The sequence below is a fragment of the Microbulbifer maximicatervae (SeqCode) genome, from assembly GCF_052467225.1.
In genome coordinates, this window is the sequence record NZ_CP174303.1 from 250,687 (window position 1) to 308,357 (window position 57,671).

At 50.5% G+C, this 57,671-nt stretch carries 47 protein-coding genes (2 of these 47 only partly in view); 11 read left to right on the forward strand and 36 right to left on the reverse strand.

From position 1 onward, the window contains the following. The 4 genes from ACJJIZ_RS01025 to ACJJIZ_RS01040 form a co-directional block, all read left to right on the forward strand. Positions 1–262, forward strand: partial view of a DUF6931 family protein gene (locus ACJJIZ_RS01025; protein ID WP_413664125.1) — the end only. It extends 317 nt beyond the left edge of the window; only the last 262 of its 579 coding nucleotides appear in the window; the start codon falls outside the window, past its left edge; it ends in the stop codon at positions 260–262. Between the two features lie 3 nt (positions 263–265). After that, on the forward strand, positions 266–559 hold the full coding sequence (locus ACJJIZ_RS01030) for a PAAR domain-containing contractile injection system baseplate protein (protein WP_413664124.1): 294 nt from the start codon (positions 266–268) through the stop codon (positions 557–559). A gap of 605 nt (positions 560–1,164) precedes the next feature. Then, a complete protein-coding gene (locus ACJJIZ_RS01035; RefSeq protein WP_444914951.1) occupies positions 1,165–1,644 on the forward strand; it encodes a DUF6795 domain-containing protein in 480 nt (159 codons plus the stop codon). Between the two features lie 26 nt (positions 1,645–1,670). Then, positions 1,671–2,825, forward strand: a complete 1,155-nt coding sequence (locus tag ACJJIZ_RS01040; protein ID WP_444914952.1) for a lipase family protein — start codon at positions 1,671–1,673, stop codon at positions 2,823–2,825. Between the two features lie 98 nt (positions 2,826–2,923). On the opposite strand, the gene tssH is transcribed toward ACJJIZ_RS01040, so the two are convergent. The 18 genes from tssH to ACJJIZ_RS01130 form a co-directional block, all read right to left on the reverse strand. Continuing rightward, complete coding sequence (tssH, locus tag ACJJIZ_RS01045; protein WP_444914953.1) at positions 2,924–5,593, reverse strand: type VI secretion system ATPase TssH; 2,670 nt, start codon at positions 5,591–5,593, stop codon at positions 2,924–2,926. A 41-nt stretch (positions 5,594–5,634) separates the two neighbouring features. Beyond that, complete coding sequence (gene tssG, locus ACJJIZ_RS01050; RefSeq protein WP_444906603.1) at positions 5,635–6,765, reverse strand: type VI secretion system baseplate subunit TssG; 1,131 nt, start codon at positions 6,763–6,765, stop codon at positions 5,635–5,637. Then, on the reverse strand, positions 6,729–8,558 hold the full coding sequence (tssF, locus tag ACJJIZ_RS01055) for a type VI secretion system baseplate subunit TssF (protein ID WP_444906604.1): 1,830 nt from the start codon (positions 8,556–8,558) through the stop codon (positions 6,729–6,731). Before tssF ends, tssG begins: the two co-directional genes overlap by 37 nt. Then, complete coding sequence (tssE, locus tag ACJJIZ_RS01060) at positions 8,558–9,031, reverse strand: type VI secretion system baseplate subunit TssE (protein WP_444895421.1); 474 nt, start codon at positions 9,029–9,031, stop codon at positions 8,558–8,560. Before tssE ends, tssF begins: the two co-directional genes overlap by 1 nt. A 5-nt stretch (positions 9,032–9,036) precedes the next feature. Further along, positions 9,037–10,551, reverse strand: coding sequence for a type VI secretion system contractile sheath large subunit (tssC, locus tag ACJJIZ_RS01065; RefSeq protein WP_444914954.1), 1,515 nt, complete (start codon positions 10,549–10,551; stop codon positions 9,037–9,039). 107 nt (positions 10,552–10,658) lie between these two features. After that, on the reverse strand, positions 10,659–12,146 hold the full coding sequence (gene tssC, locus ACJJIZ_RS01070) for a type VI secretion system contractile sheath large subunit (RefSeq protein WP_444914955.1): 1,488 nt from the start codon (positions 12,144–12,146) through the stop codon (positions 10,659–10,661). After that, entirely contained in the window at positions 12,143–12,664 is a 522-nt protein-coding gene (tssB, locus tag ACJJIZ_RS01075; protein ID WP_413664115.1) for a type VI secretion system contractile sheath small subunit, read from the reverse strand. The genes tssC (ACJJIZ_RS01070) and tssB overlap by 4 nt, the downstream gene beginning before the upstream one ends. 44 nt (positions 12,665–12,708) lie before the next feature. Continuing rightward, on the reverse strand, positions 12,709–14,013 hold the full coding sequence (gene tssA, locus ACJJIZ_RS01080) for a type VI secretion system protein TssA (protein WP_413664114.1): 1,305 nt from the start codon (positions 14,011–14,013) through the stop codon (positions 12,709–12,711). Between the two features lie 178 nt (positions 14,014–14,191). Further along, entirely contained in the window at positions 14,192–14,962 is a 771-nt protein-coding gene (locus tag ACJJIZ_RS01085; protein ID WP_444914956.1) for a hypothetical protein, read from the reverse strand. Between the two features lie 151 nt (positions 14,963–15,113). Continuing rightward, complete coding sequence (locus tag ACJJIZ_RS01090; protein ID WP_444906609.1) at positions 15,114–15,821, reverse strand: SapC family protein; 708 nt, start codon at positions 15,819–15,821, stop codon at positions 15,114–15,116. A gap of 33 nt (positions 15,822–15,854) precedes the next feature. Then, positions 15,855–16,532 carry a type VI secretion system-associated protein TagF gene (tagF, locus tag ACJJIZ_RS01095; RefSeq protein WP_444914957.1) on the reverse strand — a complete coding sequence of 226 codons (678 nt, stop codon included), beginning with the start codon at positions 16,530–16,532 and terminating at the stop codon, positions 15,855–15,857. 14 nt (positions 16,533–16,546) lie between these two features. Then, on the reverse strand, positions 16,547–20,089 hold the full coding sequence (gene tssM, locus ACJJIZ_RS01100; protein ID WP_444914958.1) for a type VI secretion system membrane subunit TssM: 3,543 nt from the start codon (positions 20,087–20,089) through the stop codon (positions 16,547–16,549). Positions 20,090–20,146: 57 nt separating this feature from the next. Beyond that, positions 20,147–21,010, reverse strand: coding sequence for a type IVB secretion system protein IcmH/DotU (gene icmH / locus ACJJIZ_RS01105; protein ID WP_413664109.1), 864 nt, complete (start codon positions 21,008–21,010; stop codon positions 20,147–20,149). A 1-nt stretch (position 21,011) separates the two neighbouring features. Beyond that, on the reverse strand, positions 21,012–22,349 hold the full coding sequence (gene tssK / locus ACJJIZ_RS01110) for a type VI secretion system baseplate subunit TssK (protein WP_444906611.1): 1,338 nt from the start codon (positions 22,347–22,349) through the stop codon (positions 21,012–21,014). Between the two features lie 72 nt (positions 22,350–22,421). Continuing rightward, the gene (gene tssJ / locus ACJJIZ_RS01115; protein ID WP_413664107.1) at positions 22,422–23,081 is read right to left on the reverse strand and encodes a type VI secretion system lipoprotein TssJ; all 660 of its coding nucleotides are present in this window, start codon (positions 23,079–23,081) and stop codon (positions 22,422–22,424) included. After that, on the reverse strand, positions 23,059–24,900 hold the full coding sequence (tagH, locus tag ACJJIZ_RS01120) for a type VI secretion system-associated FHA domain protein TagH (protein ID WP_444914959.1): 1,842 nt from the start codon (positions 24,898–24,900) through the stop codon (positions 23,059–23,061). The genes tssJ and tagH overlap by 23 nt, the downstream gene beginning before the upstream one ends. An 86-nt stretch (positions 24,901–24,986) precedes the next feature. Next, complete coding sequence (locus ACJJIZ_RS01125) at positions 24,987–26,483, reverse strand: type VI secretion system contractile sheath domain-containing protein (protein ID WP_444914960.1); 1,497 nt, start codon at positions 26,481–26,483, stop codon at positions 24,987–24,989. Between the two features lie 80 nt (positions 26,484–26,563). After that, the gene (locus tag ACJJIZ_RS01130) at positions 26,564–27,283 is read right to left on the reverse strand and encodes a transposase (protein WP_413664104.1); all 720 of its coding nucleotides are present in this window, start codon (positions 27,281–27,283) and stop codon (positions 26,564–26,566) included. A 190-nt stretch (positions 27,284–27,473) separates the two neighbouring features. On the opposite strand from ACJJIZ_RS01130, the gene ACJJIZ_RS01135 reads away from it, so the two are divergent. From ACJJIZ_RS01135 to ACJJIZ_RS01145, 3 genes are all read left to right on the forward strand, one after another. Beyond that, positions 27,474–28,337 (forward strand): Stp1/IreP family PP2C-type Ser/Thr phosphatase, encoded by an 864-nt coding sequence (locus ACJJIZ_RS01135; RefSeq protein ID WP_413664103.1) that lies wholly within the window; start codon positions 27,474–27,476, stop codon positions 28,335–28,337. A 23-nt stretch (positions 28,338–28,360) separates the two neighbouring features. After that, positions 28,361–31,444, forward strand: a complete 3,084-nt coding sequence (locus ACJJIZ_RS01140) for a DUF6531 domain-containing protein (RefSeq protein WP_444914961.1) — start codon at positions 28,361–28,363, stop codon at positions 31,442–31,444. A gap of 93 nt (positions 31,445–31,537) precedes the next feature. Continuing rightward, positions 31,538–32,560, forward strand: coding sequence for a succinylglutamate desuccinylase/aspartoacylase family protein (locus tag ACJJIZ_RS01145; protein ID WP_444916174.1), 1,023 nt, complete (start codon positions 31,538–31,540; stop codon positions 32,558–32,560). Positions 32,561–32,567: 7 nt separating this feature from the next. Here the strand turns inward: ACJJIZ_RS01145 and ACJJIZ_RS01150 are convergent, their stop codons facing one another. The 13 genes from ACJJIZ_RS01150 to ACJJIZ_RS01210 all read right to left on the reverse strand — a co-directional run bounded on the left by ACJJIZ_RS01150 (position 32,568) and on the right by ACJJIZ_RS01210 (position 47,999). Continuing rightward, positions 32,568–33,788 (reverse strand): lytic murein transglycosylase, encoded by a 1,221-nt coding sequence (locus tag ACJJIZ_RS01150; RefSeq protein ID WP_444914962.1) that lies wholly within the window; start codon positions 33,786–33,788, stop codon positions 32,568–32,570. A gap of 177 nt (positions 33,789–33,965) precedes the next feature. After that, a complete protein-coding gene (trhA, locus tag ACJJIZ_RS01155) occupies positions 33,966–34,619 on the reverse strand; it encodes a PAQR family membrane homeostasis protein TrhA (RefSeq protein WP_282930278.1) in 654 nt (217 codons plus the stop codon). 141 nt (positions 34,620–34,760) lie between these two features. Beyond that, positions 34,761–36,083, reverse strand: a complete 1,323-nt coding sequence (locus tag ACJJIZ_RS01160) for an adenylosuccinate synthase (RefSeq protein WP_282930279.1) — start codon at positions 36,081–36,083, stop codon at positions 34,761–34,763. A gap of 112 nt (positions 36,084–36,195) precedes the next feature. Beyond that, on the reverse strand, positions 36,196–37,389 hold the full coding sequence (locus ACJJIZ_RS01165; protein ID WP_413664099.1) for an ATP phosphoribosyltransferase regulatory subunit: 1,194 nt from the start codon (positions 37,387–37,389) through the stop codon (positions 36,196–36,198). A 199-nt stretch (positions 37,390–37,588) separates the two neighbouring features. Then, positions 37,589–38,461 carry a protease modulator HflC gene (gene hflC, locus ACJJIZ_RS01170; RefSeq protein WP_413664098.1) on the reverse strand — a complete coding sequence of 291 codons (873 nt, stop codon included), beginning with the start codon at positions 38,459–38,461 and terminating at the stop codon, positions 37,589–37,591. An 11-nt stretch (positions 38,462–38,472) separates the two neighbouring features. Next, positions 38,473–39,627 carry an FtsH protease activity modulator HflK gene (hflK, locus tag ACJJIZ_RS01175; protein ID WP_282930282.1) on the reverse strand — a complete coding sequence of 385 codons (1,155 nt, stop codon included), beginning with the start codon at positions 39,625–39,627 and terminating at the stop codon, positions 38,473–38,475. A 186-nt stretch (positions 39,628–39,813) separates the two neighbouring features. Next, a complete protein-coding gene (gene hflX, locus ACJJIZ_RS01180) occupies positions 39,814–41,124 on the reverse strand; it encodes a ribosome rescue GTPase HflX (RefSeq protein WP_444914963.1) in 1,311 nt (436 codons plus the stop codon). Positions 41,125–41,255: 131 nt separating this feature from the next. Further along, positions 41,256–41,540, reverse strand: coding sequence for an RNA chaperone Hfq (hfq, locus tag ACJJIZ_RS01185; RefSeq protein WP_020413623.1), 285 nt, complete (start codon positions 41,538–41,540; stop codon positions 41,256–41,258). 191 nt (positions 41,541–41,731) lie between these two features. Further along, on the reverse strand, positions 41,732–42,655 hold the full coding sequence (gene miaA, locus ACJJIZ_RS01190) for a tRNA (adenosine(37)-N6)-dimethylallyltransferase MiaA (protein ID WP_413665829.1): 924 nt from the start codon (positions 42,653–42,655) through the stop codon (positions 41,732–41,734). 70 nt (positions 42,656–42,725) lie between these two features. After that, positions 42,726–44,612 (reverse strand): DNA mismatch repair endonuclease MutL, encoded by a 1,887-nt coding sequence (gene mutL, locus ACJJIZ_RS01195; protein ID WP_444914964.1) that lies wholly within the window; start codon positions 44,610–44,612, stop codon positions 42,726–42,728. A gap of 45 nt (positions 44,613–44,657) precedes the next feature. Beyond that, positions 44,658–45,968, reverse strand: coding sequence for an N-acetylmuramoyl-L-alanine amidase (locus ACJJIZ_RS01200; RefSeq protein ID WP_413664095.1), 1,311 nt, complete (start codon positions 45,966–45,968; stop codon positions 44,658–44,660). Positions 45,969–46,023: 55 nt separating this feature from the next. Beyond that, on the reverse strand, positions 46,024–46,518 hold the full coding sequence (gene tsaE, locus ACJJIZ_RS01205; RefSeq protein ID WP_444911950.1) for a tRNA (adenosine(37)-N6)-threonylcarbamoyltransferase complex ATPase subunit type 1 TsaE: 495 nt from the start codon (positions 46,516–46,518) through the stop codon (positions 46,024–46,026). Further along, complete coding sequence (locus ACJJIZ_RS01210; protein WP_444914965.1) at positions 46,518–47,999, reverse strand: NAD(P)H-hydrate dehydratase; 1,482 nt, start codon at positions 47,997–47,999, stop codon at positions 46,518–46,520. Before ACJJIZ_RS01210 ends, tsaE begins: the two co-directional genes overlap by 1 nt. 134 nt (positions 48,000–48,133) lie before the next feature. On the opposite strand from ACJJIZ_RS01210, the gene queG reads away from it, so the two are divergent. After that, entirely contained in the window at positions 48,134–49,243 is a 1,110-nt protein-coding gene (gene queG / locus ACJJIZ_RS01215; protein ID WP_413664092.1) for a tRNA epoxyqueuosine(34) reductase QueG, read from the forward strand. A 13-nt stretch (positions 49,244–49,256) separates the two neighbouring features. Here queG and orn read toward each other — a convergent pair whose 3' ends face one another. After that, complete coding sequence (gene orn / locus ACJJIZ_RS01220; RefSeq protein WP_444914966.1) at positions 49,257–49,796, reverse strand: oligoribonuclease; 540 nt, start codon at positions 49,794–49,796, stop codon at positions 49,257–49,259. Positions 49,797–49,882: 86 nt separating this feature from the next. Between orn and rsgA the strand changes: the two genes are divergently transcribed. Genes rsgA through asd form a run of 3 tightly spaced genes read left to right on the forward strand, consistent with a single transcriptional unit; the run spans position 49,883 to position 52,603 of the window. Next, on the forward strand, positions 49,883–50,923 hold the full coding sequence (gene rsgA, locus ACJJIZ_RS01225) for a small ribosomal subunit biogenesis GTPase RsgA (RefSeq protein ID WP_444914967.1): 1,041 nt from the start codon (positions 49,883–49,885) through the stop codon (positions 50,921–50,923). Next, complete coding sequence (locus tag ACJJIZ_RS01230) at positions 50,920–51,714, forward strand: sulfurtransferase (protein ID WP_444914968.1); 795 nt, start codon at positions 50,920–50,922, stop codon at positions 51,712–51,714. The genes rsgA and ACJJIZ_RS01230 overlap by 4 nt, the downstream gene beginning before the upstream one ends. Before the next feature lie 25 nt (positions 51,715–51,739). Then, complete coding sequence (gene asd, locus ACJJIZ_RS01235; protein ID WP_444911946.1) at positions 51,740–52,603, forward strand: archaetidylserine decarboxylase; 864 nt, start codon at positions 51,740–51,742, stop codon at positions 52,601–52,603. 53 nt (positions 52,604–52,656) lie between these two features. Here asd and ACJJIZ_RS01240 read toward each other — a convergent pair whose 3' ends face one another. From ACJJIZ_RS01240 to gltB, 4 genes are all read right to left on the reverse strand, one after another. Further along, positions 52,657–54,009, reverse strand: coding sequence for a cyclic di-GMP phosphodiesterase (locus ACJJIZ_RS01240; RefSeq protein ID WP_444914969.1), 1,353 nt, complete (start codon positions 54,007–54,009; stop codon positions 52,657–52,659). Between the two features lie 170 nt (positions 54,010–54,179). Beyond that, positions 54,180–55,259: a uroporphyrinogen decarboxylase gene (gene hemE / locus ACJJIZ_RS01245; RefSeq protein ID WP_108731435.1), complete on the reverse strand. Its 1,080-nt coding sequence runs from the start codon at positions 55,257–55,259 to the stop codon at positions 54,180–54,182. Between the two features lie 160 nt (positions 55,260–55,419). Further along, positions 55,420–56,838 carry a glutamate synthase small subunit GltD family protein gene (locus tag ACJJIZ_RS01250; protein WP_282930294.1) on the reverse strand — a complete coding sequence of 473 codons (1,419 nt, stop codon included), beginning with the start codon at positions 56,836–56,838 and terminating at the stop codon, positions 55,420–55,422. 20 nt (positions 56,839–56,858) lie between these two features. Further along, positions 56,859–57,671 carry the end of a glutamate synthase large subunit gene (gene gltB, locus ACJJIZ_RS01255; protein ID WP_444914970.1) on the reverse strand. Its footprint extends 3,636 nt past the window's final position, so the window shows 813 of its 4,449 coding nt (coding positions 3,637–4,449); the start codon falls outside the window, past its right edge — the gene reads right to left on this strand; the stop codon is at positions 56,859–56,861.

Sequence of the window (57,671 nt, forward strand, 5' to 3'; positions counted from 1 at the left end):
CAAACTATTCGGCGATAAAACAAAACATAAAACTCCAGCGAGCTGGGCGGCTACTGCAGCGAGTTGGTGTCATGGCAGCTTAGCAGCCGAAGGTGAGCCGGTAGTAGAGCCGCCAGAACACCTTTATGCTCATGCAGTCGCAGGCAGTGTTACCCTTGCTGCCGTGCTATCTGACCCAGTCGATCCAAACAAAAGGTTCATGCGCTATATGGAGCAAGGTCTCGATCTAGCACGAGGCGGAAACGGTAGGGTTGAGGGATAAACTATGGGTAAGCCAGCTTCCCGTATTGGTGATATGCACGTATGCCCAATGGTCACCGGCACAGTACCTCATGTGGGTGGCCCAGTAGTAAGCCCAGGAGCACCCACCGTTATCATCGGTGGGATGCCCTCAGCAACCGTTGGTAGCACTTGTACCTGTGTTGGACCGCCCGATACGGTCGCCATGGGAAGTACAACGGTAATGCTGCAAAAGAAACCTGCAGCAAGAATGGGAGACACCACAGGGCATGGTGGAAAAATAGTTATTGGTTGCCCTACAGTATTGATAGGTGGATAAAATAGGTCCATCCCGCGTACTAACTAAGTACGGTGTGTCGGCATAGATAAAATTGGAAACTGGTGTTGTCCAATTAAGATCATCCCATATCTATGCTTAAGAGTACTCACACAAGTCCACTCTTATCGAGTGGGCATCTCTCTGCCACACCATATCTGCTGAATAAAGATAACGGCTTAAAATATAGGCCCTAGTACACAAGACAATATTTCTGTGTACTAAAAGTGACGCCCTCTTTTATTAGGATATTTAGCCGACCGCAATGGTAAAGCTAGCTATCTAGCACAATTATTTTAAATCCAAAAATCGTTACTCGTACATTAACGCATGTCTTGCATAGGCTTAGGAAAACCTACCTAAGAACCGGAAATATTAAACAACTTTATTCAGCTAAAAATAGCACAGAATTACCAATCAAATATAAACAATATGTTTATATAACCTACGGATCACTAATTAAAATATTTCACACAATAAATTTTCATTAACAATATATTTTCGATGACTCTTTATTAAAGAACTTAGCCTAGGACCGAAATATAAGTAAAGATTACAACCAACCAGAAAATAATCACTTTAGCCAAAATGGCCAGAGGGTTTTTACCATGCAAAAGAAACATAAATTTAAATTATTTTTAATATCTTTTTTATTAATTGCCATATCACCTGGAGGGACTAACGCTATGGCTTCATTCAACCCCTTTAAAGCTTGTACATTTTCAGAAATGAAAATCAAGTTAACACTAAATGGCGAGCCTGTATCAGGGGCTAAGATCACACGCTCAATACAATGGCAAAAGGAATGGATCGATACATTTACATCTGATGAAGACGGAATCGCAGTCCTCCCAGCTAAATTTTCAAACTCTTTAACACAGGTATTACCAGTTGAGTTTGTAGTCTCCCAGGCCATCGATGTTAGTTACGAAAATAAAAACTATGAAGTTTGGGTTTACGCTAAAAGAAGCCCGGGTGAGAACTCCGAAATGGGAAAGCCGCTTAACCTCACATGTGAGCTAACAGATGAAACCAGGTTAGAAGAAATATTCGATTCAGCCTTATTAACATCATGCCAATTTAATTAACACTAAAATAAAAGGAAAGATCAATTATGCTAAGTCCTAAATACACCGCTAAACTTGCTGCGGACACTTACTTAGTAAAAGAAAGTAGGACAAGGAAAATATTTTATGAAATGTATAAAGATGACTTTGATATTGACGAAAAAATCACAGACAAAGTAGATGCGGAAGCCGGTGCTCTTATTTTCCTAAAAAGTACAGACACAAGAGGAATAGCAACTTTAGGGAAAGGGCAACACAAAGGTAGCGCTTTTTTTAGTATTTTGGGAACTGATAGCCTATATGATGTGTTAACAGACCTAAATGCTGGAGTTAAGCGATTTCATACTGGCGGAGCAGTACATCAAGGTTTTTATTATACTTTTGAGTCTCTACTACCTCAACTTGAACAGTTTGCGCAAAACCTACCCAATGATGTTCATACTATTCACTGCCTTGGCCACAGCCTTGGTGGGGCGTTAGCCACGCTTGCTGCTGATTGGCTTTCCTCAAACACAGGAAAATCTATAAAACTATATACGTTTGGCAGCCCAAGAGTTGGGCTTGATCACTTCGCTAACAGCTGTAAACGTAAACTTAAATCTGAAAATATTTATCGCGTATATCATCGTGCAGATCCTGTTCCTATGGTACCTACGTGGCCATTTATTCATGTCCCGAATGGTGGAACTGGAGACTTTGAGCTACCTACACCGAGTCTTAACCCAAAAATAAGCCATAGCAGTCAAACCTATGTTAAATCTGTATCCCCTAATGGAACCAGCTTAGATTGGGATACCGTTAAATTACAAAAACCTAAAGGAAATTTAGAAAAGAGCGTCGAGGCATGGTTAAGATCTGACGGTGTACTTTCCCTTACCATGAATACAGCATGGATCGCTGGAGAGGCACTGCTCTGGGTGCTTAAGAAAATCACTCACCTTGCAGGAATTTCTTTGGTGGTTGCCGGTGGCACGACTTTTACACTTCTCGACAGACTTGCGATATTCCTGCACAAAGCGTATCAGATTAGTAAAGATATCTCTTTTTGGATTTTGCGACTTATCCGTAGGCTGGCACAACTGATCGGATTGGCTATTGTCGAAGGTACGGATATCACGGTTTCCTTTATTCGCATGGTATTTCTACGTATGCACCGCGCTGTTTCTGACTTAGTAATGAGGGCAGGAAGACCAAACCAGTAATTATTTCTTAAAACCAGTTGTATCTATATGGTTATTAGTGGTACCAAGCCCAGCAATGATTTTTTATTAATATCACTGCCGGGCTTATATACAATTCTTTATTCTACAGTGTAACTAAAGTCCCCTTCTTCCGTTGCGGATACTTTAATTGCTTTAACTTCTTCACCGCGCGCCATTTTATCCAAACATTCACTAGCCAATTCCGGCAATAATGTTTTGTTCAGAATAACTTCAATATTACGAGCACCTGTATCAGCTTCGTGACAACGAGCAACGATGTTAATCAAAACATCCTCGTCATAGCTAAAGGAAGCTCCGTAATGCTCGTGAACGCGCTTTTCAATCTTACGCATATTGATTCTGCAAATCTCTACCAGATTCTCATCATCGAGAGGGTAATAAGCAATCACATTTGCTCGACCGAGGAAAGCAGGCTTGAATTTTTGTAGCAGATGTGGGCGGATATTATCCATCAATACGTCTGGCTCAGGCTTTTCTTCTACCTGACTGAAGATAGCTCTAATTGCATCCTCCCCTGCATTGGAGGTCATAATTATTACGGTGTTCTTGAAGTCGATATCCCTTCCTTCACCGTCTTTAATGGTCCCCTTGTCAAACAGGTTATAGAAAACATCTTGTACACCTGGGTGAGCTTTTTCCATCTCATCCAATAAGATTACCGAATAAGGCTTACGGCGTGCAGCTTCGGTAAGAACACCGCCCTCTCCGTAGCCTACATAGCCGGGAGGAGAGCCCAACAGCATAGATACTTTATGCTCTTCCTTGAATTCAGCCATATTGATGGTCGTGATATTTTGCTCACCACCAAACAGCTCATCAGCCAAGGCAAGGGCAGTCTCTGTTTTACCTACACCGCTAGTACCACAGAACATAAACACACCCACCGGTTTACGCGGGTCTGTCAAGCCTGCTCGAGAAGTGCGAATTGCCTGAGCTACAGCCTCGATAGCATGGGGCTGACCAATAACACGTTTATTCAGGCGCTCTGACAAAGTTTTCACAGCAATAATTTCATCGCTAACCATCTTGCCGACAGGAATTCCAGTCCAGTTGGCAACTACTGCGGCAATAGCCTGTTCATCAACAGCTGGCTGCATTAACGGGGTATCCCCCTGGATAACCTCCAAGTCCGCAGTTAATGTTTTGAGCTGTTGCTGATAGTCGGCTAATAAGGCCTCGTCGGGTGTATCTTCACCTTCACCACCTTGGGCCTTCATAAACTCTACATCGATCTGATCGCGGAGTTGTTGAATCTGTCCGATTAGTTCATTTTCTTTAAGTAATTGCTGTTCGAGCACTTCCAAACGCTTTTCTTCGGAAGCTTTAAACTCTTTTAGCTCTGCCAGTTGCTCCTCATGCTCACCCATTGCTGCGTTTTCACGCTCAAGTTTAGCCAGGGTAGTATTAGTGCGATCAATATTGATACGAGCATCTTCAATCGCCCCAGGAGTAGCAGACTGGCTAAGAGCGACGCGCGCGCAGGCCGTATCCAGTAAGCTAACAGACTTATCTGGCAATTGGCGCCCGGGAATATAACGATGAGATAACTTGACCGAAGCTATGATAGCTTCATCCAGAATGCGTACTTTATGGTGCTCCTCCAGCGAGGTTGCGATACCACGCATCATATCAATCGCGTTGCTCTCATCAGGCTCTTCCACTTTTACTACCTGGAATCTACGGGTCAAAGCAGGATCGCGTTCAAAATACTTCTTATATTCCGCCCAGGTTGTGGCAGCTAAAGTACGCAATTCACCACGAGCCAGTGCAGGTTTCAGGAGATTAGCCGCATCCCCCTGCCCCTCTTTACCGCCCGCGCCAATCATGGTGTGCGCTTCATCAATAAATAGAATAATTGGCGTTGCAGATGCTCGCACTTCTGAAATTACAGACTTCAAGCGGTTTTCAAACTCACCTTTTACACTGGCGCCAGCCTGAAGAAGTCCCAAGTCAAGCGTGCGTACGGCTACACCGCGCAATGGCTCAGGTACATCACCACTAGCTATTCGAAGAGCAAAGCCTTCAACGACGGCAGTTTTACCAACACCTGCTTCACCAGTCAGGATCGGATTATTTTGACGCCGGCGAGTTAAGATATCGATACATTGGCGTATTTCCTCATCACGACCAAGTACAGGGTCAATCTCTCCCTTCTTCGCTCTTTCAGTTAGGTTGATTGTATATTTGTCCAAAGCTGGAGCTTTAGAAGCAGCTGCAGCAACTGCAGCTGCGCCATCATCCATATCCGCCGTAGCGCTAATATGGCTAGACTCTCCACTTTGTCCAAACATTGCACGAGCGGTTTCGCGAATCGATTCTGGAGCTATCTCTTTCAGTTCTGGGCAGGATTCTAAAATCTGGCGACGAGAAGTTTCTTCCAGTAAAAGCGCAGCCAAAAAGTGTCCGGAACTGATTGCTTTATGTCCATAATCAATAGAAGCCAGCATCCAAGCATTCTTCGCTGCTTCTACGATAGTTGGGGACAGGGCTGGTGGACGGCTGCTGCCGGCCCGAAATCCAGCAATCGCTGTAGCCAGCTGCTTGGCAAAATTTGCTGGATTACAGTCGTGTTTTTCCAACAGATGGTAAAGGTCAGTATCAGACTGATCCAAAAGTTTCAGTAACCAATGCTCTAATTCAACATTGTACTGGTTCTGTGACAGACAAAGCCCAGCAGCGCCCTCTAGTGAGTCACGCATATGCGGAGTCATGGTATCAACCAATCGCTTCAAATCGATATTGATCACGTTGAATATCCTTTCCTAAATAATAATGTTGTTAATTTTACTTATGCAGCAGGTAAAGCTTCATCAGGTGAAATATTGTCTGCACTTAAGGTTATTTGTACTAACCTTTCACCATCTTGTTCACTAGCCATGTGAGTATTCCATCCCAGTAAAGGTTCATTCTCAGCTTTTCTATTTAGCTGGATAGGTGCCACCTGGCTGGTTGAAAGTGTCACCGACAACTCAAAATCCAATTCGATACCAGCACTAAAGCGAATAAACTCCTTAAGCGATTCCAACTTTTTCGTACCCGGAGCAATAGTCATAAATTGCTCATAAGGCATTGACTCAATAATTACCTGAAATTTATTCTGGGCTTGGAAGCAGTGCGTACCCAGAATGGTATTTACTCCCAAGCAATTATTAATACCCTTCGGCACCTGAGCACTGGGCAGTCGGCACAAGATATCATCCGGTAACTCATCCCACTGTCCCTGGAATTGTTCAATACTTACCGTTAAATCAAAATAATGCTTGATCATGCTGGATAAAGCGGTAGCGGAACAACGTCCACTGGAAAGGTGTCCTCCCATTCCAACTAGTGCTTCATCCGGTATCGGCATTCGATAGCGCATTTCATTTGTACCAAGCCCTGCAAGGGACGCAAGAGCCTGGGTAAACTTGTCTGGCTCTCGAGAATTCTGCAGGCGTTGCCGCTCATAATTCACAGGCAACTGGTATTTATGCCAAGCTTGATAAAAAAGGGAAATACTTCGGTGATTAAACATATCCAGAAAATCACGCAGCGCCGTATTGTTCTCCCTAAGCTCCCTCTGCACTAACTCTGTCAGGTAATAGGGCATCACCCCCTGACTACCGATTAACCCTGTAAAACCCACCTCCATATGCCACTGATGAGTCTCATTTTCATCGGGCTCTTCATGTTCAACGCTTTTCTTCTCTAGACGTAAAACATCCGAGCTGACAAAAGACAACCCAGATTGAGCACTAAACCGAATCAGCTCTTTAGTCGGAGGGGCAGCGCTAGCTATAGGTTCTTTACTGAAACCTGTACCTGCCAGATGTACTGCACGCTCTACCAGCCTTACCGCTTGAAAAAAATCAAAGTTATAAGGCTCTCGGCGTAAACGCTCAATTACAGTAAAGCTTTTTCGCCGGCGCGAGGTGGCCATCGCTTCAACTCCCCATCTCGACCACTCATAGTGGCAATCAGTTTTGTAAATGAATTAATTGAACAGTATAAGCCCAGGAAACGCTCTATGATGCTAGCAAATAACAATGGACTTGTTCCTGTTAACATCATGGAATCAAGTTCAATCTCAACTTCTGTGCCGCGACATAAAACTACACTTTGATCAATCTGAATCGGAGCAGTAACCGGTTTAGTATTAAGCTTTAACAATGACTCGATTAAATTACGCGTACTAGCAGAGTCACGGAAGTCATAAAGCCTAAAAATTTCTTTTAACGCATTACATCCCTCTGCACCTGATAGAGAAAGATGATTTAAGTTAAGGTGAGAAATTAACCTCCAATACCCTCGCTCTCGTCGAGGCGGTCGTATAGTTGCCGTTGGGGAAACCACACAACTAATTCGGCTAACTGGCAAATCACCGTCAACAACCTCTAAATAAGGCTGGGCGCTACCACTAGGTAATTTTTTGGCTAGATTTCGATTACAGCAGGTTAACTTAATATCTAATGTCTGATCACTAATTCTATGCGGATTAAAGTCCAGATCGACTAAGCTTATATCAATCTCAGATGCTTGTTCATTCCGATGCTCTCCTTCGATCACATCTCTGCGACGACTAAACCAAAATGCAGATTGATCAGCATGATGTTGACTGTGTCGAATTCCATAGAAAGGCCGGTAACTGGTTGTCTCTCCATCACCATTAGTTGCCGCAACTTCATCCACTGAGTATATTTCTAAGCCATCACTCCTGCGGGCATCAGGGACCACATGGTAACTATACTGCGAGTGATTAAGTGGAATAGGATCTGCACTTTGTTTAAATAAATTAACAACCGGAGCACAGCCCAAAGCAAACATGCTTGGAGAAATCTGTTTTTCCAACTCCTCATGAGTTTCGGATAAATAAAAATACAGATTTAACGTGTCGTCAAAGCTCTCGTTTAACGCCTCACCAATGTTCAACATATCCAAGAAAAGGAACTTTTCTGGAAAAGCAAAATATTCAGTTAGGAGTCGATATCCTACGAATGCGGTATCAGGATATGGCAATAAACCCTCATCTGGACTTAGCCCCACTTGACATATTTCATCCGGAGAGAGAAAAGTTGGCTTTGGATCACTCTCCCCATTGGCAACAACCAACCTTACACACTTACTTAGTAGCAAGTCATATAAACTATAGATATGAGATGGTTGGCCACGAAGGAAAAAGCGGAGACTCTCAGGGTTTAGCTCAGAAAATTTTATGCTTGGGCTAAAAGTTTTAAGGGATAATTTTAAAACTGCATTAGCGCCCTGAATGTCATTACAGCCCGGAGCGATAAATGGCCTTGGCATCAGGGTGGCACTCACCGCCTGAAATGGGCAAATTTCTGCTGGATAACAAGTTGTAAAGCGGCAGGTTTGCCCTTGAAAGCTGTCACTTTCGAGTAACGTCTTCGTTTCTACCCGGGTTATCGCATCCAAATCCTTTTCCGGTTCAAACTGAACAATGGCACAAGAAGGAATTGGACGAAGATAATGAGGATACAGAGTTTCCAGCATTGCATCCGTTAACTCCGGAAAATCATCACTCAGCTTTTGCTGCACCCGAGCATTCATGTAAGCGAAGCCGGACAACAGTCGCCCTACTAAAGGATCATCAACTGTGTCTGCATCCAGCTGAAGTCGGGATGCGGCAGCTGGGTGCATCTTTGCAAATTCAGCAGAAGTTTGCTGAATGAATGCGAGCTCTCGCTCGTAGAGATCTATTAATTTTTCACTCATCACATAATCTCAGAGACATCCACCAGCTGGGTAACTGGGTTGAGTGCCGAATCAAATACAATAACTTCCGACGCTGGATTTACATGTAATACAGCTTCAACACGAAAGCGTATACTAGGATCTTCGACATCCACTTTGTCTTGGGTGGTTACTTTTACCGAACGTATTCTGGGCTCAAAATTTAAAATTGTTTTTTCAATATCTCGACAAAACTGTTTTCGGCTAGCGGCAGAGGAAAGATTGACTGTTGATAGGTCTGGTAACCCGTAGTTAATATTTGACTGCTCTAAACTTTCATGAGTTGAAGGTGCGGAAATACATTTAAATCTTGTATTGAACAAGTATTCCAAATCACGACGCACCCCTTCACGCAACTGCCTCAACACTTGATGGGATTGATGTACATCCAATTTACTAGATGATTGTAATAATCGATCCAATACCGGGGCCAATAATCGCTTCTCTCTAACCATATTAATTAGGTAGCTCCGACGCCGATTGTTGCCAATGCGGTTGTAAGTTTTAGCTCGGATACAAGATGGTCAACGGTGTAATGACTCTTGAGATGAATCACACTTTGATAGCTACCCGCCTTGCCTGGTTCATCCGTTACTTGCACCCGAGACTCCCGTAGAGGGTATCGAGCCTGCATTTCCCAGGAAAGGTCATCCCTTCCCGTTGTGTATTCATCCAACCAATGCTGCAACTGCCGTTCGCAATCTGCAGCATTCATATAGGCACCCACCTTATCCCTTATCATTACCTTGATATAATGAGCAAATCGGGATGCGCAAAGTATTTGTTGTAACATAGAGCTAATACGCGCATTAGCCGTGGCTGCTTTAGATGTGTATTGCTTCGGCCTTTGAAGTGATGGAACACTATTAAAGGCGCTGTAAGGAGTATCGTAACAATGACTCAAGCATACATACCCTAAGTCACTTAAATCCCGCTCAGCAAAATCAGTTACCAAAATTGAAGTGGCCATTCGGATCATGCCAGGAGTACTATCTGGCCTATAAGGCACCATTGGAAGCTGGGTTACCAGCCCTCCGCCCAGATGGTCACGTGCAACCCCTCTAATATGTGAAAACCAGCCAACTTCACTAAACTCTCTTAACAGTACGGCACCCAATGCAAAGCAGGCATTCCCCCATAAATAATTCTGGTTATGGGATGCCCGTACCTGCTCCTGAAACCTCAAACCACGATAGGATGAAAATTCCTGATTATAAGGTTCTCTCATCAAAACTTGAGGAAGTGTCAAAGCGATAAATCGGCTGTCTTCCAGATCCCGAAGGCCATTCCACCGAATGTATTCTTTTTGACGGAACACTTCTGAAAAATTGATAGGCTTTGCTAGATCCGAAAAGTTGTCTACACCAAAAAGTTGCGGTGCTGATGCACAAACAAACGGGGCAAAGGCTGCGGCTGCAGTATGCGCGATGCCCTGCAAAGTAAATACATCATCATAAGGGTGGTCAAGCAGCGGCCGATGGGATACATAGTAATCTCCAAGTAACAAACCAAATGGCTCGCCGCCTGGAGTACCAAACTCTTCATTATATATAAGATGAAACAGCCCAGATTGGTCAAAATCCGGGGCCCGCTCTATATCCTTCGCGAGGTCTTTCCAGCTGGCATCCAAGAGTTTGATTTTAATATTTTCAGCGTGGGGTGTATCAAACACCAATAAGGATATCCCCCGCCAGCTCGCTTCAAGTCTCTGAAACTTCTGGTGATGAATTATACAATTCAGCTGGTCACAGATTAGTTCGTCCAACTCGGCGATAATTCGACTCAGATAATGGCGAACGGAATAATTATCCCTATTTGTACAGGGGGATAATTCTGTGAGCCAATATTCAAATGCAAAAAGATCATCCGGTTCCTGCAGAAATTTATGTAGCTCTCTCTGCTGCCCTCTCGCCAATTTCTCCGGTAGAACATCTGATTGATCTTCCGATATTTGGTCATGTGCTGCACGGGGCACCGGTATACTCCAACAAGAATTATTATTTGAATAAATAATGGTAAAACGCAGGCCTTGAACAAGGCCATGTGAAGAGAGAACCCGCCCCTAGAGGCGGGCCCGGAGCCTTATCCCGCAGATGGGATATTTGCCACCATACGCAAGGACGTCGTCAATTCTTCCATCTGTAACCAGGGTCTCAGATAGGCAATCGCACTGTAACATCCAGGCTGACCCGGAATCTCTTTTACTTCTACTCGCGCCTCAGAAAGCGGGTACTTCGCTTTCATTTCAGGGCTCGCGTCGGGGTTGGAGTTAGTGTACTGGGAGATCCACTTGTTCAACCAGCGCTCACAATCACCAGCTTCCATAAAGGAACCCACTTTATCGCGAGCCATTACCTTGAGGTAATGTGCAATACGAGAGGTCGCCATCAAATAAGGCAAGCGAGCAGATATGGCTGCGTTAGCAGTGGCGTCAGGGTCATCGTATGCCTTTGCCTTTTGCGCACTTTGAGCACCAAAGAATACAGAGTAATCCGTATTCTTGTAGTGACATAGAGGCAAGAAGCCTTGAGCGCTTAACTCAGCTTCACGGCGATCGGTAATACCAATCTCTGTGGGGCATTTCTGATCGAGATCTCCATCGTCACTCTTGAACACGTGAGATGGCAACCCTTCTACTTTACCACCACCCTCAGCACCGCGAATTGCAGTACACCAGGAGTTCTCAGCGAATGCTTTTGTCATGGTGGTACCCATAACATAAGAAGCATTCATCCAGCAGTATTGATCGTGCTCTGCTGGACGGGAAACGCCGTCTTCATCCACTTCAAACTCTTCAAAGTCAAAAGCTTCAATTGGCTTGGTGTTAGCACCATAAGGGGTACGGGCCAGGGTACGCGGCATTACCAAGGTAACAAAACGGGAGTCGTCACTATCACGGAAACTGCGCCACTTGATGTACTCGGCGGATTCAAAAATACCACCCAGATCTCTCGGCTTGGAAAGCTCCGTGTAGTCATCAAAACCGAACATGCCAGCACCGGCTGCTGCAACAAACGGACAGAAGCCAGCTGCAGCAACATTAGACATCTTGCTCAGCAGTTCGATATCCTCAGGGTGACTGGTGAACTCGAAATCCCCAATCATTACGCCGTATGGCTCACCACCCGCAGTACCAAACTCTTCTTCATAGATCTTTTTGAAGGTCTGGCTCTGGTCGAACTCAACTGCCTTATCCAGGTCGCGGAAGAGCTCGCGCTTGCTCAGATTGAGCATGCGGATTTTCATGGTAGCGCCAGTTTCCGAGTTCATAACCAGGTGATTCAGACCGCGCCAGGATCCTTCCAGCTTCTGAAATTTCTCGTCATGCAAAATCGCAGACAGCTGCTGGGACATGGCCTTATCAATCGCGCTAACAGCTTTCTTGATGGTCTGGGTCAGGTTACGATCCCAGGTGACCGTTCCTTTCATTACTTGCTCTGTCAAATTCGCAAGCAAGTCTTGTGCTTCTTGAGGCTCAGTTTGTTTAGTTGCCGCAATCGCCTGGTCTAGGAGACTCGCCGATTGCTCTTCGGCTTCACTACCTGCAACATTTTCTACTTCAGTGCTCATTCTGAGTCCTCTCCTTTATCCTCATTCAAGCCCAACTGGTCAGAGATAGCGCTGACGTTTTCTGTGCTCTTGAGAATATCCTCAAGTACTTTTTCAAGCTCCTCAGAGCGATCAGCTTTACTCAGCAGATCACGCAGCTTGCTACGGGCTTCAAGCAATTGCTTTAGTGGCTCAACCTGCTCAACAATCTGCTCCGGCGAGAAGGCGTCCATGTTGTTGAAGTCGAGATCAACAGCCATCTTGCTACCGTCACCAGTCAGGGTGTTTTCCACCTGCAAGTTCAACTTTGGGTTTACTTTACCCATTACGTCGTTGAAGTTATCGCGGTCAATTTGGATAAACTTACGATCTTTCAGTGCCTTGCGATTCTCGGCATTATCACCAGAGTAATCACCCATAACACCCGCCACAAAAGGAAGCTCCTTTTTGACTTCGGCTCCGTTAGTTTCAACATCGTAAGTGATATGTACACGCGGCTTACGCACGCGCTTAAGTTTGTTGTGGATGCTTTCAGACATCTAAGGTCTCCTTTCCGACTTTAGGGACTGCTGTTCTCAGTTAATTACCAACCAGTGCTGGCTTCTTCTTGCGGTTGCTCACCCCAACCTTCATCAGAGACTGGCGCGGATACACTTTCAGTAGGTGTATCTGCGGCAACCGCAGGAGCTGATGACGTGCCACTTGTAGTCACTGGTGGGGTTATATATTTTTGTGTATCCGTGCCATCGAGACGAACTCCCGTCAACTGGGAGTAAAGCGCCTTCGACTGATCATCAGGTAGCAATTCAGACATCAATTGTGAAACGGTCATTCGTCCCCAGCCTATCAGCCTCTCCAGGCCGGGCGCCAGCGGCGTATGCGGCTCATAGGTACGAAAATACTTTGCCGCCTGCTCAAGCAATTTTAAGGCATCTTCTCTGGACACTACCGGACCGGTAGGGACAGCTACAGCAGAGGCAGCTACAGAAGTAACCGCTGCTGCAGCTGCATTTCCAGCTTGAACTTCCCCAGCAGGCTCTTCTGACGATTCAGGCGCCACATCTTCTTGAGTCTGCTCCATAGACTCCAAGTGCGTCTTATAAATAAAACGGCTTGTCCGCAACACCTCATCCAATAGAGATGAAATATTCGTGGATGGGGGGGCATCATGACCGCAGCTTTGTCGCAGGCTATCATTTATTGTCTTAAAGTGCCCCAGCGCTGCCTCGATTGTCTGAACGAGGTTTTGAGCCCATTCACCGCTCGCACTGTTTACACATTGATCAATCTGCTCAAGGTTGTAACCCAGCGTTTCTATTCGAGCAGCCTTGGCATCGTCATCTGCAATTCTGTCAGCATCCCGAGCCTGTTGGAATTGGAAGAATGAATAGTCCCCATAATCCCCTTCGGGAGTAATACCGGCACTGCGAATAGGCATTAGCAAGGTGCCATCACCACCATCACCATTCAAACCTGTCAGGGGTGCTACTTTTGTCTCAAGGCCATCTTCGTCTGGTAAGGGATACAGACCTTCCCAATATTGCTCTACTAACGAGTCGATCACCTGCAAGCCATCTCTCAAGCCAATAAAGCCATGTAAGCGAATCAAGGCCTCGGTATACCAGCTGGCAACCTCCAAGTCCTTACTCTTTTTCCCTAGGATATTTTCTGCAGCTTTTGCTACATCCCTCCAAGGTGCGAGTAGGTCTGTGTCTGCATCATCGAACATTGCGGAGCGTTCAGCAGCTCTTGCACTGTTGCGAGCATCTTTGATCGAGTAATAATCAGAAGTTGGCGAACGATCTTCTCGGATATCTTCCCCTACGGGATTATCCTCTGAGATTGGAGCAACTAATTCATCGATATTTATCGTGTTTGGGAATGCCATCAAAAAAGGCCCTTATACCGAATCAAATCCTTTAATCAGAATTCTGAGAAGAGTACACGTTGTAGATATCTAATCAAGGCAAATAATGCGCTTGGTACCTATTACTTTAAAAAACATGTTCAGTTGACAATTTTACGCTATTTATTTTTGTTAGATTTTGGCTTCTTATTCCAAGCCATTACATAGGAACCGCTGTTGAATCGCAACTCCCCATACTAGTCACAAGTTTAAATGTGGCAAAAATATGCAAAAACTCAGACCTACTCTTTTCAAAGTTCTCAAGAGATGACCACAAAAACACAGAATAGAAACTATCCGGGCTCTGAAAGAAAGTGACCAAATAGCGAACTGGTGTTTTTACAACCTCAGCAGACATCTCATAAATATGGCCATTTTGACTGTTGCTTATCAGTGGTTCAGGCCCGGATATAATAACGCCATTTTCCACTCTAGTCAGACACTGCTGTATTTGTGCTTTCCCAAAATGCTCGATCGACAAGTCATCGGGAAGCAGGGATCGATCTTGCTTTAGTACTATCAAATAGCGACTTAACTCTGTACTTCCAGCCTGAATCACAGCCTCCCCATTCAGATTGTCAAACCCTTGCCAACCGGCTGGAATACCAATAGAAGCTGTTCCATCAGTACTTTCCAAAAACTCCAAGGCGGGAGGTAATGGAGGGTCTCCACAATTACTAGACTTTTCAGTACAGTGTATTAATTGATCACCCAAACAGAGCTGTGTATGCCATCCCGCCTCCCAGAATTTTTTCATTAGTTGGCAGGCTTCCCTTCTATCTTCCGTAGTTTTGATTTGAGATTTTGCCCCTGTCAGCAGTCCTTTTATCTGACTAAAGCCCAAACCAAATTCACGCCCCAATGCAGCAATTGCATAGCGCCGCTCTACAGAACCTCTTATCTCCCCAGTAAAAATTATTCTGTAAGACATATCAGTAACCTTAGCTTCCTGCTCTGATACTCACTTTACAACCAGAACCTCTAATACAATTATCTCAATTCAATCAAACTTTATAGGTTTTCTTAAATTAACGTTCTGATCAACAAATCCATAGGTAAAAAGCAAAAATCCACTCTTAATATCAGTGAAGAATTTTCGCATGAAATTTTTTATGCAGCGCACTTAAAGCTGTCGACTTCTGCAAGGAGAAAAGATGTGCATAAATAAAAGGTAAACAACCTGATTCACGCAATTCCAGGAAAGCTGCAGAATCAAGCTCTCCCAATCTCTTCTCTGAAATACAATAAACACCTGTTAATTTATGCTTAACATCACCTGGCAAGTCTATATTTATTTCTTTTTCTACCAGCAAATTATTCCGCTGCAAAATACCGACAAACTTCCAAACCTGCGTCTTTTTAAGATGGATATCCTCTAAGCGGCGCTGCGCTTCCAATAAGTGACCACTTGGATTCCCATTCTCTTCAAACAACCTAACACCTAAAGAACTATTTCCGTCTTCAGATAATAGAGACGATTCAACGCAAACAAATGCATTGGAAGAGTCACCTTCTTTATATTTTAAATAGAAGGGATAAGAGCGAATAGATGCGGGAATATAATCACCCTGCCATTGTCCCTCTTGCCAAAAAAGGTTTTCTCCAGGTGTTACGCCAAGTAATGCACAGCTCTCAAGCTTTCCCGTCTCTTTTGATCGAGCAAATATAATAGGACAGGCACGCGCCACCGGTATGAATTCAGGCAATAAGATTGGGCAAATATGCGAATTCTTACTGTGGGAAAGATCACTTTTGATTAATTTGCAATTGCGATGCTTCTTCTTATCCAAGATAACCAGCTGTCTCACGCTGTGCCCTCAATCCTAACTTATATTCTTCTGTAACTGCACACCAAGCATTGAGCTATAGAGCTCAGGGCTTGGCAATGATGGGCACAGCAAGGTTGTCGGGGCCAAGTGTTGAGACCCCTCACTCCACCACAGACTATATGCGGAGTAGCTACTTTTGCTCATCTGCCCTAATAGACCTGCAAAACCTCTTTCCAGAGTATTCGATTGGCCTGTGGAGACGACAAAGTCTCCCTGTGCTGGAGGCAGAGAGATAATGCCCGCCCTGTCAGGGGGAGCACTAAATGCCTCACATAACTGGTCTGCATGTAGCATATTTTGCAGCGATGTAATTGCTAATTCAGACAAGCTCTGGAACCAGCTCTTAGCATCAGACATAAAAGCAAATGCATCCACTACCGGGGATAGCGGAGCAGCAAATGTCAACGGAAAATAGCGCCCAACACTATCCACACTAGGTACTAAAATTCCGGCCCACGCATTGGCATCAATGATGCCTTTGCTGTGGACAAATCTCCAAACAGGACTGGTCAAGTAGTAGTCCAACCACTCTTGACCTACGAGTTCACGAGATCCAAATACCGCTCGTTGTAACCAGCCATCCCATACAGTGACAAAACTACCTGGCAGCTGCCGCTGAACAAAGTCCCCGTGACCCGGCAACTTACCAAAAATACCAACTGTATTTTGCAAATCATCTACTCCGTCTACAGGGTCTCAGGGCATCGATATCCGCGCAGTAAACTGCGGTCGAACGGATTGTTTACATTAGATGCAATCAATTTAAATTGAGCCTTTCGCCCTTCCTCAGAGAAAGTAACAAAGTGTTCTGCGTTACTTCGCCCGGCTTCCAAATCTGAGCTCGCTAACAGCCTGTACCATGCCCAGTCCCCTTCAAAATGCTTGCGATGAACAGTCTCATTCAGATCTTCAAAGATAATGCGGACGCGATTACTTTCACCACCACGCCAAGTCAGCTTTTTAGTGGTTTTAGGGCCATGGGAGTAAGGAACTCGTTGCTCTCCAAGTTCAAGTTCAAACAAACGAACACTGGAATCCAGTTTCGTGGGCTCAATACGGAAAGAGTAAGAAGCTCCTTCGCCGGCACTGAAGAAAGTTTTTCGAATACGTTCAGCTCGACGCAACTGGGAAAGGGCTTCCCTTGAAAGGCTAATACCCTGCCCTTCAACGTATTTGATTTTCCAGTTTCTGGTATGCACAAATGGCTTCAGATACTGATTGACAAATTTCTCCTCAATACCACCTGGCTTGAAGTACTGGTTAAACTCCATCACCGGCACTTCCTGGTCACGGTCGCTACGCAGTGGGTACCGGTTTGCCAGGCTATTGCTATAGCTTTGATACACCTCTTCACGCCAGACACGGTTGATATGCGCCTTAGTCTTGGCCATTACCAGCCCCCAAGCGCTATCAGCAATATCTGTCAGCCACTGGTCAAAAGGTGCTGGCGCATTGGCAGCCTTAACCCTTAACTGTTTAATCGCATCGCTACCGCCGGCAAAACGCGCTTTGGCACGTCCAAAGGCCGCTTGATTCGAATCGGGAGCGCTGTCGATCTCAGTGAGGTATTCCTGAATTTTATTAATAGTATCCAGGTATTCTTGGATACGCGCTGGCCGCCCCTTCTCACTCTGAGTGATTCGCTGGACCTCCTCAAACCTAACATCAACAATGTTTGGCTTGTAATGATCCTGCAAGGCACTGGTTGCACTACCCAGTGCGGCTTGTCCCAACTTTCGAGTAGTACTGGATACAGGTAGCGGTACCCCAGAAGCATCGACTGGAACCTCAGGTCGAAGGGTCAGACGAGTGTTATCTGAAGTGATCTCGGTAATCGCAAGCAGGGGTGAGTAAATAGGATCAGACAACTTTGACAACACATCCAAAGCCTGTGAAGTGCTACCAAACCTCTGTATTTTGAACCCGCCAAGGAAGCCCTGCCAACGCTGTAAGTACTCCCCAAGATAGATTCGTTTTACTTCCTCACCAAGCTTTTCACGGTCGGCTTCGGTAAAGTCCTCACCGCTCAGATCTCCTCCATAAATCCAGCGCTCTTCAGCCATATTTGTCATCAGCTGAGAGTCCGCTCCAAAGTCCAGTTCTTTATAACCCGCCTTTGTATAGAGGAAGGGAATCGTGAAGTTTGGATTATTGGCTCCCATGCCAAAAATTTGCTGAGTGTCTCCACCAATTTCTTGATAGAGATCTACAGGGGTCAATCCGAAGTCACTATTTTGTAGTTGAGCAAATAACCGCTGAGGCACAGGGATACGACGCAGTTGTTGTCGCGCGCGAGCTACCACCCTCTCATTCTCTTCAATTGAATTGGGTAGAGGCTGAATAAATAGTTGATCCAGGTGGTAGCGCAGTTCTTCCTGCCTCCCAGCTTCACCGGGTAGCTGACGCTCCCAGCGAGCAGTGTAGTAAGCCTCTATGGTTTTCAAATCCATTTTATCTGGATTAAAAAACATCAAATAGGTTTTGAGAGTACTTACCAAAGCGGGATCATTACTTCCGAGACGACTTAAGTCACTCTCTATATCACGAAGTAAAGCGGGAAGATAAATAGTTTCTAATTTATGGCGATAGAGATCATTTGCCGCGGTATCAATTCTGGTGTCATAAAGTCCCAAATTGCCAATCCACGGATGTTCCTCACGATCGTAGACCGCACTAGCCCGCTTCAAAGGCTCTAACAAATTTAAGGCACTGATGGGCGTAATATTTTTGCCTTTCAGCTCACTCTCTGCACCTTGGTACGCGCTGAGATTATCGCTAACCTCTCCCATGGATAATTTATTCTGTGCGAGACTGCCACTCCATAAGAAAATAGCTCCGACAAAGCCTCCCGCCAAAGTAGCAAAAACTCCCCGGCGTAACCAAAGGTTAGCTGACTCAATCCGGCGATTAACGCCCACTAATTCAGCCTCGGGGAAAACGACATCCTTCAATAGTCGATGCAAGAAAAAGCTCTTACCAACACCCTGGAATTTTGGCCCGACGCTACGCTCTAGTCCAAAATCAGCAGTTACGGAGGACATCATACGGTCAACAGGACTGCCCTCCTGAGTGCCACTAGTAAAGTAGACCCCTCTGACCATAGGGACGGTTTCGTAACGATTTGGACCGAAAGTCTGCTTTACAAAATCTGTCAAAATATCTGTAAGGCTTTCCATTCGGGCAGGAAAACCTTGCAACAACGCCCGCTTCTCTACATTCCTCTCCTGATGAACACGCCACAATACGCGTTGGTTCAAACGCTCTATCAGCTGCTCAAATTCTGCTTTGAAATTATCGAGGGGGGCCCCTACAGTGGCGTTAGCTTCACGGGGAAAACTCATTCCCCAAACTTGCTCACGCTCAGCTTGAGAGAGGTTGTCGAAAAACTCTGTAAACCCTGCAACTAAGTCACATTTTGTGAAAGTGAGATAAATCGGGAAGCGAATACCCAACTCTTGTTGCAGTTCATTTACACGCTGGCGGATAATTTTTGCCTGGTGTTGGCGCTGCTCTTCAGTTTGCACCATTAAATCTTGCAAGCTAATTGCAACCAGAGCACCATTGATCGGGCGGCGGCGGCGGTATCTTTTCAATAAGCTCAGAAAAGCTTTCCAAGCGCTATTATCGTAAACCCGGTGACTGTCCTGAGTCGTATAACGCCCTGCGGTATCAATTAAAACTGCATCATTGGTAAACCACCAATCACAGTTACGGGTGCCCCCTACCCCACCCAGGGCTTCCTTCCCATGACTCTGCGCCAGAGGAAATTCCAACCCGGAGTTCACCAGGGCTGTTGTTTTACCACAACCGGGAGGCCCAATAATGATGTACCAGGGAAGCTGATAAAGGGAAACTTGTCCCTTGTCAGATTTAAACCGAGCACTACGTAATACACCCATCGCTTCACGGAAGCGACCAGAAAGAGCATTCAACTCTTCCAGCGAGCGTTCTTCGTCTGGATCTGTAGAATCGGCTTCTTGTGATTCCTCAATGCCTTTTATTAAAGCCTGGTTTTGGCGTCTCTCTACCAACCATTGGCTGATATTCCACACAAGCCAAATAGCAAAAATAAAAACAATAATAGTTAGTCGGACAGAGTGAGAAAGCGTGGCATTATCACTACCAAACTTAATGTAATCAGCCACAAACCAAATGAGGAGGGAAAGAGCTGAGAGCCCTATGAGCCCCAACACCCACTTATTGGTAAAAAAGTTACGCAAGCGTTTCATGAATTGCTCCGTCTTCCAGGGTATCGACCATACCCAGGATCAATATCAGCCCGAGTGTTACCCTTCTCCTTGCGGAGACTCATCATCACTTTTGGACAAATCTAAAATCTGGTCTGCGACCGGTGTCGTCGTTTCATAGAGCCACCAGCGATAACCACTATAAGTTGCAAGTAGCAATCCCAGGACAACACTCATAATCACCCAGAGGGGTATATAGTGAATCAGCCGGGATTTTCGCTCTACGCATCCTTGCCAACGCGGCGAAAGATCTCGGTCCATTGGCTGCTTATGCTGTTCAATTGTTCTGTAGAGCTCATCACGAATCTGTTCTATTTGTTCGTGTCCACGCTGTACGAGCCGATATTTACCCTGAAAGCCCAAGCTCAAACACAGATAAAAAAGCTCAAGGAGTTCCAAATGACTTGCGGGAGTTTCCAGCATGCGCTGCAAAATGACAAAACACTTCTCCCCTCCAAAAGTCTCTTTGTGAAATAGGCTAAGTAGAGAGTGCTGGCTCCAACCGCTAGCTGTACCCCAAGGCGTGGTCAAAACAACCTCGTCCACGACAGTACATAGCAAGTAACGGGCTGTTAGCACTGATTCAGGTGTTAAAGCCAGCTGCTTTGCCTCACGCTCGAAGCTTTGGATTTCCGTAGTAAGTCGCTTGTGCAGATCTGGTACGTTGGCGTGGTTCATCGTTGTGCGCAATTTGATAATTACGCCTAACAATTTTGAAGCCGCAGACACCAATGGATTAAGACTGTTGCGGACCTGAGCCTCGACCGGGGCATCTTGGCTGGCAAAGAATTGTGGCTGAGCCTGAGCTGCTGCCGGTGCCGCTGCGGCTCCGGGTGTCGGTATCAAAACCGTTCTATCCCCAGCATTAGGGGCCCGTGGAGGAGTAAAGCTGTCATTACTCATATTAATTATTCCTTATGGCCCAGAGTTCCATAGTTAATCCAGGGAACTCTGCGCCCAGATGCACTGCAAAACCACCCGAGCGAGTCATGGCCTGCCATAACTCTCCACTGCGCTCCACCTCAAAGTAAGTGAACCCTGCGTGATAGGGAATTTGTCGAGGAGCCACGGGAAGAGGGCGCAGAGTCAAGCCGGGTAACTGCGCTGAGATAAGTTCTCTAATCGCCTCGACAGGGGCAACTTTTGCCTGCGTGGGGAAGCGGCTGCGCAATAGATCGCCAGGCATATCCGCTTTTGCGGCCATAATAAAACTGGCTGATTTTAATAATGAAGGATCAGTAACCGGCGCAACATATATCCCAAATTTGCGCTGCACCAATTCCATAGCAATTGCAGTTTGCTCCAGTACTGTGGAGAGCGACTGCCTAAGTGCTGAAAACAGCCCGGCAAAGCTTACTTGCAGATCTTCATGTGCATACACTGGAATTTCTGGAGGGCGCTTAGACGGAGCAGTAAACGTCGAAAGTTCGCCTGCCAACTGCAATAATTCAAGAAATAAGTTGTGCGGATGTAATCGGGGCTGAGCCGTTATCTGCTTTAATAAGGGTTCAAAGCGGTTAATAACCTGCAGCAACAAATAATCAGCAATTTCTGCAGATCCGCTTCTTCCACTGTCGCTCAAACGATGACCCAGAGCCGAGCCTCGATGGTCGAGCAATCCTTTTACTTCTTCAATATATGCATTGATAACCGCAGAAGTCTCCGCATTTAACAGCGGTGGGATATAGTCAGAATCAAGCTCTACCGGCTTTTCTGGTTGGCGCTCTTTAATTCGGGCAACCCCAACCGCAGCATAGCCACTCAGATCATCACTACCTAATTTGAGACAAGCTCTTAACTTTCCGACTTGGATACGCGCGGACTCACCAGAAGACGCCGCACTATTACGGGCATCAAAGTTCGAAGCCTGATAACGTGCCTGCGGGAAGTCCTCTTGATCTCGAATCGACTCCTGACTACCTGGGCGCTTCATCGGCACACATAAGTAGACTATTTCATCACGAGTATTAACCGGAACATCCAGAACATCCGGCAAATGCTCATTTTCAGGGGCAAGTATCGGGGTACCATCGGGAAAAACAGCTTTCACTCTCGATAGAGAAATTTTTCCCATCGATAATGGCTCACTATCGATCGCCAGCTCTACAATCCCCCAGGTATAAGGCCCGAGCGGAGCTGTGCGCGCTTCGACAAGCTGTTCGAGATAGCGATCCTGCTGTTGAAAATGCTGAGGGCGTAAAAACATGCCCTCGCTCCAGATCACTTTATTGTTTGCCGACATAAATGTTCCTTAAAAAGCTCTCGTAATATTTCCAGGGCAGCAATTTTTATTGCCCGGGCAATAATTTCTGCCCTATTGAGACCGCTGCATATCAGGGAGCGTTTTTTTCATTCTTTCATAATCTTCTTTGGAGATTGTTACTGTTTCCCCACTATCATCTTCACTGCCACGAGTAGTCAATTTTGCTCGACGACGCTTGGCAATATCATCTGGCGAACCAATTCGTACATCAGCCAGCGATACTTCATATTCATTTTTTTTGTGGTCTGTAATTGGCAGCACCATTAGTGCCTCTGCATCCTGATACTGTACAAACTCAGCTAGAAGCCCGATATATTTTACGTCCGGCGTTAAAGCCAGCTCTTCTATACGCTGTTCCCCTGGAGCAAACTCTTTAAGGATTACAGTATCAATCAAATCCTTGCCGAGGCGGGATTGAGCATTCTCGTAAAGGTTAAGAAAATCTTCACGGGCAAACTGGCGCTCGTCCGCGAGCATAAACACTCGTATAACAACGGGAGAAGCTCGGCCATCATCATCTGGGTTCACGTCATTCTGTGTCTCTACTACCAACTCGAGACTAGTATCCAGATTTAGAGTCCGCCTCGTTGTTTGGCAACCAACAACTGCAACTGCCAAAACAGCGATTAAACTGACCTGAAATAATTTTTTTATCGACACAAGCAATTCCCTCTTTTCCGTCAACTTATTAATTTTTAATGCTTCGCGCATTTTTTAACTCTGATAATTGATTTTCATAAGTAACTGCAAATTCATCACCAAACAACTTGCGATAGCAATTATCCGGATCACCAACTAGCTCCCTGTAAATTGCAGTAAATCCTTCCCACTTTTTTGCATTTTTGTTTCCAAAAACGCCGGAAGTATTCCCCAGTCTGCGCTCAATATTTTCCGGGCTAAAGAATTTGAGCATGGCGTTGTAACCTGCTCTCATTCCAGCCAAAACCGCAACTTGATGATCCGACAAATCATCAAAACTATCCTTCACTGCCTCAGCGGGGTTCATAAAAGCACCGGTACCCGCAAACATGGCTTCCAATGCATCCCGTTCCGTAGCACTAAATTTCAGCGGATTATTAGCTTCCGTTTGAATCATGGTTCGCTGCACACGCAGCTCATTCTTAATGCTGTTTCTTGCGCGCAAAAGGTCAATAAGACGAGCTACTGTTTCCCGGACAATTTCAGCTGCTTGCTGGTCCGCCTGTTGCAACTGGACCGGGTTCATATTCAGGCCGAGAGTAGATGCAAAAACGCTCCCCCCTGAAGAACCTGTGGGCTGAGTTACTGGGGATTGCTGTAAATGCGAAAACTGCTGAGCTTGGGCAGCCAAATCCGGCTGTGGATTTGGTTTTGGCTGTAGTTGCGGTTGCGGTTGCGGTTGCGGTTGCGAGGACGATTGCCCGGAACCAAACCCTGGAGCGCCATCAACTTGTTGCCCCTGCATAGCAGCGAAAGAGTCTGCAAAGGGGTTATCTTGAGCAGGCGGAGAAATTGGCTGCTGATTAAACCCTTGGGGCTGCCCTAAGGGCTGAGATTGCATTGCCTGTGGCTGTGGCTGTGGCTGTGGCTGTGGCTGTGGCTGTGGCTGTGGCTGTGGCTGTGGCTGCATAGCCTGAGGTTGTGGTATCGGAGTTGCGACAGGTTGCTGTGAAATCCCCTGGAAACCACCCATAGGAACTTGCGGCTGCGGAGATACCACTTGAGATTCAGGCACCGCAACCGTCTCAACGACGGGTTCCGGTACCGGCTGGGGATTTATTTGCATTGAGTGCTGGTCAGCTGGCACATGATCATCGTCACTACCATCTTTCCACCACTCATCATCAGACCATTGATTACTGGATTGCTGCTGACCCGTAGACCCCACTAAGCCACCGACGGGTGACATCTCAGGAACACCACCAACAAGACCAGACGGGTCAGATTGGCCAAAGGCAGCAAGTGGGTCCAGAGGGCCCGATTCCGAGGTGAGAAGACTATCGCTAGTTGGGGTATTAGCCTGATTAGCCAGCCCAATCGAGCCCCACTCCCCAGTTTGAGCCACATCTGACTGCGGGCTGGAACCCGGCTCAAGCCAACTATCCAATTCTTTCGCTTCTGCCTGGCTTTGCATTTTTGCCATGGCATCCGCGCTGAATGTTGTTCGATCCGAGGTATCGAGAAAATCTGCACTTCCCAGACCTTTGGGAAGATCTCCCTCTTCCTTAGGCTGTCGCAGTGAAACTTTCAATTTATATTCCCCGAGAACGATCATATCGCCCTCTTTTAATGGGACTTGATTTCCCTTTCCTAACGGATTTTCTGAATCATTGTAATAGGTTCCATTAGTACTAGTATCTATCAGAAAAAACTGATTATCGGTAAAGGAAATCTGTGCGTGTTTTGAGGAAACCACTCGATCTGGATCGGGTAAAACCCAATAATTATCGGCAGAGCGACCCAAACTGCCACCAGCTTTCGTGAACAGTTTTGTATGTTTAAGCATATTGGCGCCAGAAGGGTCGGCCAATACTGATAGAATTAGATCCATTTATTCCTGACTCACAATAGTGGTTTATTCATAGTCTTCAGGTAGATTTTTGCCTGCGTATACCTGTAAAGATCCAATCCCTACACTTACACCCAAGGGCCTTTGAGGGTACCGCCACCCAGAGAGCTAAAGCTCGGAAGAATGACTTGATCCCGCCCTTGCACCGAACGCATAGTACTAATACCAGCCTGCATAAATTTTGCAGCTGCCCTATCTGTCAGGAGCGCTTCTGCACAAGGCGTCAATAATTCGCCATTAGGTAACTTGCGTAAATGAAGGGGTAAGTCTTCATAGCTTGCAGACGAAGGGGGCTGTAATTTGCCAGTTTGAGAAAAGCCTTGGCAAACCGCTAACCCCAATAAATAAACACTATTCCCCCAAAGATAATATTCATGACCCTGCTCTGGGGTTAATTCTTCAAAATTAAAATACTCTGTTGTAGAAGTATTTTTCCCAAAGGGGAGTCTCAGCATAAATCTGGGAGCTGCCAACGCAACATGCTCACTAGCAGAGTATTCACGGACCGCCTGCCAACTTTCCGCAAACTGATCGCTCAACGGATAGTACCAATCATCAGGATCTACTGAACCTGACAAGTTTGGACAGCCTGCTAATTTTGGATCCCCACCCAATAAAAGTGCACTTCCCGCAGCCTCTGCAATCGTGGATAAATCTATCAGCAGGTGAAGATCTCGCTCCTCATCAGTAACAAAGTAATCCCCTATGACCAGGTTATAGGGCATATTCCCAGAAGCTGTTTCACGCTCAACCAGTAACTTAAATGTCTGCGACTTTTCCAAGTCGCTTTCGGCTTCAGCAAAATCAGCTAGAAGCTCTTCCTTACTAACGTCTATTAAGTAAAAATCCAGGTTCCCGTGCTCTTCGACACGTCTCAGCAAAAGTTGCAGACTCAGCCAACTAGCCTCTAACTGACGAAAATCACTGTGATGCATCAGTTTACGCATCGCATCAGACGTAGCTTCAGCCAGGGCATTTAGATATTCACCCTGGCGAGGGTCCTCACTTTTCTGCACGTAAGGAGCGACAATATCTTTGATTAGCTGGTCAACCTGGAAAGTATTTTGACCTTCCTTTGCATTACGCTCTCGGCCTGCAGCCAGGATTTCATCCAATATCGACTGCTCGCTATCGCGCTGACCCAAGCCCTGCTGAGTGGCTAACTCTGGTTTCCACTGTTGAATTTCCTCAGCAGCCTGCTGGAACTGACGTGGATCGAGCAGCCTGCGCTCCAGCTCAATAAACTTCTTAAACAGTGGCAAACGGCTATAAAGGTAATCTGGGTGTAAATCATCAAAGCATGGTAATCCCAGAGGGCGATCCAGTACGGGCAACTGCAAACTCACACCTAGATCAGCAAAAACGCCCTCAAAGGTATCGCGGTTCAACAGGTATACCCTTCGACTGGAAATCGTTTCGGGTTCACACTGGCGGCGACTCGCTCTCCCGCTGAAATCACCCAGGATCGCAACTTTCAATCTATCAGTGCCAAAATCCATAACTGGTTTTTCCTTATTGTTATCGCCAAGGATCTGAAATCCCGTTGAAATGCTGGGCCTACTCACAATTTGTCACCTGCTGACAGGGCTTAATTACCCTACTTCTTATGGCCTTTTAATGCCCTCAACCCGACATTAGGTTTTAGCTAGGCAGTTTCTTTTGGTTCTTTTTCGACTTTATTTGCTTTTTTAGGACGACCACGCTTAAGCGGTCGTACTCTTTGGTTAACAATCTGCTCAATTTTCTCTTTAAACGCATCCCCGCCGAGCACATGACCTAACTTAATCGTTTCAGCGATATAGTCGAGCAACTTTCGATCAAAGCTATACTGAAATAACTTCCTGTAAGATTGCGCTCTCTCCACCACTGTATCCCCAAGAGATAGATACAAGCGGTGATCCTTGATCAAATTATCTTTCTTAATGTTTGCGTGATGGTTAAAACTTGACCACTCATAATCCTCAAGGGAGTCTGACAATCCCAAATACAGTGGGCGCAACTCTACGTATCTGTAACAGGTCAACAAATACGCATCAGAATCAATCAAGCTGGACTTATAGCGTCCTCGCCATAGTGTTCCGGAGCGCTTGTAACGGTGATTGACAAACTGCACATAGCGACGCCCAAGGGATTGCATCATAGATGATATCCCATCCGGTATCGTGGGCGTAGCTATGATCTGGATCATATTGGGCAATAAAACATATGCGTGAACATCAACGCCATATTGGTCTGACGCGTTACGCAAACTAATCAAATAATATTGATAATCTTCCTCGTCAAAGAAGCAGGGCAGATTGTTGTGGCCTACCTGCACAATATGCTGGGGAACATTTATCAAATTGAGCCTGGGCAAACGGGGCATTTTGCCTATGGGTCCTTTTTTAGCTGGCTTAAAGCCTTTTCTGTAGAGAGGTAAGGCTCTTATTATCGCAAATCAGTGAAAAGTATTTCAAACTTGGTATGCGAGCAAGTTAACATTAGCCTCGGTGATCGGTTGTAATAATATTACGCCGCATTGTATTGCTTTTTATTAAAGGGGAGTTGCACCAGACATGGATCAAATTAGTCTGGCGGTCAACGGGCGCACTGACATTGGTCAGGTTCGTGAGGAAAACGAAGATAGCATTCGCTGGTACGCGTCGGCGGAGCAGCCTTTTGCCTATATTGTGGTAGCCGACGGGATGGGCGGTTACACCGGTGGCGCCACCGCCAGTAAAATTGCAGCTGAGACGGTTCAAGCCCATCTCGATGACCTGCTGAAACACACTTTTTTCTCCTGCACGTCTGAACAGCAACAGCTTATATTGCGCGCCACCCTTATCGACGCAGTCAACAGCGCAAATACAGCTCTAATCAATACCAAAAACCTGAACCCCCAGTTTTCCAATATGGGAACAACTTTGGTTGCCGCGGTCATGTGGCGCGACTTTTTAATCGTTGCACATATTGGCGATTCTCGCGCATACCTGTGGAACAATTATGGATTGCAGCGCCTTACACGAGATCACAGCGTTGTACAGGAGATGATTGATTCAGGTCAATTAACCCCCGAGCAAGCCAAAGAGTCCAATGTCCGCAACCATATTACCCGTGCCTTGGGGGTTTCCAGCAGTGTAGAGGCGGATATAAATAGCTGGAAACTCACGCAAAACGCACTCCTTTTGTTATGTAGCGACGGGCTCACTGAATATCTTGATGATCATGCGATAGAGCGCGTACTGGCCACTCATCGTCCGGCATTAGAGTGTGTATATCGTTTTATTGACGATGCTAATCGCCTAGGTGGGCGCGACAATATTACTGCAGGAATATTGGAATATTCTTCACAATCATTGCGTCAAATACTCCCCCACGAACAAAGTGTTACCGAACGTCCCAGTTCTTCTGACGTAACAATTAGAAAGTTACACCGCTAATTTGATTTACCGGATACTGTAATATGACACCGGAACGTCTAACCCAGCTAATACCTAACTTACTCAATACGCTTACCCCTCCGACAATTACTCTTTCTCATGAGAGCCCTGCATCGGCTGTGCGCTGGCTCTCTCAGGTCGAACATACTTTAAAAAACATCTCATCCACTCCAGTGAGTGAGGGCTTTTGGCCAAAGCTGCCAAGTATCACGTCTAATCGCTTTAGTATCGATTCAGCACCAATATTACCCCTCCTGTATGAAGCTGAAGACAACCCCACGCAATTCACCAATACCCCTGGTATTAACCCCAAGAACGAGGTGGTACCAGCTTTAGATCGTTGCCATCGAATTAACGGGCACGTCGTTACCGCAACAGGGGAAGTCGCTTTCGAGCGAACAGACGTACTTATTCCTGGACCGCTGCCGTTTGAATGGAAACGATATTTTCGCTCCTCTCTCAATGAGGATACTGGCATTGGTGTGGGCTGGCGGCACTCTCTCAGTGAAAAGCTTGTTGTACACGATAACGTTGTAAAGCTGGTTACTGCCGAAGGGAGGTCTGTAAAATTCAAATTACCCGCCATTGGTCACGGGTGCTACAACCGCTTTGAGCGGTTGATGTTATTCAGGCAAAGCCTGCACAGTTATCGATTGACGACATTCAATCAGCATCACAAAATATTTCGCGCTGATGGTGTAAATAGCGCTCTACCACTTGTAGAAATCAGGGATCAATTTGGTAACGCCATAACAATCGACTATCAGGAGGGCCTGCCTAAGAAAATGGTCAGCTCCTGGGGTCGTGTTGTTGAATTTAACTGCCAGAACGGTCATATCCATAATTTAATAAATAGCCACGCTGCCGAAGGTCAAAGCGACCTCTGCAACTACAATTATCAAGATGGTCAACTACTCGAAAGTTGTAGCGGCCTTAAAAGAGAAAGATACCAATATAACAATACACAGTTGGTACAGTTAAATAATAGCCAGTCTGGAATTCATCAATTTACCTACGATACACACGACCGGTGCCAGCTAATACAGTCCAATGAATTAATCACCAGTCTAAACTGGCACGCAAGTCATAATACCTGCACGATCGAGTCAGAGCTGTCCGGTCCCATTTATATACGCTTTAACAAGTTCGGCCAGAGAATTTCTGAACAGCAGCAATCTCGTAGCCTTAGCTGGCTTTTTGATTCCTACGGCAATCTCAGTGAAGAAATTCAGGCCAACGGCCATAGGCTTTTCTTCCGTCACGATGAATTCGGCCGGCTTGTCCGATCCACCTCTCACAATATTAGTAATCGATATCTCTATGACGATCGCGGCTATTTACAAGCGGCAGTTATCAATGGAGAGACCCTATGGCAATACAAGTTTAACGAGAAGGGACGCCCAGAACGTATTGTCGACCCGGCAAAACATGTTTGGCTGTTTCTCTATACAGATAGGGGGCAGATCACACAGATTCAGGACCCAGAGGGAGGCAAAGTGGACTTCAGCTGGGATGGGCAAGGCCAGCTGCAGTCCGTTCGTAGAGACGATAAAGTCCTGAGCTTTGAGTACGACCACTGGCAACGAATCACTTCGCTTAAGATGAATGGCGAAGTATGGCGTGAGTGGAGTTATGGCAATGCGGGTGAATTGCGTGAAGCCCACCTGGGTATTCACCAGTACGGTCTGGACTACTCTGAACGCGGCCTGCCCAATGCCATCCACGGAGACAGTGGACAGAGTATTCTTTGTGATTATGACAACGCGGGCCGCCCGTGCCATATCAATTTCGCTGATGGTAACAACTGGGAATTAATCTACAGCCCAAGGGATGAACTCACCTGCCTGGAGAGCCCCGTAGGGAATTACTACTGGGAATATGATCACTACGGGCAATTAGTCAGCCACAAGGCACCACAGGATCGAACTTGGCGTTGGCATTACAATATAGACGGCAGCCTGCATGAATATTGTGATAATGACTCTCGCTGGTACTTCAATTATAACAACAGCGGTGTATTAACCGGTATTCGCAATAACAGTGGCCAAAATAGTGAGTTCCACTACGACCAACACAACAGGCTGGTACAGGCAGATAATGCCCTTTCCTCAGTGCGCTTTAAATACGACAGCCGCGGTCGGGTAACCGCAGAGCATCACGACAGCGCCGATATCCGGGATTTCAGCCTTCAGTATCAATATGACAAACGCGGCTGGTTAAAGAGTGCCAGCTCCGACAATCTCGACTTGTCTTATACATTCGCCCCTTGTGGAGCCCTGTATGGTATCGATGCCAATGGTGAAGCCATTGTTCGCACCGAATCCAAAGGCCAAGATATCCTTCAGGTTCAAGGGGAGGTTCGCAGTAATCACAAATATTTATTTGGGCGCCTGGTAGGTATGGAGTCAGGTCAAGCACTTTCCTGGCACTTCGATAAATCCCCTCCCCTGCAAATGACCAACCCGCTGCGGGCACAGCAAAGTCCGACTCAACCTCAAACAGAAAGTGACAAGCGCGGCAATATTATTAGTGAAAGCAATATACCAGGCCGCAAGGATTATCAATACCAGTACGACGGCTGGGGCCTGATGAGCCACGCGGAGTGCGGGGAATTTAAAACCTATTTCCGCTACGACCCCTTCGGTCGGCGGTTAAGCAAGACATGTACCCACCGAAAATCAACCCGCCAGCGCCGCGTTGTCACTATTTGGAGCAGCCTGGGTATCTGGGGGGAAATTCACAATATTGACGGCAAGTCCCGAGGTTTAAGCCATTGGATTCACCAACCTCAAACCAATGCCATTCTCTGCCAATGGACTGCCGACAATATCGAGCATTACCTTTCCAACCCCGACGGCAAGCCACTCGCGATTTTTGATACCCAAGGTGCCGCTCAGTGGTCACAAGGTGGGGAGGCTGGAGAGAAAGGAAAAGACCCCCACAATCAAGGGCCGAGTGCCTGGCGGGGAACTAACTTGCTCGCGGATGTAGAGACTGGGCTGTGGTACCACCCCTCAGGCTACTGGAGCCCTGCCCTCGGTATCTGGCTAAATGGGGACCGCTCTCATAACCTGGCGACTTCTGCCCAATCAATCGGGCAGCTGTAGCGAAGTACTCGGGCAGCTGCATCAACATTTGCTGCCCGGGTCAACTCTTATCTGCCTATACACTATGGGTATATCTATTTGCCTATGAGTGTTATGGAAGAGCGCTCGGATTTTGAGATCGGCGGGGTCCATGTTGCCAGGGGCGAGTCCTGCCATATTGATCTGCCCGTTGTGCGGCTTTACACAAGCACAGAAATGGCAATCCCAGTTTATGTGCAGCGCGGTAAAAAAGATGGTCCCAAGATGTTCGTTTGTGCCGCCATACACGGTGACGAACTCAACGGTATTGAAATAATAAGCCGGCTTATCCAAAGCGGCCGCCTGAAGTCATTGCGCGGGACCCTGGTTGCAGTTCCAATGGTTAATGTTTACGGGGTACTGCAGCGCACCCGCTATCTACCTGACAGGCGCGACCTAAACCGCTCATTCCCAGGTTCGGCAAAGGGGTCTCTCGCCGCACGTATGGCTCACGTCTTCCTCAAGGAAATAGTCACCAAATGCGACTATGGCATCGACTTACACACAGGAGCCGTACATCGCAGTAACCTCCCCCAAATTCGCGCTAACTTGGACGATGAGCAAACCCGAAAACTCGCCAAGGCCTTTGGTGTTCCCGTGCTACTCAACGCTTCTATTCGCGACGGGTCCCTGCGCCAAGCAGCCGCAGATCTCGGGGTGAGAGTATTACTGTATGAAGCTGGTGAAGCCCTGCGCTTTGATGAACTCAGTATCCGCGCCGGTGTTAAAGGTGTGATCAACGTGATGAAGCACTTGGAGATGTTGCCGCAAACCCGAAAGACAAATGTGATAGAGCCATTTGTTGCTCGCCGCAGTGGTTGGCTTCGCGCGGGGGATAGCGGTATCGCCAATCACCTTAAGGCACTCGGGGATCAGGTCTTCCAGGGCGACCTGCTGGCGACAATTGCAGACCCATACGGCCAGGAACTGGACCAGCTGATCTGCAATGACGATGGAATCATTATTGGGCGACAGAATATCCCCCTGGTCCAGGAAGGCGAGGCGATGTACCACATCGCCTACTTCCGTGAACCCGAGGGTGTTGTCGAGAACCTGGAGCTACTCCAGGATACGCTCCTACCGGATGAGAACTTTTAGGGACTCCCTATTGTTTCTTCAACATCTCCAGGACTTCCTTGCTCGGGTAGCCCTGAACTTCAACGCCAGCACTCTTTTCAAATTCACTCACCGCTTTGCGGGTACCCGGACCTGCCTTGCCATCAATTTCTCCGGTGTAAAACCCTTTCTGTTTGAGCAACTTCTGCAACTCTTCCACTTGAACACTATCCAGTGGAGTAAAAGGGCGCTTCCAATCATTTACCAAGGGCGCACCGCCGCCAATCCGGTCTGCCAACAGGCCTATAGCTATCGCATAGCGATCTGAATTGTTGTAACGCTTGAGGACAAAGAAGTTCTTGAACACTAAAAACGCCGGGCCATTGCGGCCGTCTGGTAACTTTAATTCGGCAATGGCTTTCTTGCTGGGAAAGGGCTCGCCATTGGCTCGTGTGACACCGAGCTTCTCCCATTCGGCTACCGACATCTTCCCTGCAGGCATTTTACGAGCGGGAATATTGACCTCATAGCCCCAGGGTTTTCCTCGCTGCCAACCGTTACTGGATAGCAGGTTGGCGGCAGTCGCGAGCGCATCCGGAATGGAGTTCCAGATATCCCGTTTACCATCACCATCGATATCCACCGCATAGGCTTGATAACTGGTGGGAATAAATTGGGTATGCCCCATAGCTCCGGCCCATGAGCCCAACAAGTGCTCACCCTCGACATCACCGGCCTGCAAGATTTTTAGCGCGGCCAGCAGTTGCTGACGGCCAAACTTTTTACGCTGGGGATCCGCATAGGCGAGTGTTGCCAGTGAGCGAATGACACTGCGCATTACCTTGTCGTTGCCGAGGATGCCGCCAAAACTGGATTCCACAGACCAGATCGCCAGCAGGATATTGGGGTCCACCCCGAAGCGCTTCTGGATCTTGTCCAACCAGGGCTTCATTTTTTCTTTTTCCCGCTTGCCTCGTTCAATCGCTCTCTTTTGCACCCGATTATCAAAGTACTGCCACACCGGTGCTTTGAATTCAGGCTGATAGGCTGCACGATCCAGAACCCATTGGTCTGGAGAAGTGATTCCTTCAAAGGCTTGGTCGTAAACCTCCGCAGAGATTCCACTCTTAATCGCGGTTTTACGGAACTCCTTTACCCACTGTTCGAAGGCCGGATCGGCTTTCTCTTGTGCATGGGTATTGGAAACCAGGAGAACCGCGCTTATCGCGAGGATGGCAGACAGATATTGAAACCATTGCAATTTGGGCATGGAGTTACCTTCGACACAACTTTTGCTCGCTCAAGGGTAGAACGAGCCACTCTTATCCGAAAGGTGGATTGGCTGGTAACCGTTGAACTTCCCACCCACTATTAAACTGGACAGTCACATGAGAGGGAAGTTCGTGCTGCTCACCTTAAGGGTGAGCTCTGCCGCAAAACGGGAAGATTAGGGAATGACGTAAAACAGCACCGCAAAGAAGTGCAAAATACCGCCCGCCAGCACAAAGAGATGCCAAATCGCATGGTGGAAGCGCAGGCTGCGCCAGAGGTAAAAAGCGATTCCGCCGGTGTAGCAGAGACCACCGAGAACTAACAGCCACAAACCGCCAGTTTCCAGGCTGTCCGACAGCGGCTTGATAGCAGCCACCACGACCCATCCCATCAAGGCACTGAGAGTGATAGACAGAGCTCGAATCTTCTTCAGCGGGGTGAACTGAATAATCAATCCGATCAGCGCGAGCCCCCAAATAATACCGAACAGCCACCAACCCCAAGGGCCCCTCAGGGTAACCAGAGTGAAGGGAGTATAGGTTCCAGCAATCAATAGAAAGATTGACGAGTGGTCCAGGGTCCGCAGTATCGCTTTGGCGCCGATATGGCTGACTGCGTGGTACAGCGTGGAGGCTAGGAAACAGAGTATCAGGGTGGAGGCATAGACGCTGGAGCTGACAATATGCCAAGCGTCCCCGCGCAGGGCAGCAAATCCGGTCAATACACCCAGACCAGCAATCGCCAGAAGAGCTCCAACACCATGTGTCACACTGTTGGCGATCTCTTCAGCAAAACTGTAACGACTGGCAACGGAAACGGAAGATGACATAAATTAGCCCGGTTAAATTCAGGTCATAAGCCTGCGTGTAGTGCACGACCAATAACTTGGAACAGGTCTAATGATCAGAGGCCTCACTTAAAATAGCAAGGCCATCACCAGACTGCACATTCACAACCGGGCGATCAGGGCTTAAACGCTAGCGTTGTGAATACCCATTTCGCACAAAGCGGAAGATTCGCGAACAATAGTTTCGTTGCGATCTGGGCCTGTAGAAACAATGTCTACCGGAGCGCCCACCAGCTCTTCGATTCGAGCGATATAGGCGCGTGCATTGGCCGGCAAATCCGCTTCACGACGCACACCGACAGTGTTCTCTGTCCAACCGGGCATAGACTCATAAACCGGCTCGACACCTTCCCAACCTGCAGCATCAAATGGTACTGGGACTTCTTCACCAGCGCTGTTGCGGTAGCCCACACAAACCTTTACCTCCTCGAGGCCATCGAGAACATCCAGTTTGGTCAGGCACAGGCCAGAAATACTGTTGATTCGGATCGCGTGGCGCACAGCAACAGCGTCAAACCAACCGGTGCGGCGCTGGCGCCCAGTGGTAGCGCCAAACTCGTGACCTTTTTCACCCAGGTGACGACCAACTTCGCAGTCCAGCTCAGTTGGGAAAGGACCACCGCCAACGCGGGTGGTGTAGGCCTTGGTAATGCCCAATACATAATCCAGGTACAGAGGACCAAAACCAGAACCAGTCGCAGTACCGCCAGCAGTGGTATTAGAGGAAGTTACGAACGGGTAGGTACCGTGGTCAATATCCAGCAGGGAACCCTGGGCGCCTTCGAACAGGATATGCTCTCCGTTCTCGCGCGCTTTGTGCAGGTGATCGGCAACGTCGGTGATCATCGGCACCAGTTGCTCGCGCCAGATCTTGGCCTGCTCAACGGTGTCCTCATAACTGACCGGGTCAACTTTGTAGTATTCGGTCAGAGCGAAGTTGTGGTAATCAATCAGCTCTTTCAGCTGGTGGCAGAAGTTATCCCAGTTGCACAGATCACCCAGGCGAAGACCGCGACGAGCAACTTTATCTTCGTAAGCAGGACCAATACCGCGACCTGTAGTACCGATCGCTTTGGCGCCGCGTGCTTTTTCACGGGCCTGGTCGAGGGCAACATGCACAGGCAAGATCAGCGGACACGCCGGGGAAAGACGCAGGCGCTCGCGCACAGGAACTTCGCGCTCTTCCAGCTCAGCCATCTCTTTCAGCAGCGCCTCCGGGGAGAGCACCACACCATTGCCGATCAAGCAGGTTACGCTGGGGCGCAGGATACCGGAGGGAATCAGGTGCAGTACGGTTTTTTCGCCATCGATAACCAGGGTGTGGCCCGCATTGTGACCACCCTGGAAACGCACTACCAGCGAGACCTTCTCGGTTAGCAAATCGACAATCTTGCCCTTGCCCTCATCGCCCCACTGGGTACCCAGTACTACTACGTTCTTGCCCATCTGTATAAATCTCTAAACTCAGGTTTTTCTCTGCGGGAGCCGGGGCCCCACATAAATGGATGTCTGCGGGTAGGCCCGCGCGATAATAGGCACATCCACTGCGCCCGAAAAATCAGTCTCGTGGTTTTACTACCCACGAATCACCCTCAGCAACCAACTCGCGGTCACAGCGGGAATCCAGTTCACTATCGGCACCACCAGCGAGGGCTGTGATGACCACTTCGCCTTGAGCCCGCAGCTCGTGAATCGCCTTCCACAGTTCAGCGCCCTGGGAGCCTCTGACATCTGGTGCCAATATCGCAGCACCCTCTTCAACGGCGGCGCTGCCCAGATTACTCAATGCCACCAGGTCACTACTAAAGCCTGTTGCTGGGCGATCGCGCCCAAACACGGCCCCGATACCGTTGTAGCGTCCACCGTTGGCCAATGCCTGGCCGTGGCCCGGTGTGTAGGCGGCGAATACCAGACCTGTTTCATAGTCGTAGCCGCGTACTTCACTCAAATCAAAGAACAGTGTCACCTCTGGATAGCGCTCATTCAGAGCCTCAGCTACCTGCCTCAAATCGGAAACTGCCGCCAGCAAATTTTGCGGGGCTCCAGAAAAGAGTTCGCGGGCCTTATCCAGGCATTCCCGTCCCCCAACCAGCCCCGGGAGCGCCTTCAGCCACTCGGCAGCCTTCTGGTCGCCAACATTCTCCTCAACCCACTCGCACAGATCAGCAGTCGCCTTGCTCTGTAACATTGCCAACAGGGCGCTGCGCTGCTCGTCATTGAGGCCCGCCGCTTCAACCAGACTCTGGTAAATCGCGACGTGGCCCAGGTCCAGGTGCACTTGGCTGACCCCCGCTACCTGAAGGCTTTGCAGCATCAGCGAGATCACCTCGAGGTCTGCACCGAGGTTGTCCACTCCAAACAGCTCCGCACCAACCTGTATCGGCGCTCGCGAGCCCATCGGGGTTCGCGGCTTGGTGTACACCACCTGACCGGCGTAGCAGAGGCGGTTGGCGCCTCTGCGGGGAAAACTGTGGGCATCAATCCGGGCAGTCTGCGGAGTCATATCCGCGCGTATACCTAAAGTGCGTCCAGATATCTGGTCGGTGACCTTAAAGGTGCTCAGATCTACATCATGGCCCATCCCGATCAGGAGGGACTCGGTGAATTCCAACATCGGCGGTATCACCAACTCGTACCCCCAGCAGTGGTAGAGGTCCAGTAGTTGGCGGCGCAGAGTCTCCAATTGCACGGCATCCGCAGGCAGAATTTCTGCAATGCCATCCGGTAACATCCAGCGATCGGCTTGAGTCATGATGAAATGAATTCGTCAGCGAAGAAATTGCGGTGCCACAGCGCTTGCCACAAACGAGCCGCAGCACTTCCCACAAAAAAACCGGGCTGGGCCCGGTTTGCGTGATTTTAGCATCAAGTGCTAACAGGAAGGTAGGGTTATCGAATCTAACCCGGCGCCTGTAGCACCAATTGCCCAGTGCTACATAGCATTTTCAGCCCTACTCTCCTTTCGGGTCTTTCAGGTAGCGGAAGAATTCGCTATCTGGATCGACCAGCATCATATCTGACTTGCTCCGGAAGGACTCCTTGTAAGCCTGCAGACTGCGGGTAAAGCGGTAAAACTCCGGATTCTTGCTGTAGGCCGCAGCGTAAATAGCTGCCGCCTCTGCATCACCCGCACCGCGTAACTCTTCCGCCTGGCGGTAGGCCTCAGACTCAATCACCACTCTTTGGCGATTGGCATTAGCCTTGATACGCTCACTGGCCTCCTGACCCTTGGCGCGATGATCCCGCGCCTCCAGCTCACGACCAGCGCGCATACGCTGGAACACAGACTCGGAGACTTCCGGTGGCAGGTCAATCCGCTTGACGCGCACATCAATCACATGCACTCCCAGGTCATCCTGAGCCACCTTATTCAGGTTTTTAGTGATCTCCGCCATCAACTCATCGCGCTCGCCACTGACTACCTCATGCAGATCACGCACACCAAACTCGTTCCGGAGCTGATCATTGATCCGCTCCGACAGCAGGCGCACCGCATTGCGATCGTCACCACGAGTGGCGATATAAAACTTATCCACATCAGAGATTCGGTATTTGGCATACGAATCAACCATCATGAATTTGTTTTCACTGTTGAGCATACGAACGGGGCTGGAATCCACCGTCTGAATACGCGCATCAAACTTGCGCAACCTTTCCGCAAAAGGGATTTTGAAGTAGAGACCCGGCTCGGTGTAGGTGCGCACCAGCTCACCAAAGCGCAGTAACACGGCTTTTTCAGTCTCTTTCACTACAAAGGCGCTGGAAGAAAGTACCAATACTCCAACCAGGATGACAACAATGATACCCAGTGTTTTGTTATTCATATCATCCCCTCCTAGCGAATAGTCTGACTGCGACGGGTGCTGGCGTCATCCCGACGAAGGCGCTCAATAACACGCTGATAGACTTCCTCAATCATTACAGGCGAGGTGTCCTGGCTTTGGGCTGCTCGCGCTGCTCCAGCGCCGCCTTGCGCCAATTTATCTAGCGGCAGGTACATCATGTTATTGCCACCCTCTACATCCACCATCACTTTGGAGGTGTTGGCCATCACATCCTGTACCGCATCCAGGTAGAGACGCTCGCGGGTAACTTCCGGGGCACGCTCATATTCAGCCAGCAGTTTCTCAAAGCGTACAGCTTCACCTCGGGCACTCTCGATGACGCGGGCTTTGTATGCCTCGGCCTCTTCGATAATGCGCTGAGCCTGACCACGGGCAACCGGGATTATCTGGTTAGCATCAGCCTGAGCTTCATTTTGCAGACGCACCTCGTCCTCACGGGCTTTGGTCACATCGTCAAACGCATCCTGCACTTCGCGCGGCGCCTTAGCATCAGTGAGGTTAACCACATCAATGCGTATACCGGTCTGGTACAGGTCCAGGTATTCTTGTAATCGTTCCTGCGTATCGGCAGATACTTGGGTCCGGTTCTGGGAAATCACACCGTTTAAAGTGAGAGAGCCCACCACGTGACGAAGGGCGCTGTCGGTGGCTTCCTGCAAGCTCTTCACCGGATCGCGAACACGCAGCACAAAAGACTCAGCATCCCCAACCTGCCACTGCACAGTGAGTACCACTTCTACGATATTGGCGTCCTCAGTCAGCATCTGACCGGTAGTGCGCTCGGTACGCACCTCAGTCATATTGACCTTGGTGACGTTATCGATAAGCGGCGGATTCCAGTGCAGGCCGGCAGATTCCGTGGAGTGGTATTTGCCCAGGCGCAAAACAACCGCCTGTTCGTTGGCGTTGACCTGGTAAATCCCCAGGCCGCCATAAATCAATACGGCGAGACCAATAACCAGTACCCAGGGAAATTTGACAGAGTCGCCACTTGGGCTGCCGCTGCCACCACCACCAAACAGGCCACCTAGTTTCTGCTGAATTTTTCGCAGTAGTTCATCGAGATCGGGCGGGCCTCCGTTATTGCGGTTACCGCCACCACCCCAGGGGTCTTTATTGTTACCACCCGGCTCATTCCAGGCCATTTAACTTACTCCAACTATGATCACTTAATCTTTTACTTCGGCGGATTCTAGCATCCATTGCCGACAAAATATTGCCGACAGGCCCTAGCCTGAGGCAAGTGGGCAGTCTGCGGAGACCAACCTCAAACAAATTCGACTAAAGGTCGCAATATGACCTGAATTTTAAAATCAATGTTTATACGACAACTACTCGGCAATGGGTTCTTCCAAAACCCATTCCGGCGCGTCATTGCCAGCAATATGTGGCGCCAGCAGACGCTGGAAATCACTACGCGGCAATAATATTTGCAATTCGCAGTCACCATTGTCGCGGTAGACTTCCGACTGCACCGCATTAATTTCAAATAGCTGCGCTCGCAGCCTGGACTGATGAGGCTTCACTACCAATTGCCCGCGCACCATTTGCTCGCCCAGGCGCACGGCAATAGCCTCAATTAAAAGTTCACAACCCGCACCTGTTACCGCAGAGAGCCAAACTGCCCGGGGTACACCTTGGTCATCCCGGTCTATACGCGGTTCAAAATCTGCCAGCAGATCAATTTTGTTATAAACGACCAGTTGCGGCAGTTCTGAAGCATCAATTTCCTCCAGAACCGTTTGCACCTCTTCCATCAGGTGTAACCGATCATCTGCCGCAGCGTCCACCACATGTAGAAGCAACGTCGCACTGGCGGCCTCTTCCAGGGTTGCCCGGAATGCCTCTACCAGTTTATGCGGCAAGTGAGAGACAAATCCCACCGTATCAGCCAATACCATGGCGCCAACATTGGGTAATTCAACCCTGCGCATGGTCGGGTCGAGGGTGGCAAACAATTGGTCCCTGACATAGACATCTGCATCGGTCAGGCGATTAAACAGGGTCGACTTGCCCGCGTTGGTGTAGCCAACCAGAGATACTGTGGCCATTTCTGCCCGGGAGCGCGCGCGGCGCCCCTGCTCCCGCTGGCGGCGTACCTTTTCCAGCCGCTTCTCGATGGAGTCTATGCGCGCGCGCAGCAGTCGCCGGTCTGTCTCCAACTGGGTTTCACCGGGCCCACGTAGGCCGATACCACCCTTTTGCCTCTCCAGATGGGTCCAGCCTCGCACCAGCCGCGTTGCCATATGGCGTAGCTGGGCCAATTCCACCTGAAGCTTACCCTCGTGAGTTCGCGCACGCTGGGCAAAAATATCCAGAATAAGCCCTGTGCGATCCAGCACCCGGCACTTTAATTCGCGCTCAATATTGCGCTCCTGACTCGGAGACAGGATGTGATCAAAGATAACCAGGGCGGCTTCCTGATCTTTGACCACCTGGCGAATCTCCTCCAATTTACCTCGGCCAACAAAGGTCTTTGGGTCTGGAGTGGCGCGCTGGCCGAAAATAAAACTGACAGGATCTGCTCCGGCAGATAGGGCCAACTCCTCAAATTCACGAGGGTCGTCGGGACTGTCGATGGCGGAGAGTTCTAGGTGTACCAGTACTGCGAGCTCACCGGATTCCGGTCGATCGAAAAACAATGGGAATTCTCTATTGCGAAAAGGGCGCGATAAGCCCTGACTGAGGTGACAACCGGCAAGCCCTGCAAGGGGCTCACCGAGCTGCTGGCGCCCCGGCAAAACGGGGTGCAGGTGAAATTGATACGGATCTTTTAGCTAAAGGATTCGCGCTCACCGCCTTCACCATTACCCTCGCCGCCGTGCTGGGCTGCGGGATTCAATAGCGGTACGCGCACTGCACGCGACGGAACAACCGTAGAAATGGCGTGCTTATACACCATTTGGCTCACAGTATTTTTGAGTAACACCACGAACTGGTCGAAGGATTCAATTTGCCCTTGGAGCTTGATGCCGTTTACCAGATAGATAGAAACCGGAATACGCTCTTTGCGCAATACGTTGAGGTAAGGGTCTTGTAAGCTGTGCCCTTTTGACATCTTTTTTCTCCTTGTCAAAAAGCTGAATGCGGTATGCAGGCCGCAATCGCACCCGCGAAGAGCGCGGATCAAAAAACGACTGAGGTTGAATACGCGTATAAGTAGTGTAGTAGCGAGCCGGAAAAGGCCGGACTCTGTGAAAACTGACTGAACGGGCTTGTCGTTTAATAGCCCAACCACGTTATGGATGCTTAAGCGAGAAATTTCAAGGCTTCTGCCAATATTTCGTCATTCTCACGCACCCCACCTTGCTCATCCTGAGTGTACAAAGTTAGCAGGTCTGGCCAGCGCCGCAGCCAGGTTAACTGGCGCTTGGCAAGCTGCCTCGTCGCCGCAATTCCAGCGGCCACCATATCATCGTAATCGGTTTGGCCTTGCAAGTGTTGCCAAACTTGCCGATATCCCACCGCGCGAATTGCCGGTAAGTCCTCGTGCAGGTCTCCCCGGTCCAGCAGGCCCTGGACTTCATCAATAAAGCCCGCCGCGAGCATCTTGCGAAAACGCAGTTCAATACGCTGGTGAAGCAGGGATCGATCGCGGGGCATAATGGCCATCTGACACACTTGGTACTGCTCCTGTATTCCCCCAGCTTCCTGCTCGCGACGCAACTGCGAAAGCGGAACACCGGTGAGGCGGTAAACTTCCAGCCCCCTTTCGATACGTACCGAATGGTTGGGATGTAGCTCAGCCGCCAACTGCGGGTCCACCTGGGCCAGCTCCGCATGCAGTGCAGGCCACCCTTCCCGCTCTGCGCGTGCTTCAATTTCTGCTCTCACCGCTGCATCCGCTTCAGGCAATTTTGCCATGCCTTCCAACAGAGCGCGGAAATACAACATAGTTCCGCCAACCAGTAATGGCACTTTACCAGCGGCGGTAATTTCTGCCATAGCTTCCAGCGCATCTTTGCGGAAGCGACCTGCCGAATAAGACTCAGACGGGTCACAGACATCGATCAAACGGTGAGGGTATGCAGCTAGCTCTTCTACTGAGGGCTTGGCCGAGCCGATATCAAGGCCTCGATATACGAGAGCAGAATCAACACTAATTAGTTCCACGGGCAAACGATCGGCGAGCGCCATGGCCAGATCCGTTTTGCCGGAAGCCGTTGGACCCATCAAGAAAATTACACGGGGCTTATCACCCGGCAAGCTGTTATTCAAACTACCACCCACTTCTGCCGCGTACCTATTGGCCGCGCATAAACCACTTATCCATATCTGCCAGTTTAACCTGGGTCCAGGTCGGGCGACCGTGATTGCACTGGCCACTGCGCTCCGTGCGCTCCATATCCCGCAGCAGAGCATTCATTTCCGGGATTGTCAGACGTCGGTTTGCGCGAACAGAACCGTGACAAGCCATTGTCCCCAGCACTTCGTTGATGCGCTCACCAATACGGGCGCTGTCGCCTTCGCCGAGCAGGTCCGAGAGTACATCGCGCACAAGCTGTTCCACTTCCGCGCCGTGCAGCATTGTGGGTACCTGGCGCACCAGTAAGGTCTCCGGACCGGCCCGCTGCAATACGAAACCAAGCGCGGTAAACACCTCGCTGCGCTCCTCGAAGCAGTCCGCTTCCCGCTGGCTGACAGCCAGACTCACTGGAACCAGGAGGGGCTGAGCCTGAATTCCACCGGCCGCATAAGCCACTTTCATCTGCTCATAGACAATGCGCTCATGGGCAGCGTGCATATCGACAACAACCATCCCATGCTCGTTTTGCGCGAGAATATAGATTCCATGCAACTGCGCCAGAGCAAAGCCCAGCGGCGGCACTTCGGATTCGCTTTCAATGCCCGCACCGGCCCCTATGGTCGTCCCGGAAGATGCTTGGGGCACGGGCACTGGCCGGCTGGTAGGAGCATCCTGCGGCTGTTGTGTCGCCGGGGATGAGTCCTGATACGGTTGGTGCAGAGCGCCGTAAGCATTCATCTGCTCGCGCAAATTTGAGGGCGAGGGACGATTGCTGAGTGGCATTTTATGCTGCCCGGCAAATTCACCGGCCTGCAAACCCGTGACCCGTTCCTGGCGCTCCTGCTCTGGCTCGCTTTCTGTTTCCTCTTTCTGCCCCGGGCGCACATCCGCCAGGGCCCGGTGCAAACTGCCAAACAGGAAGTCGTGTACCAGGCGACTATCGCGAAAACGCACTTCGTGTTTGGTCGGGTGCACATTCACATCGACGGAAGCCGGGTCCAGCTCCAGATAAAGTACAAATGCCGGATGGCGACCATGGTACAAAACATCGGCGAACGCCCGGCGCACCGCGTGGCTGACCACCTTGTCGCGAATAGCCCGGCCATTGACATAAAAGAATTGTAAGTCGGCTTGGGAGCGCGAGAATGCGGGTTCCGCAACCCACCCCCACAGGCGCAGGCCGCTGCGCTCCACATCGATATGCAGCGCATTCTGCATAAACGCCGGCCCACACACCTGGGCGACACGGCGCTCCATTTCCACCCGCCCGGTGCCCGCACGCAGATTATGCACACCCTTGCCGTTGTGGCGCAGGCTGATAGAGACATCAAATCGGGACAGCGCCAAGCGCTTAATCGTCTCGTCAATGCGATTGAATTCTGTTTTTTCTGTGCGTAGGAATTTCCGCCGAGCGGGCGTATTGAAGAACAGATCGCGCACATCCACCGTGGTGCCACGGGGGTGAGCCGAGGGCGCGAGCTGCGCCTGCATGTCGCGGCCCTCCGCACTTACCTGCCAACCCTTGCCACTTTCATCGCGGCTGCTGGTCAATGCCAGGCGCGCCACCGAGGAAATACTGGCGAGGGCCTCACCGCGAAAGCCCAGGGTGGCCACCGCCTCCAGATCTTCCAATGCATGAATCTTGGAAGTCGCGTGGCGGGCCAGGGCCATTGGCAGGTCTTCCCGCTCTATGCCCTTGCCGTTATCGCGCACTTTCATGCGCTTGCTACCACCGCCGTCCACATCGACCTCTAGCCGTGTAGCGCCCGCATCCAGGCTGTTTTCCAGCAACTCCTTGATTACTGATGCTGGGCGCTCAACTACCTCACCAGCTGCAATCTGGTTGGCGAGGCGGGGAGAGAGTTGCTGGATTTTATCGTGCATGAATCTGGCCTGTTAATGCTGCAAGGACCGCTCGACACTGAGGTCTCAGCCGGAAGGAATACTCAGGGTCTGCCCCACTCGAATCACGGAGTTCTTGATGCCATTCGCTCTCATCAGGGCGGCGACGGAGATATTATATCGCGCCGCGATACCCGAAAGGGTCTCCCCGCGAGCGATAACGTGGTTGCGAGACTTATCGCTCTGGTTGGCGGCGAGCCAGGTATCCGCCGGGGGGCGGCTCTTAAAGTGCGCCACTATACCGTCACTGAGCTTTTGCGCCAGCTTGCGCTGGAAACTGGGATCGCGCAGGCGTTTCGCTTCCTGGGGATTGGTAATAAAACCCGTCTCCACCAAAATTGAAGGCACATCCGGCGAACGCAGCACCGAGAAATTGGCCTGCTCCACCTGTTTTTTGTGCAGGTGAGTGACGGTGCCAATCTGTGACAGCACACTGGCGCCGATATCCAGGCTGGCATTCATGGTGGCAGTCATGGAGAGGTCGAGCAATACGCCGGCAAGGGTGTCATCCTTATCGCCTAGGCTCAAACTGCCGGCACCACCGATAAGATCGGACTCGTTTTCCCTCGCGGCCAAAAAGCGGGCGGTTTCACTGGTTGCGCCCCGGGAGGAGACCGCATAAACCCCGGCGCCACGGGCATCTTTACGGGTAAAGGCATCGGCGTGGATCGACACAAAAAGGTCCGCACGCATATTGCGCCCAATTTTTACCCGTTCCCGCAAAGGAATATAGTAATCCCCTGTACGCACCAGTTTGGCGGTAAAGCCCTTCTCACCGTTTATCTTTTTGTGCAGCTGTTTGGCAATCGCCAGCACCACATCCTTTTCCCGCAAGCGACCGGGACCGGAAGCCCCGGGGTCTTCCCCGCCGTGCCCTGCATCAATAGCGACAATGATATTGCGTTCACTACTGACCTGCTCCAGCGTCTTCTCGCTGCCTTTAACCTCGTCATAAAGGTCGATCACCAATCGATCCGGCAGGTTTTCATGGCGCCGCAAAGCAAAGCTGCGCGGATTGGCCTGCTGCTTTAGGTCCAATACAACCCGTAGATCTTTTTTATTCTGACGGGCATGGCGCACCCGGGCGATCGGCGTCTTGTCCAGATCCAACTTGTCCAGCTCAGCCTTCAACTCGGTATCAGAGAGGTCGACAACCACCCGGTGGGGGTCCTTGAGGGTAAATAACTTGTGCTCTGCCGGGTCGCTTAAATCAAAAACCAGACGCGTATGGTCGGGTGCTCTCCAGACGCGCACACCTTCCACTTGCGTCGCAGAAGCCGGCAGGAAAACTGCCAACCACAGCGCGACAACTAACAGAGACCGCCACATAAAACTCATTACTTCCCAGCCCCTTTGCTTATTGGTATCAGTATTTCCCTGTGTTCAGGCGTTTTCAGGATGCTCGCAGCAGCTTTTGCAGCAGGTCTATTACGCGCTCACCCTCGGGCGAGTGCGCAATTAACCTGAGCTGGCGACCACTTTCCGGTACTTCCAACTCAACTTCCAAGTCTGGATCGGGCAATATGCCCTCGCCCCGCTCGGGCCACTCTACAAGACTCAAACTCTGCGCAGAGAAATAATCCCGCACCCCCATAAACTCCAACTCTTCCGGGTCACCCAGACGATAGAGGTCGAAGTGGTAAACCCGGTGAGCCTCGAGTTCGTAGGGTTCCACCAGGGTGTAAGTGGGGCTCTTTACCGCACCCTCGTGCCCAAAGGCCCTCAGTACCCCCCGACAGAAAGTTGTCTTTCCCGCACCCAGCTGGCCATTTAAATACAGCGTCAGCCCCTGTTGCAGGCCCGCCGCGAGACAGGCCTGCCCGAGCAAGTTGCCGCCGGATGCGGTGGCTGCTTCATCAGCCAAATGTAATTTCAATTCACTCGCCATCAATCTACCAAACGTCTAATCCAGGGCAATAAGTCCGTAGCGAGTAATCCCCGCATACCCTCTTCGGCAGCGCGATTACCCGCCTCTCCGTGTAACCACACCGCCAGTCGGGCAGCCTCCACCAGCGGCAAGTGCTGGCCAATCAATGCTGCAACAATACCGGTGAGGAGGTCTCCCATACCACCGGAAGCCATGCCCGGGTTACCGCTGTTGATCAGGTCAACACCACCATCATGTGCAATCAGGGTGCCGGCGCCTTTTAATATCACCACGCCACTGAATTTTTGCTGAACTGCAATAGCAGCTGCGCACGGATCGGCGAGCACCTCGGCGGTATCACAACCCAGAAGGCGGGCGGCTTCCCCCACATGTGGGGTTAACACCCAGTCATCCCGCCGGACCCCGGCCAGAACCCGGCCCTCAGCGAGAATATTCAATGCATCGGCATCTACGACCAAGGGCGCCTCAGCTCGGCCGGCTCGCGCCAGCAGCTGCTCACTCCAGGGGGAGCGCCCCAAACCGGGGCCCACTGCAATTACGCTGGGGCCTTCGAGCAGCGGTTCCAGCTCCTGCCCGGAAATCACCGGATGAGCCATCACTTCCGGACTGCGAGTTAACGCTGCGGACAAATGCTCAGGGCGGGTCGCCAGGGAAATCAGCCCGGCTCCACAGCGCGCTGAGGATTGCGCAGCCATCAATGCAGCACCGCCAAATCCGGTATCACCGCCGACAACCAAAATATGGCCAAACTGGTTTTTAAAGCTATCGGCGGCACGCGCTGACAGGCGGCGGATGGCATCAGCCTCGTAACGCATAGCCAAAGGCTCAACTGCTCGGTAGGCAGCCTCAGGTGCCCCCAAGCCTTCGAAAATTACCTCTCCGCAAAGCGCCGGGCCGCGACCGCAGTAGAGCCCCATTTTGCGGCCGATAAAAGTCACCGTTATATCGGCACTGACCGCCTCGCCGGCACTGCCGGTATCGGCACTCAGACCGGAGGGGATATCCACAGCCAACACCGGGCCAGGGCTTTTGCGGATTCGCTCAACCGCATGCGCCACGCCGGAGCGCAGCTCACCGCTAAAGCCCGTTCCCAGCAATGCATCCACAATCAGTGTATTGGCATCCGCCGTATCCAGTTCTGCGAGAGAGTTCACCACCTGGACACCTTCCCGGCAGGCGTACTCATAGGCCTCCCAGGCATCGCCACTCAGGTGCTGAGGATCGGTACACGCATAAACGGTGACCGGGATTTTCTTTTGCGCGGCGAGGGCGGCAATCACATAGCCATCCCCACCGTTGTTCCCACCACCGCAGAAAACCTGGAGGCGGCCGATCTCCGGCCAGTGCCTGCGTAGATGTGAAAAAGCCGCGCGACCGGCGCGCTTCATCAGTTGAATGGAGGGGATTTCCAGTGCAGCAATCGTCTGTCGATCCAGCTCACGTACCGACTCGGCACTGTATAGAGGTTGAGGCGTGTCCATGCAGCTCCCGCGATGTGGTCAAGAATTCATCTGTGGCAAAATAGGCAATTACATCGCCATCGTTTGCGCCAACCGCAAAGTATACCGCCCCGGCCAGGCATTGTGCTTGCAGGGAATATCGAGCCGCTTTATCTATGACCGAATCACTGCTCGCCGACTTAGCCCAACAGATCAAAATTTGGGGCAGAGAACTGGGCTTCCAACAAGTGGGTATTACCGATTGCCAGCTGGAGGAGGAAGGGGAACGCCTGCGCGCCTGGATTGATGCGGGCTATCACGCTGACATGGACTGGATGGGCGCTCACGGTGAGAAACGCTGGCGCCCCGAATTATTGGAGCCGGGAACACTGCGGGTAATCAGCGTGCGTCTGGACTACCTGCCGCCGGACACCCAGCCGATTAAAGTGTTGAAGGATTCGAGTAAGGCCTATGTATCCCGCTATGCGAATGGCCGCGATTACCATAAGTTGATCCGCAAACGCCTGGCCAATCTATCAAAGCAAATTGATACCTATTGCGCCGAGCGGGGCATTGAATCGAAAGGTCGGGCTTTTACCGACAGCGCCCCGGTAATGGAGAAGGCCCTGGCAGCCAAGGCCGGCCTGGGCTGGATTGGTAAAAATACTCTGGTACTGAATTCGACCGCCGGCTCTTACTTTTTCCTCGGCGAAATCTACACCAACTTGCCACTCCCCATAGATATCAGCGAGGAGCATGATCAGTGTGGCGACTGTGTCGCCTGCCTCAGGGTTTGCCCTACCGATGCCTTCATCGATGACCGCACCCTGGATGCGCGGCGCTGCATCTCCTACCTCACTATTGAAAACAAAGGCCCAATCCCTGAGGAATTTCGCGAGCCCATCGGCAACCGAATATACGGCTGTGACGACTGCCAGATAGTGTGCCCCTGGAATAAATTCGCCAAGCCCACCAAGGAAAAAGATTTTCATCCCCGACACGGACTGGACAATGGTGAGCTACTGAAGTTGTTTACCTGGAGCGAAGAGGAGTTCCTGCGCAAGACTGAGGGTTCGGCCATTCGCCGAATCGGCCACGAGCGCTGGCTGCGCAACCTGGCTGTTGCCTTAGGCAATGGGGAGGCCACGCCCGAAGTCATCAATACCCTGGAGAGTGCGCGCGCCGGCGCCACGCCCCTGGTTCTGGAGCATATCGATTGGGCGCTGGAGCGGTTGCGCAGCGGGCGCAGGCGCAAGCGTAAAATCAAACGCAAGCCCGCTGGCTAATCGGGAGTGGGGGTCAGAGGCGGAAAAAAGTCTCGCGGTAGTGGCGCAATTCCTCAATAGAATCGCGGATATCGTCGAGCGCCAAATGGCTGCTGTGTTTTTTAACTCCACCCAAAACCTCCGGGCGCCAGCGACGAGCCAATTCCTTCACCGAGCTGACATCCAAGTTGCGATAGTGGAAATAGGACTCCAACTCCGGCATATATTTCACCAGGAACCGGCGATCCTGGCCGATAGAGTTGCCACACATGGGAGATGCTCCCTCAGGGACCCACTGTCGCAAGAACTCCAGGGTCTCCCTCTCCGCGTCCCTTTCGGAAATACTGGATTCTTTGACCCGAGCTACCAGCCCGGAACCACCGTGCTGTTCGGTATTCCATTCATCCATTGCATCTAGCAAGGCATCGCTCTGGTGAATGACCATTGAGGGACCCTCGGCGAGAATCTCCAGGCGTGAATCCGTCACGACTGTGGCAATTTCAATAATGCGCTCTTTGTCCGGATTCAGGCCTGTCATCTCCAGGTCAATCCAGATCAGGTTGTTCTGATCCACAACGGGTCTCCTCAAACTTTCCGCGCAAGTTACCGCAACTACCCTGCAATAGCTATAATCCGCCGCTAGTCTCCAGGTGCTAGTGCATGAGTAAACGCAAATTAAATCGCCGCCAACAGTGGCGTATCAACAAAATCCAGCAGGAACGTGAAGCCCGCGCCCGCAAGCGTGAGCAATCTGCCGAAGAGGCCCTGGAAGAGGGGCAACTGGAGCAGGAACAGATCGGCCTGGTTATCGCCAACTATGGCACACAGGTTTTAGTGGAGAGCGAGAGTGATCCGAGCCTGCGCCAGCGCTGCCATTTGCGCGCCAATATCGAAACCCTGGTGACCGGCGATCGCGTTGCCTGGCACCCTGCCAGCGAAGACAGCGATGGGGGCATTGGTGTTATCGGCGCGCGCCTGCCGCGCAATTCCGAGCTGCAAAGACCCGATCGCTACGGCGACCTGAAAACTGTTGCAGCCAATATCGATCGCATATTGATCGTTATCGCCCCTTACCCCGAACCTTTTGCCAATGCCATAGACCGCTACCTGGTAGCCGCAGAGACCACCGGCATAGCACCCATGCTGCTGCTCAACAAAACCGACCTGATTGATGAGCGTAATCGCGATTCACTGGAGGAGCTACTTGCCCCCTACCCGGAGCTCGGCTACCCGGTTTTACGGTTATCTACCAAAACTGGCGAGGGCCTGCCGGAGCTGCTGGAAACCCTTGCACAGGGATGTAGCGTTTTTGTAGGGCAGTCCGGGGTGGGCAAGTCATCCCTGGTCAACGCACTGCTTCCCAGTGCCGGCGCCCGCACCGGTGCTCTATCAGAGGCAACCCAAAAGGGGACTCACACCACCACTGCGGCGGAACTGTTTCACCTGTCCAGTGGGGGTGATCTGATAGACTCCCCCGGGATTCGCGAGTTTGGACTCTGGCATATGGAGGAGGCCGCTCTACTGGAAGGTTTTGTCGAATTCCGACCATTTATCGGGCACTGCCGCTTTCGCGACTGCCGCCACCAGGGCGAACCCGGTTGCGCTATCCAGAAGGCACTGACCGATGGAAAAATTAGCGAGCGTCGCATGAATAGTTTTCTGCATTTGCGCAACAGCCTGGAATCGGAGAACAAGTTTTGAAACTGATCATCGAAGCGGAAGAGCTCGCGACTCAGCTTGAGCGCGAAGAACTGCTGATTGTAGACCTCAGCTCACCCCACAATTACCTCAACGGCCATATTCCAGGTGCTATTCATCTGCCGTTCCAGGCGCTGATGGCTGGCACCGCGCCCGCACCGGGCAAACTTCCCGGTATCGAACAGCTGACCCAGATTTTTCAAGCTATCGGCTTGAAGCCGGAACAACATGTGGTCGCCTGTGATGACGAAGGTGGCGGTTGGGCTGGGCGCTTTTTGTGGACCTTGGAAATGATAGGCCACCGCAATTACAGCTACTTGAATGGTGGCATGTTGGCCTGGCGAGGCGCCGGCCTTCCTCTCACTACCGAGGCACCGGATATTGAGCCGAGTGATATTCAAATCACCGTCAACAGCACAGCTGCGATGGACGCCCAGCAAATCCAGGATCAACTGGGCAATGATGAATTCCTTGTTTGGGATGCTCGCTCACCCCAGGAATATCGCGGTGAGCGGGTCCTGGCCATGAAGGGCGGTCATATCCCGGGAGCAATCAATTGCGAGTGGACCCAATTGATGGATCCGCAAAAAGATCTGCGCATTAGATCTGATGCCCGCGAATTCCTCGCTGCACAGGGAATTGATAGCTCTCACAAGATTGTCACCCACTGCCAAAGCCATCACCGCTCCGCTTTTACCTGGTTAGTGGGCAAGTCCCTGGGATTTGATATTCGCGCTTATCCAGGCTCCTGGAGTGAGTGGGGCAATTTGCCCAATACTCCGATACAGCAGTAGATACATTGAGAAAAGACGTAGATTTATGAACCCTAAACTTTTTGCCGCCCTGCAATACCTAACGCCGCAGCACGCACTCTCCCGCGCTGCCGGCTGGTTGGCGAATACAGAGCTCAAGTGGATCAAAGATCCTTTCACCCGCTGGTTTGTTGAAAAGTACGGCGTGGATATGCAGGAGGCCAAAGAGAGCGACTGCACTGCCTACCGCACCTTCAATGATTTCTTCACCCGCGAGCTGGTAGACGGAGCCCGTCCCATTATCGAAGGGCAACACACCCTCGCCAGCCCTGCCGACGGCGCCATCAGCCAGCTGGGCCAGATCCATAACGGCCGTATTTTCCAGGCTAAAGGTCACGACTACAGCCTGGTTGAACTGGTGGGCGGTGATCCCAAGGTAGCGGCGCAATTTAATGACGGGCACTTCGCCACTGTGTATCTGTCACCGAAGGATTATCACCGTGTGCATATGCCCATGGCCGGCACCCTGCGCAGCATGACCTATGTGCCCGGACAACTCTTCTCTGTAAATACGGTAACTGCAGAAAACGTTCCGCGCCTGTTCGCGCGCAACGAGCGTCTGGTCTGCGTATTCGATACGGAAGCAGGCCCCATGGCAATGATCCTGGTGGGTGCAATGATTGTCGCCGGTATCGAAACCGTTTGGGCCGGACAAGTCGCTCCTATCCAGCGCAAAGTCATCAACACAGATTATCTGGATAAGGCACCCATCCACTTGGAGAAAGGTGAGGAGATGGGACGCTTTAAGCTGGGCTCTACCGTCATTATGCTATTTGGCGCAGACCAGGTGAGCTGGCTCGACCAGCTGGAAGCCGAGTCGCCCGTGCGCATGGGTGAGCATTTCGGTAATTTATTATCCGGCAAGGACTGATATTAGTAAGGGACAGCGGCAGTTTTAACTGCCGCCTCTGAAAAAGAGAACGTTTATTTTGTCAGGCGCGTCAGCAGCTGCCCCAGTCGGCCACCGCGGAATAAATAATTGTCGCGAATATTCGCCGCATCCACCTGGGGGTAAGCTCCGGGTTCTATATCCCTGAGGATACTGACCTTTTCCTCGACACTCATCTTGCCACGCTCGATAAGCTTCTGTTCTCGATCCTCAACTTCAGCCAAGTCACACAGGCGAGGCCTGCTGAGCGTTTGTTTTTGCCCATCGAGAACGATCATTACCTTTGGTCGCAAGCGCCGGTCGTAGGTCTGTTCCACGACCACGCCGACTTCTCCGGTGGACAACTCTACCTGAGTACCCGTGGGATAGAGGCCAATAGCCTGGATAAACTCCACCACCAGCTGTTCTTGATAGGCAATACCCCGCAGGTCATATAACTTGGCAACTGCCCGGGATGGCGCTACCGGCTCACTGGAACCTCTTGGGTTAGTGGCTTCATCATAGAAAGTCACTATTCCGCACATGCGCGCCAACACTGAAATCCTGTCACCGCGCAAGCCCTCAGGGTAACCACTACCATCATGACGCTCGCAGTGGGCACTAATGACTTCGATAACCTTCGGATCTATTTGTGGGTCTGCCGACAGCATCTTGACGCTATGCTGCACAAACTTTCGATACTCCAATTCACTGCGCGGGTCGCGCTGCTTCATCTGCAGCACTTCCCCGTCGATAGCCAGCTTGCCTACATCCTTCAGCAGGGTAGCCACCCCGAGCTTTAGTAAATCACTTCGTGAAAGACCGATATGGCGGCCGAATAGCACCGCCCAAATACTGGCACGTACCGAGTGACTATAAGTGTGCTCATCCTTATCTCGCACACGAGCCAGCCAGGCAAACGCATCGGGACTGCGCAACACACTTTCTACTAAATCCTCAACGACTTGGTTGACCTGCTTTACCGGTATGGGCCTGTTGTTAGCGACAAGCCCCATCACTTCACTCATACCATAGAGGATCTGGCCGTGAAGCTTGCGCGCATTACTGGCTTCCCGTTGCGCCGGCTGCGGAGGGGGGTATTTTTTATGGGAAACAGTGACAGGCTTACAGGGGATAGTGACCGCTGTGCGGCCAGAAGAACGACCCCTTGCGGAAGTGTCGCTGCCTCCGAGCAATCGGCGCAGGGTAACACCGGCACTACCGACAGTTTTGTGGACATCGACATAAACAAACCGGCAGTATTTCTGTAGCTGGCGGATTTCTTCCAAATCGCGGATATAAAAACCCTGCAGCGCAAATGGAGTGCGTGTCCAAGGCCTGTCGAGCTTGGAGACAAACATGCCGCGCTGTAAATCACCGACAGAAATTTTTGCTTGTTCGATTGCCACTGGGGAAGGTGCCGACAACTGTAGTTAACGCTAAAAAGCTGCCCAGAAAGACCCCGTGGCGTAAAATCCTCGGTCCTCTGGGCAAGCTCACCTTTATATCATGGAGAGATATTAAGGTTCACCCGCCCAAAGTGAGACTGCATTCACAGACTCAGAGATCAGTGACCCGTTTAGGCGTGATATTGGGCTGACAGCTCTACCACAGCTTCAATCATGGCTCCAGCATGTTTCGGATCTACCTTGGGGGTAATTCCGTGACCTAAATTGAAAACGTGGCCACTACCCTGACCAAAAGACTTCAAAACAGCCGCCACTTCTGTGCGAATTCGTTCGGGACTCGCATAGAGAACAGCTGGATCCAAGTTGCCTTGCAGGGCCACCTTGTCTCCCACTCGGGCGCGGGCACTGCCAATGTCTGTCGTCCAATCCAAGCCCAGGGCGTCAGCGCCAGTATCAGCCATTGCTTCCAACCACTGACCACCTCCCTTAGTGAACAGGATGGCCGGCACTCGACGACCGTCGACTTCTTTAATCAGCCCCTGGAGAATTCTCTGCATATATTTCAGGGAGAATTCACGGTAAGCACTGTGGCTGAGTGCCCCGCCCCAGGTATCAAAGATCTGTACGGCCTGGGCTCCAGCGCGAATCTGGGCGTTCAGGTAATCGGTAACAGAGTCGGCCAGCACCGTGAGTAACTGGTGCATCAGCTCAGGGCGGTTGTAGAGCATTTCCTTACAGCGGGCAAAATCCTTGCTGGAGCCACCTTCAACCATATAAGTCGCCAGCGTCCAGGGGCTGCCGGAGAAGCCGATAAGCGGCACGCGACCATTCAACTCGCGGCGGATGGTGGACACGGCATTCATCACATAGTCCAAATCCTTTTCGCTGTTCACCACTTCCAGGGCTTCGATATCAGCCGCCGTGCGCAGGGGCTTGTGGAACTTCGGGCCCTCTCCTTCAGAGAAATAGAGGCCCAGGCCCATGGCATCGGGAATAGTCAGGATATCGGAAAACAGAATGGCGGCGTCCAGCGGGTAGCGCTCCAGAGGTTGCAGCGTTACCTCACAGGCCAGCTCAGTATTGCGGCACAGATCCATAAAGCTGCCAGCTTCGGCGCGGCTGGCTCGATATTCCGGCAGGTAGCGCCCCGCCTGTCGCATCATCCACACGGGCGTTCGATCCACTGGCTGGCGCAGAAGGGCGCGAAGAAAGCGGTCGTTTTTCAATTCGGACGGTTTGGTATCAGACATAGGCACACCGAGCGGGCTAAAAAAACGGGCATTGTACAGGGGCTTGGCCGCTATACACAGGGTGGCAAAGATATTGCGAGGTGCCTATTGGGACTGGCACAAATGTGCACGGAATAATTGGGCAGTGAGGGACCGTGCCCCCACTGCAAATCAGAAACGATTAAATATCCAGGTAATCGAGAATACCTTCACCGGCCTGGCGCCCTTCCCAGATAGCGGTCACTACCAGGTCGGAGCCGCGCACCATATCGCCGCCGGCAAACACCTTCTCATTGGAGGTCTGGAATTTGTATTTTTGTTTTTCTGGAGCGACGACGCCACCCCAGTCGGCAACTTCAATATTGTGCTGCGGAAACCACTCCGCCGGGCTGGGACGGAATCCAAAGGCCACCAGAACGATATCCGCCGGGATAATTTCTTCAGAACCGGGCACCACCTGAGGGCGACGGCGGCCGTTTTCATCGGGCTCACCGAGCTCCGTAGTAACCACTTTAACCCCGGCCACCTTGCCATCTCCAACGATCTCAACCGGCTGGCGATTGAACAGGAACTGTACGCCCTCTTCCTTGGCATTGGCCACTTCCCGACGTGAGCCGGGCATATTTTCCTCATCGCGGCGGTAGGCACAGGTTACGCTCTTAGCACCCAATCGAATCGAGCTGCGGTTACAGTCCATGGCGGTATCACCACCACCGAGAACCACCACGCGCTTGCCCTCAACCGAAACAAATTCGGAAGCATCGCGCTCCCAGCCCATATTGCGATTTACGTTGGCAATCAGGAATGGCAAAGCATCGTGAACACCGGGCAGATCTTCACCGGGGAAGCCGCCCCTCATGTAGTTGTAAGTGCCCATCCCCATAAAAACAGCATCGTAGTCATTGAGCAGCTGCTCAAAACTGATGTCCTTACCCACCTCAGTATTGAGACAGAACTCAACGCCCATCTCAGTAAACACTTCCCGGCGCTGCTGCATTACCGACTTCTCCAGCTTGAACTCGGGAATACCAAAGGTAATCAGGCCACCAATTTCCGGGTGCTTGTCGAACACCACCGGCTGCACGCCATTGCGTACCAAAATATCAGCGCAGCCCAGCCCAGCCGGGCCGGCACCAATCACCGCTACTCGTTTACCCGTTTTCTCAACATGGCTTAAGTCCGGGCGCCATCCCAGGGCGAAGGCTGTATCAGTAATGTACTTTTCCGCATTGCCGATGGTGACCGCACCAAAGCCATCATTGAGGGTACATGCGCCCTCACAGAGGCGGTCCTGGGGACACACCCGGCCACAGACTTCCGGCAGAGTATTGGTTTCGTGGCAGAGTTCAGCTGCCTCAATAACATTGCCCTCGCTGATCAGCTTCAACCAGTTGGGAATGTAGTTGTGTACCGGGCACTTCCATTCGCAATAGGGGTTGCCGCAATCCAGGCAGCGGTGCGCCTGGCTGGCCACCTGTCGCTCGCTGAAAGGCTCATAAATTTCAACAAACTCGCCGGTGCGGGTGATGATGTCCTTCTTCGGCGGATCGATGCGACTTACGTCGATAAACTGGAAGTCGTTGTTCAGTCTGTCTTTCATACTGTTTCTCCACCCCGCCTTTATTCGCCGCGCTTGCGCACGTCGGAAAGAAGATCTGCAAGGCTCGCCGCCTTTGGTTTAACCAGCCAGAAACGGCTCAAGTAATCATCGAAGTTATCCAATAACTCGGCACCCCAGGCGCTCTGGGTCTCCGCCGCATACTCTTCGATAACTTCGCGCAGGTGACTCTGGTGTGGCTCGAGAATTTCGCTGCTGATTCGGCGCAGCTCGATCAACTCATGGTTGCAGCGATCGAAGAAATCCCGCTCCATATCCAGGACATAGGCGAAACCACCGGTCATACCGGCGCCGAAGTTAAATCCGGTGCGCCCGAGAACCGCGACCATACCCCCGGTCATATATTCACAGCAGTGATCTCCAGCCCCTTCGACTACCGCAAAGGCACCGGAGTTACGCACGGCGAAGCGCTCACCGGCACAACCCGCCGCAAATAACTTGCCGCCAGTGGCACCGTAGAGACAGGTATTGCCGACAATACTGGTTTCCTGGGAGGCGAATGAGCTACCTTGCGGCGGTCGTATAACCAGCTTGCCGCCGGCCATGCCCTTACCCACATAGTCGTTGGCATCGCCATCCAGATACATATCCAAACCACCGGCATTCCACACACCGAATGACTGGCCGGCGACCCCTTTGAGGCGCAGTTTCACCGGAGCTTCAACCATGCCCTGGTTACCGTAGCGCTTGGCGATCTCACCGGACAGGCGCGCCCCCAGGGATCGGTCACAGTTGGTCACGTCGTAGCTGAACTCGCCACCTTTAAAGCCTTCGATGGTAGGCAGGATATCCGCCACCATCCGCTCCGCCAGTTC

Coding starts and splice junctions, on each gene's coding strand:
- ACJJIZ_RS01030 (WP_413664124.1), top strand. CDS start 266: ATGGGTAAGCCAGCTTCCCGTATTGGTGATATGCACGTATGCCCAATG.
- ACJJIZ_RS01035 (WP_444914951.1), top strand. CDS start 1,165: ATGCAAAAGAAACATAAATTTAAATTATTTTTAATATCTTTTTTATTA.
- ACJJIZ_RS01040 (WP_444914952.1), top strand. CDS start 1,671: ATGCTAAGTCCTAAATACACCGCTAAACTTGCTGCGGACACTTACTTA.
- tssG (WP_444906603.1), bottom strand. CDS start 6,765: ATGGCCACCTCGCGCCGGCGAAAAAGCTTTACTGTAATTGAGCGTTTA.
- tssF (WP_444906604.1), bottom strand. CDS start 8,558: ATGAGTGAAAAATTAATAGATCTCTACGAGCGAGAGCTCGCATTCATT.
- tssE (WP_444895421.1), bottom strand. CDS start 9,031: ATGGTTAGAGAGAAGCGATTATTGGCCCCGGTATTGGATCGATTATTA.
- tssC (WP_444914955.1), bottom strand. CDS start 12,146: ATGAGCACTGAAGTAGAAAATGTTGCAGGTAGTGAAGCCGAAGAGCAA.
- tssB (WP_413664115.1), bottom strand. CDS start 12,664: ATGTCTGAAAGCATCCACAACAAACTTAAGCGCGTGCGTAAGCCGCGT.
- tssA (WP_413664114.1), bottom strand. CDS start 14,013: ATGGCATTCCCAAACACGATAAATATCGATGAATTAGTTGCTCCAATC.
- ACJJIZ_RS01085 (WP_444914956.1), bottom strand. CDS start 14,962: ATGTCTTACAGAATAATTTTTACTGGGGAGATAAGAGGTTCTGTAGAG.
- tssM (WP_444914958.1), bottom strand. CDS start 20,089: ATGAAACGCTTGCGTAACTTTTTTACCAATAAGTGGGTGTTGGGGCTC.
- icmH (WP_413664109.1), bottom strand. CDS start 21,010: ATGAGTAATGACAGCTTTACTCCTCCACGGGCCCCTAATGCTGGGGAT.
- tssK (WP_444906611.1), bottom strand. CDS start 22,349: ATGTCGGCAAACAATAAAGTGATCTGGAGCGAGGGCATGTTTTTACGC.
- tssJ (WP_413664107.1), bottom strand. CDS start 23,081: ATGCGCGAAGCATTAAAAATTAATAAGTTGACGGAAAAGAGGGAATTG.
- tagH (WP_444914959.1), bottom strand. CDS start 24,900: ATGGATCTAATTCTATCAGTATTGGCCGACCCTTCTGGCGCCAATATG.
- ACJJIZ_RS01130 (WP_413664104.1), bottom strand. CDS start 27,283: ATGCCCCGTTTGCCCAGGCTCAATTTGATAAATGTTCCCCAGCATATT.
- ACJJIZ_RS01135 (WP_413664103.1), top strand. CDS start 27,474: ATGGATCAAATTAGTCTGGCGGTCAACGGGCGCACTGACATTGGTCAG.
- ACJJIZ_RS01140 (WP_444914961.1), top strand. CDS start 28,361: ATGACACCGGAACGTCTAACCCAGCTAATACCTAACTTACTCAATACG.
- ACJJIZ_RS01145 (WP_444916174.1), top strand. CDS start 31,538: ATGGAAGAGCGCTCGGATTTTGAGATCGGCGGGGTCCATGTTGCCAGG.
- ACJJIZ_RS01150 (WP_444914962.1), bottom strand. CDS start 33,788: ATGCCCAAATTGCAATGGTTTCAATATCTGTCTGCCATCCTCGCGATA.
- trhA (WP_282930278.1), bottom strand. CDS start 34,619: ATGTCATCTTCCGTTTCCGTTGCCAGTCGTTACAGTTTTGCTGAAGAG.
- ACJJIZ_RS01160 (WP_282930279.1), bottom strand. CDS start 36,083: ATGGGCAAGAACGTAGTAGTACTGGGTACCCAGTGGGGCGATGAGGGC.
- ACJJIZ_RS01165 (WP_413664099.1), bottom strand. CDS start 37,389: ATGACTCAAGCCGATCGCTGGATGTTACCGGATGGCATTGCAGAAATT.
- hflC (WP_413664098.1), bottom strand. CDS start 38,461: ATGAATAACAAAACACTGGGTATCATTGTTGTCATCCTGGTTGGAGTA.
- hflK (WP_282930282.1), bottom strand. CDS start 39,627: ATGGCCTGGAATGAGCCGGGTGGTAACAATAAAGACCCCTGGGGTGGT.
- hfq (WP_020413623.1), bottom strand. CDS start 41,540: ATGTCAAAAGGGCACAGCTTACAAGACCCTTACCTCAACGTATTGCGC.
- miaA (WP_413665829.1), bottom strand. CDS start 42,655: ATGGGTCCAACGGCTTCCGGCAAAACGGATCTGGCCATGGCGCTCGCC.
- mutL (WP_444914964.1), bottom strand. CDS start 44,612: ATGCACGATAAAATCCAGCAACTCTCTCCCCGCCTCGCCAACCAGATT.
- ACJJIZ_RS01200 (WP_413664095.1), bottom strand. CDS start 45,968: ATGAGTTTTATGTGGCGGTCTCTGTTAGTTGTCGCGCTGTGGTTGGCA.
- tsaE (WP_444911950.1), bottom strand. CDS start 46,518: ATGGCGAGTGAATTGAAATTACATTTGGCTGATGAAGCAGCCACCGCA.
- ACJJIZ_RS01210 (WP_444914965.1), bottom strand. CDS start 47,999: ATGGACACGCCTCAACCTCTATACAGTGCCGAGTCGGTACGTGAGCTG.
- queG (WP_413664092.1), top strand. CDS start 48,134: ATGACCGAATCACTGCTCGCCGACTTAGCCCAACAGATCAAAATTTGG.
- rsgA (WP_444914967.1), top strand. CDS start 49,883: ATGAGTAAACGCAAATTAAATCGCCGCCAACAGTGGCGTATCAACAAA.
- asd (WP_444911946.1), top strand. CDS start 51,740: ATGAACCCTAAACTTTTTGCCGCCCTGCAATACCTAACGCCGCAGCAC.
- hemE (WP_108731435.1), bottom strand. CDS start 55,259: ATGTCTGATACCAAACCGTCCGAATTGAAAAACGACCGCTTTCTTCGC.
- ACJJIZ_RS01250 (WP_282930294.1), bottom strand. CDS start 56,838: ATGAAAGACAGACTGAACAACGACTTCCAGTTTATCGACGTAAGTCGC.